The organism is Streptomyces sp. NPDC059743 (assembly GCF_042732975.1).
Lineage (GTDB): Bacteria > Actinomycetota > Actinomycetes > Streptomycetales > Streptomycetaceae > Streptomyces.
On the sequence record NZ_JBHWGS010000004.1, the window covers coordinates 106,066 to 163,442 of the forward strand.

At 70.0% G+C, this 57,377-nt stretch carries 51 protein-coding genes, 2 tRNA genes and 1 pseudogene (1 of these 54 running past the window's edge); 10 read left to right on the forward strand and 44 right to left on the reverse strand.

Going from position 1 to position 57,377, the window contains the following annotated elements; translation table 11 throughout:
* From ACFV6H_RS08670 to pyrR, 3 genes are all read right to left on the reverse strand, one after another.
* On the reverse strand, positions 1–30 hold the 5' end (the start) of the coding sequence (locus ACFV6H_RS08670) for a dihydroorotase (protein WP_385539933.1). Its footprint begins 1,257 nt before the window's first position; only the first 30 of its 1,287 coding nucleotides appear in the window; it begins with the start codon at positions 28–30; the stop codon falls past the left edge of the window.
* Between the two features lie 18 nt (positions 31–48).
* Entirely contained in the window at positions 49–1,047 is a 999-nt protein-coding gene (locus tag ACFV6H_RS08675) for an aspartate carbamoyltransferase catalytic subunit (RefSeq protein ID WP_384777122.1), read from the reverse strand.
* A gap of 86 nt (positions 1,048–1,133) precedes the next feature.
* On the reverse strand, positions 1,134–1,730 hold the full coding sequence (gene pyrR, locus ACFV6H_RS08680) for a bifunctional pyr operon transcriptional regulator/uracil phosphoribosyltransferase PyrR (protein ID WP_385540396.1): 597 nt from the start codon (positions 1,728–1,730) through the stop codon (positions 1,134–1,136).
* A gap of 241 nt (positions 1,731–1,971) precedes the next feature.
* Here pyrR and bldD point away from each other — a divergent pair, with 241 nt between their 5' ends.
* Positions 1,972–2,472: a transcriptional regulator BldD gene (gene bldD / locus ACFV6H_RS08685; RefSeq protein ID WP_030355502.1), complete on the forward strand. Its 501-nt coding sequence runs from the start codon at positions 1,972–1,974 to the stop codon at positions 2,470–2,472.
* Positions 2,473–2,693: 221 nt separating this feature from the next.
* On the opposite strand, the gene nusB is transcribed toward bldD, so the two are convergent.
* The 14 genes from nusB to ACFV6H_RS08755 all read right to left on the reverse strand — a co-directional run bounded on the left by nusB (position 2,694) and on the right by ACFV6H_RS08755 (position 16,542).
* Positions 2,694–3,122, reverse strand: a complete 429-nt coding sequence (nusB, locus tag ACFV6H_RS08690) for a transcription antitermination factor NusB (protein WP_385539936.1) — start codon at positions 3,120–3,122, stop codon at positions 2,694–2,696.
* Positions 3,123–3,124: 2 nt separating this feature from the next.
* On the reverse strand, positions 3,125–3,691 hold the full coding sequence (gene efp, locus ACFV6H_RS08695; protein WP_046501979.1) for an elongation factor P: 567 nt from the start codon (positions 3,689–3,691) through the stop codon (positions 3,125–3,127).
* 63 nt (positions 3,692–3,754) lie between these two features.
* The gene (locus ACFV6H_RS08700; protein ID WP_385539938.1) at positions 3,755–4,858 is read right to left on the reverse strand and encodes an aminopeptidase P family protein; all 1,104 of its coding nucleotides are present in this window, start codon (positions 4,856–4,858) and stop codon (positions 3,755–3,757) included.
* Between the two features lie 130 nt (positions 4,859–4,988).
* The gene (locus ACFV6H_RS08705; RefSeq protein ID WP_385539940.1) at positions 4,989–5,933 is read right to left on the reverse strand and encodes an AAA family ATPase; all 945 of its coding nucleotides are present in this window, start codon (positions 5,931–5,933) and stop codon (positions 4,989–4,991) included.
* A 232-nt stretch (positions 5,934–6,165) separates the two neighbouring features.
* Positions 6,166–6,606 carry a type II 3-dehydroquinate dehydratase gene (gene aroQ / locus ACFV6H_RS08710; protein ID WP_093600312.1) on the reverse strand — a complete coding sequence of 147 codons (441 nt, stop codon included), beginning with the start codon at positions 6,604–6,606 and terminating at the stop codon, positions 6,166–6,168.
* Positions 6,603–7,697: a 3-dehydroquinate synthase gene (gene aroB / locus ACFV6H_RS08715; protein ID WP_385539942.1), complete on the reverse strand. Its 1,095-nt coding sequence runs from the start codon at positions 7,695–7,697 to the stop codon at positions 6,603–6,605. Before aroB ends, aroQ begins: the two co-directional genes overlap by 4 nt.
* Positions 7,694–8,290: a shikimate kinase gene (locus ACFV6H_RS08720; protein WP_385539944.1), complete on the reverse strand. Its 597-nt coding sequence runs from the start codon at positions 8,288–8,290 to the stop codon at positions 7,694–7,696. The genes aroB and ACFV6H_RS08720 overlap by 4 nt, the downstream gene beginning before the upstream one ends.
* On the reverse strand, positions 8,287–9,471 hold the full coding sequence (gene aroC / locus ACFV6H_RS08725) for a chorismate synthase (RefSeq protein WP_384777141.1): 1,185 nt from the start codon (positions 9,469–9,471) through the stop codon (positions 8,287–8,289). Before aroC ends, ACFV6H_RS08720 begins: the two co-directional genes overlap by 4 nt.
* Before the next feature lie 172 nt (positions 9,472–9,643).
* Positions 9,644–10,477, reverse strand: coding sequence for a shikimate dehydrogenase (locus ACFV6H_RS08730; protein ID WP_385539947.1), 834 nt, complete (start codon positions 10,475–10,477; stop codon positions 9,644–9,646).
* Positions 10,474–12,420, reverse strand: a complete 1,947-nt coding sequence (gene mltG / locus ACFV6H_RS08735; RefSeq protein WP_385539949.1) for an endolytic transglycosylase MltG — start codon at positions 12,418–12,420, stop codon at positions 10,474–10,476. The genes ACFV6H_RS08730 and mltG overlap by 4 nt, the downstream gene beginning before the upstream one ends.
* Before the next feature lie 121 nt (positions 12,421–12,541).
* A complete protein-coding gene (ruvX, locus tag ACFV6H_RS08740; protein WP_093600294.1) occupies positions 12,542–13,006 on the reverse strand; it encodes a Holliday junction resolvase RuvX in 465 nt (154 codons plus the stop codon).
* Positions 13,007–13,050: 44 nt separating this feature from the next.
* Complete coding sequence (gene alaS, locus ACFV6H_RS08745; RefSeq protein ID WP_385539952.1) at positions 13,051–15,735, reverse strand: alanine--tRNA ligase; 2,685 nt, start codon at positions 15,733–15,735, stop codon at positions 13,051–13,053.
* Entirely contained in the window at positions 15,735–16,088 is a 354-nt protein-coding gene (locus tag ACFV6H_RS08750; protein ID WP_384976420.1) for a hypothetical protein, read from the reverse strand. The genes alaS and ACFV6H_RS08750 overlap by 1 nt, the downstream gene beginning before the upstream one ends.
* Before the next feature lie 7 nt (positions 16,089–16,095).
* A complete protein-coding gene (locus ACFV6H_RS08755; RefSeq protein WP_385539955.1) occupies positions 16,096–16,542 on the reverse strand; it encodes a DUF948 domain-containing protein in 447 nt (148 codons plus the stop codon).
* A gap of 169 nt (positions 16,543–16,711) precedes the next feature.
* On the opposite strand from ACFV6H_RS08755, the gene ACFV6H_RS08760 reads away from it, so the two are divergent.
* The gene (locus ACFV6H_RS08760; RefSeq protein WP_385539957.1) at positions 16,712–18,901 is read left to right on the forward strand and encodes an ATP-binding protein; all 2,190 of its coding nucleotides are present in this window, start codon (positions 16,712–16,714) and stop codon (positions 18,899–18,901) included.
* A 68-nt stretch (positions 18,902–18,969) separates the two neighbouring features.
* Here the strand turns inward: ACFV6H_RS08760 and rpsD are convergent, their stop codons facing one another.
* Positions 18,970–19,584: a 30S ribosomal protein S4 gene (rpsD, locus tag ACFV6H_RS08765; RefSeq protein ID WP_046499535.1), complete on the reverse strand. Its 615-nt coding sequence runs from the start codon at positions 19,582–19,584 to the stop codon at positions 18,970–18,972.
* 179 nt (positions 19,585–19,763) lie between these two features.
* Between rpsD and ACFV6H_RS08770 the strand changes: the two genes are divergently transcribed.
* A complete protein-coding gene (locus tag ACFV6H_RS08770; protein ID WP_385539959.1) occupies positions 19,764–20,456 on the forward strand; it encodes a DUF2470 domain-containing protein in 693 nt (230 codons plus the stop codon).
* A gap of 55 nt (positions 20,457–20,511) precedes the next feature.
* Here the strand turns inward: ACFV6H_RS08770 and ACFV6H_RS08775 are convergent, their stop codons facing one another.
* The 4 genes from ACFV6H_RS08775 to ACFV6H_RS08790 form a co-directional block, all read right to left on the reverse strand.
* Positions 20,512–21,867: a replication-associated recombination protein A gene (locus tag ACFV6H_RS08775; protein ID WP_385539961.1), complete on the reverse strand. Its 1,356-nt coding sequence runs from the start codon at positions 21,865–21,867 to the stop codon at positions 20,512–20,514.
* Between the two features lie 123 nt (positions 21,868–21,990).
* A complete protein-coding gene (locus ACFV6H_RS08780; RefSeq protein ID WP_385539963.1) occupies positions 21,991–22,626 on the reverse strand; it encodes a vitamin K epoxide reductase family protein in 636 nt (211 codons plus the stop codon).
* A gap of 120 nt (positions 22,627–22,746) precedes the next feature.
* On the reverse strand, positions 22,747–24,012 hold the full coding sequence (gene hisS / locus ACFV6H_RS08785) for a histidine--tRNA ligase (protein ID WP_385539965.1): 1,266 nt from the start codon (positions 24,010–24,012) through the stop codon (positions 22,747–22,749).
* Between the two features lie 14 nt (positions 24,013–24,026).
* Complete coding sequence (locus tag ACFV6H_RS08790; protein ID WP_385539967.1) at positions 24,027–24,749, reverse strand: MBL fold metallo-hydrolase; 723 nt, start codon at positions 24,747–24,749, stop codon at positions 24,027–24,029.
* 171 nt (positions 24,750–24,920) lie between these two features.
* On the opposite strand from ACFV6H_RS08790, the gene ACFV6H_RS08795 reads away from it, so the two are divergent.
* Both ACFV6H_RS08795 and ACFV6H_RS08800 read left to right on the forward strand, forming a co-directional pair.
* Positions 24,921–25,730 (forward strand): peptidylprolyl isomerase, encoded by an 810-nt coding sequence (locus tag ACFV6H_RS08795; protein ID WP_384976435.1) that lies wholly within the window; start codon positions 24,921–24,923, stop codon positions 25,728–25,730.
* Between the two features lie 147 nt (positions 25,731–25,877).
* Positions 25,878–27,107, forward strand: coding sequence for a DUF349 domain-containing protein (locus tag ACFV6H_RS08800; protein WP_385539970.1), 1,230 nt, complete (start codon positions 25,878–25,880; stop codon positions 27,105–27,107).
* 126 nt (positions 27,108–27,233) lie between these two features.
* Here the strand turns inward: ACFV6H_RS08800 and ACFV6H_RS08805 are convergent, their stop codons facing one another.
* The 15 genes and pseudogenes from ACFV6H_RS08805 to pgsA all read right to left on the reverse strand — a co-directional run bounded on the left by ACFV6H_RS08805 (position 27,234) and on the right by pgsA (position 42,951).
* Complete coding sequence (locus ACFV6H_RS08805; RefSeq protein WP_384976436.1) at positions 27,234–29,795, reverse strand: RelA/SpoT family protein; 2,562 nt, start codon at positions 29,793–29,795, stop codon at positions 27,234–27,236.
* 165 nt (positions 29,796–29,960) lie between these two features.
* Complete coding sequence (locus tag ACFV6H_RS08810) at positions 29,961–30,506, reverse strand: adenine phosphoribosyltransferase (protein ID WP_093604537.1); 546 nt, start codon at positions 30,504–30,506, stop codon at positions 29,961–29,963.
* On the reverse strand, positions 30,503–31,624 hold the full coding sequence (secF, locus tag ACFV6H_RS08815; protein WP_385539973.1) for a protein translocase subunit SecF: 1,122 nt from the start codon (positions 31,622–31,624) through the stop codon (positions 30,503–30,505). The genes ACFV6H_RS08810 and secF overlap by 4 nt, the downstream gene beginning before the upstream one ends.
* Position 31,625: 1 nt before the next feature.
* Entirely contained in the window at positions 31,626–33,413 is a 1,788-nt protein-coding gene (gene secD / locus ACFV6H_RS08820) for a protein translocase subunit SecD (protein ID WP_385539975.1), read from the reverse strand.
* A 143-nt stretch (positions 33,414–33,556) separates the two neighbouring features.
* Positions 33,557–34,072, reverse strand: coding sequence for a preprotein translocase subunit YajC (gene yajC, locus ACFV6H_RS08825; protein WP_385539977.1), 516 nt, complete (start codon positions 34,070–34,072; stop codon positions 33,557–33,559).
* Between the two features lie 187 nt (positions 34,073–34,259).
* Complete coding sequence (gene ruvB, locus ACFV6H_RS08830; protein ID WP_385539979.1) at positions 34,260–35,339, reverse strand: Holliday junction branch migration DNA helicase RuvB; 1,080 nt, start codon at positions 35,337–35,339, stop codon at positions 34,260–34,262.
* A 61-nt stretch (positions 35,340–35,400) separates the two neighbouring features.
* Entirely contained in the window at positions 35,401–36,024 is a 624-nt protein-coding gene (gene ruvA, locus ACFV6H_RS08835; RefSeq protein ID WP_384777194.1) for a Holliday junction branch migration protein RuvA, read from the reverse strand.
* On the reverse strand, positions 36,021–36,596 hold the full coding sequence (gene ruvC / locus ACFV6H_RS08840) for a crossover junction endodeoxyribonuclease RuvC (protein ID WP_385539981.1): 576 nt from the start codon (positions 36,594–36,596) through the stop codon (positions 36,021–36,023). The genes ruvA and ruvC overlap by 4 nt, the downstream gene beginning before the upstream one ends.
* A 115-nt stretch (positions 36,597–36,711) precedes the next feature.
* Entirely contained in the window at positions 36,712–37,464 is a 753-nt protein-coding gene (locus tag ACFV6H_RS08845; protein ID WP_385539983.1) for a YebC/PmpR family DNA-binding transcriptional regulator, read from the reverse strand.
* Between the two features lie 132 nt (positions 37,465–37,596).
* The gene (gene pdxT, locus ACFV6H_RS08850; RefSeq protein WP_385539985.1) at positions 37,597–38,208 is read right to left on the reverse strand and encodes a pyridoxal 5'-phosphate synthase glutaminase subunit PdxT; all 612 of its coding nucleotides are present in this window, start codon (positions 38,206–38,208) and stop codon (positions 37,597–37,599) included.
* A 7-nt stretch (positions 38,209–38,215) separates the two neighbouring features.
* Complete coding sequence (gene pdxS / locus ACFV6H_RS08855) at positions 38,216–39,130, reverse strand: pyridoxal 5'-phosphate synthase lyase subunit PdxS (protein WP_093598052.1); 915 nt, start codon at positions 39,128–39,130, stop codon at positions 38,216–38,218.
* Positions 39,131–39,326: 196 nt separating this feature from the next.
* Entirely contained in the window at positions 39,327–39,878 is a 552-nt protein-coding gene (locus ACFV6H_RS08860) for a hypothetical protein (protein WP_093598055.1), read from the reverse strand.
* A 225-nt stretch (positions 39,879–40,103) separates the two neighbouring features.
* A pseudogene (locus ACFV6H_RS08865) lies at positions 40,104–41,243 on the reverse strand (glycosyltransferase family 4 protein); the annotation flags it as partial.
* Positions 41,240–42,256 (reverse strand): phosphatidylinositol mannoside acyltransferase, encoded by a 1,017-nt coding sequence (locus ACFV6H_RS08870; protein ID WP_385539988.1) that lies wholly within the window; start codon positions 42,254–42,256, stop codon positions 41,240–41,242. The pseudogene ACFV6H_RS08865 and the gene ACFV6H_RS08870, both read right to left, overlap by 4 nt.
* Positions 42,253–42,951, reverse strand: a complete 699-nt coding sequence (gene pgsA, locus ACFV6H_RS08875) for a phosphatidylinositol phosphate synthase (protein WP_384976452.1) — start codon at positions 42,949–42,951, stop codon at positions 42,253–42,255. The genes ACFV6H_RS08870 and pgsA overlap by 4 nt, the downstream gene beginning before the upstream one ends.
* Positions 42,952–43,394: 443 nt before the next feature.
* On the opposite strand from pgsA, the gene ACFV6H_RS08880 reads away from it, so the two are divergent.
* Together ACFV6H_RS08880 and ACFV6H_RS08885 are read left to right on the forward strand one after the other, a co-directional pair.
* Positions 43,395–45,602: an elongation factor G-like protein EF-G2 gene (locus ACFV6H_RS08880; RefSeq protein WP_385540398.1), complete on the forward strand. Its 2,208-nt coding sequence runs from the start codon at positions 43,395–43,397 to the stop codon at positions 45,600–45,602.
* A 214-nt stretch (positions 45,603–45,816) separates the two neighbouring features.
* A complete protein-coding gene (locus ACFV6H_RS08885; RefSeq protein WP_384777209.1) occupies positions 45,817–47,472 on the forward strand; it encodes a hypothetical protein in 1,656 nt (551 codons plus the stop codon).
* 90 nt (positions 47,473–47,562) lie between these two features.
* On the opposite strand, the gene ACFV6H_RS08890 is transcribed toward ACFV6H_RS08885, so the two are convergent.
* Positions 47,563–48,141, reverse strand: a complete 579-nt coding sequence (locus ACFV6H_RS08890; protein ID WP_384976455.1) for an HIT family protein — start codon at positions 48,139–48,141, stop codon at positions 47,563–47,565.
* A gap of 66 nt (positions 48,142–48,207) precedes the next feature.
* Here ACFV6H_RS08890 and ACFV6H_RS08895 point away from each other — a divergent pair, with 66 nt between their 5' ends.
* Positions 48,208–48,918 carry a potassium channel family protein gene (locus ACFV6H_RS08895; protein WP_385539991.1) on the forward strand — a complete coding sequence of 237 codons (711 nt, stop codon included), beginning with the start codon at positions 48,208–48,210 and terminating at the stop codon, positions 48,916–48,918.
* Positions 48,919–48,954: 36 nt separating this feature from the next.
* Here ACFV6H_RS08895 and thrS read toward each other — a convergent pair whose 3' ends face one another.
* From thrS to ACFV6H_RS08910, 3 genes are all read right to left on the reverse strand, one after another.
* On the reverse strand, positions 48,955–50,931 hold the full coding sequence (thrS, locus tag ACFV6H_RS08900; protein ID WP_384976459.1) for a threonine--tRNA ligase: 1,977 nt from the start codon (positions 50,929–50,931) through the stop codon (positions 48,955–48,957).
* A gap of 167 nt (positions 50,932–51,098) precedes the next feature.
* Positions 51,099–52,355, reverse strand: a complete 1,257-nt coding sequence (locus ACFV6H_RS08905; RefSeq protein WP_385539993.1) for a hypothetical protein — start codon at positions 52,353–52,355, stop codon at positions 51,099–51,101.
* Entirely contained in the window at positions 52,355–52,921 is a 567-nt protein-coding gene (locus ACFV6H_RS08910; protein WP_385539995.1) for a DUF4365 domain-containing protein, read from the reverse strand. The genes ACFV6H_RS08905 and ACFV6H_RS08910 overlap by 1 nt, the downstream gene beginning before the upstream one ends.
* A 188-nt stretch (positions 52,922–53,109) precedes the next feature.
* Between ACFV6H_RS08910 and ACFV6H_RS08915 the strand changes: the two genes are divergently transcribed.
* Positions 53,110–53,835: a 3'-5' exonuclease gene (locus ACFV6H_RS08915; RefSeq protein WP_093598082.1), complete on the forward strand. Its 726-nt coding sequence runs from the start codon at positions 53,110–53,112 to the stop codon at positions 53,833–53,835.
* 117 nt (positions 53,836–53,952) lie between these two features.
* Here ACFV6H_RS08915 and ACFV6H_RS08920 read toward each other — a convergent pair.
* Positions 53,953–54,024 (reverse strand) — tRNA-Val (locus tag ACFV6H_RS08920).
* A gap of 123 nt (positions 54,025–54,147) precedes the next feature.
* Here ACFV6H_RS08920 and ACFV6H_RS08925 point away from each other — a divergent pair.
* Positions 54,148–56,616: an SCO7613 C-terminal domain-containing membrane protein gene (locus tag ACFV6H_RS08925; RefSeq protein WP_385539997.1), complete on the forward strand. Its 2,469-nt coding sequence runs from the start codon at positions 54,148–54,150 to the stop codon at positions 56,614–56,616.
* Between the two features lie 73 nt (positions 56,617–56,689).
* Here ACFV6H_RS08925 and ACFV6H_RS08930 read toward each other — a convergent pair.
* Both ACFV6H_RS08930 and ACFV6H_RS08935 read right to left on the reverse strand, forming a co-directional pair.
* Positions 56,690–56,761: transfer RNA gene (locus tag ACFV6H_RS08930), tRNA-Val, on the reverse strand.
* Positions 56,762–56,854: 93 nt separating this feature from the next.
* Entirely contained in the window at positions 56,855–57,328 is a 474-nt protein-coding gene (locus ACFV6H_RS08935) for a TIGR02611 family protein (RefSeq protein ID WP_385539999.1), read from the reverse strand.
* Between the last annotated feature and the right edge of the window lie 49 nt (positions 57,329–57,377).

A 57,377-nucleotide genomic window follows, 5' to 3' on the forward strand; every position in this document is an offset into this window, starting at 1 on the left:
CCGCGCGCCCCGGATAAGGATCTTGCTCATGGTTACTCGTTCTCCTCGTTACGGGCGGGAATGGGTGACGGCGGGCTCGTTGCCGCCGAGCAGCAGATAGAGCACGGCCATCCGGATCGAGACACCGTTGGCGACCTGCTCGACGGCCGTGCAGCGGCCGGAGTCGGCGACCTCCGCGGTGATCTCCATACCGCGGTTCATCGGGCCGGGATGCATCACGACGGAGTCCTCGGGCATCCGGCTCATCCGGTCGCCGTCCAGTCCGTAGCGGCGGGAGTACTCGCGCTCGGTCGGGAAGAACGCGGCGTTCATCCGCTCGCGCTGCACCCGCAGCATCATCACGGCGTCGGACGCGGGCAGCACCCGGTCCAGGTCGTACGACACCTCGCACGGCCAGTGCTCGACGCCGATCGGTACGAGCGTGGGCGGAGCGACCACCGTGACCTGGGCGCCGAGCGTGTGCAGCAGCAGAATGTTCGAGCGGGCGACACGGCTGTGCAGCACATCGCCGACGATGGTGACCCGCCGCCCGTCGAGGCCGCGCCCTATGCCCTGGTCGCCGCCGACCAGCCGGCGGCGCAGGGTGAAGGCGTCGAGCAGCGCCTGTGTGGGGTGCTCATGGGTGCCGTCGCCCGCGTTGACGACCGCGCCGTCGATCCAGCCGGAGGTGGCGAGCCGGTACGGAGCACCGGACGCGGGATGCCGGATGACGACGGCGTCGGCGCCCATCGCCTCCAGCGTCAGCGCGGTGTCCTTGAGCGACTCGCCCTTGGAGACGGACGAACCCTTGGCGGAGAAGTTGATGACGTCGGCCGACAGCCGCTTGGCGGCGGCCTCGAAGGAGATCCGGGTGCGGGTGGAGTCCTCGAAGAAGAGATTCACGACGGTACGGCCGCGCAGCGTCGGCAGTTTCTTGATGGGCCGGTCGGCGACCCGGGCCATCTCTTCCGCGGTGTCGAGGATCAGCACGGCGTCGTCACGGCTGAGATCGGCCGCAGAGATGAGATGGCCGGGTGTGCGGGGGCTTGCCCCTGGGAGGCGCAGCATCGGGAGAGTGCTCCGGTGTCTGGGTGTGCGGGCATGCGGGCGCCCGGAGGCGTCCGTACGGGGATCAGGACGTACGGAGGCAGGTGCTACTGCTCGCCGGACGTGACAGGCCGCTGGAGGCCGAGCAGCACGGTGTCCCGGCCGTCCTCCTCGGCGAGCTGGACCTTGACCGTCTCCCGCAGCGAGGTGGGGATGTTCTTGCCGACGTAGTCGGCGCGGATCGGCAGCTCGCGATGGCCGCGGTCGACCAGGACGGCGAGCTGGACGGCCCGGGGCCGGCCGATGTCGCCGAGGGCGTCGAGGGCGGCGCGGATGGTCCGGCCGGAGAAGAGCACATCGTCCACGAGGACCACGAGACGGCCGTCGACGCCGTCGACGGGAATGTCGGTGCGGGCCAGCGCGCGGGCGGGACGCAGCCGCAGATCGTCGCGGTACATGGTGATGTCGAGGGAGCCGACCGGGATCGAGCGTCCCGTGATCTCCGCGAGCTTGTCGGCCAGCCGGCGGGCCAGGAAGACACCGCGGGTCGGAATGCCGAGCAGCACCACGTCGTCGGCGCCCTTGGCGCGTTCGACAATCTCGTGGGCGATACGGGTCAGGGCCCGCGCGATGTCGGGAGCCTCCAGCACGGGGCGCGCGGCGCCGGAGCTGTCGGCCGAGGAATCTGTCGTGTCTGTGTCCATAGGAACCATGGCGGAACAGACCTCCTTCTCCGCCTCACGGGACGGACTTTAAAGGACGTCGGATTTACGCCACTCAGGCTAGCAGGGCGTCCGTCGAACACCTGGTGGCACCCCCTCGGAAGGCAGTCAGGAGGCGGCGGAAAGCCTTGCGGGAAGCCGGTCGGGGATCCCTCGGCTTGACGCATCCAAGTAACGCTGCGTAACCTCACAGTGAGTTACCAGACTTCGTCCGGGGAGCTATATGTCCAGCGAATACGCAAAGCAGCTCGGGGCCAAACTCCGCGCCATCCGCACCCAGCAGGGCCTCTCGCTCCATGGGGTGGAGGAGAAGTCCCAGGGCCGCTGGAAGGCAGTGGTGGTCGGTTCGTACGAGCGTGGCGACCGTGCCGTGACGGTGCAGCGCCTCGCCGAGCTGGCGGATTTCTACGGGGTCCCCGTGCAGGAACTGCTTCCTGGCACGACGCCCGGCGGAGCCGCCGAGCCGCCGCCGAAGCTCGTCCTCGACCTGGAGCGGCTGGCCCATGTGCCGCAGGAGAAGGCGGGCCCGCTCCAGCGGTATGCGGCGACGATCCAGAGCCAGCGCGGTGACTACAACGGCAAGGTGCTGTCGATCCGCCAGGACGATCTGCGCACGCTGGCCGTGATCTACGACCAGTCGCCGTCGGTCCTGACCGAGCAGCTCATCAGCTGGGGCGTTCTCGACGCGGACGCCCGCCGCGCGGTGGCCCACGAAGAGGGCTGACCGAATCCGGCATAACAGCCGATATAACAGCAGAAACGTCACCTCCGGGGGACGGTCCCGTACTGCCCGCGGGACCGTCCCCCGGCGCGTCCGGCACGCCCGGCGCAGCCATACCTTCAAGCGCCGGACGGGCCTGAGCCCGTCCGGCGCTTGAGGACACAGCACAGCGTCCGTCCGGCGCCCGTCCGGCGTTGAGGGCAGGTACCTGCCCGTCCGGTGCCTCAGGCGCGGCGCAGGCTCGGTTTGAGGTCCTTGAAGCGGCCGAGCAGCCCGTTCACGAAGGACGGGGAGTCGTCGGTGGAGAACTCCCTGGCGAGCTGGACCGCCTCGTCGATCACGACCGCGTCCGGGGTGCCGTCCACCCACACCAGCTCATAGGCGCCGAGCCGCACGATGTTCCGGTCCACGACCGGCATCCGGTCCAGCGTCCAGCCCACCGAGTAGGTGGAGATGAGGTCGTCGATACGGTCCGCGTGCTCCGCGTACCCCTCGACCAGCTCCATGGTGTACTCACCGACCGGCGGCTGACGGTCGTCGGTCCGGGCATGCCGTATCCAGTCGGTGAGAACCGTCTGCACGGACGCCCCGCGCTGGTCGGCCTCGAAAAGAATCTGGAAAGCGCGCTTACGGGCGTTGCTCCGGGCAGCCACGGTTAGCTGTTCACCCGGCCGAGGTACTCGCCGGAGCGGGTGTCGACCTTGATCTTCTCACCCGTGGTGATGAAGAGCGGAACGCCGATCTCATAACCGGTCTCCAGCGTGGCCGGCTTGGTGCCGCCGGTGGAGCGGTCGCCCTGGACGCCCGGGTCGGTGTGCTGGATGGTCAGCTCGACGGCGGCGGGCAGCTCGACATAGAGCACCTCGCCCTCGTGCGTGGCGACGCTGGCGGTGAAGCCCTCCAGCAGGAAGTTGGCGGCGTCACCGACGGCCTTGCGGTCGACCATGAGCTGGTCGTAGGTCTCCATGTCCATGAAGACGAAGTACTCGCCGTCCATGTACGAGAACTGCATGTCGCGGCGGTCAACGGTGGCCGTCTCGACCTTCACGCCGGCGTTGAAGGTCTTGTCGACGACCTTGCCGGAGAGCACGTTCTTCAGCTTGGTGCGCACGAAGGCCGGGCCCTTGCCGGGCTTGACGTGCTGGAACTCGACGACGGACCAGAGCTGGCCCCCGTCGAGCTTGAGCACCAGGCCGTTCTTGAGGTCGTTCGTGGAAGCCACGGTTGCGGAATCTCCTGGACTGAAAGCTGGTGGACGACCGAGGGTGTGCGCGGTGCCTGGGCACTAGAGCGCGAGCAGTTCCTTGGTCGTGATGGTGAGTAGCTCGGGTCCGCCGTCCGCCTCGGGGCGGACGACGAGCGTGTCATCGATCCGGACACCGCCCCGGCCCGGGAGGTGGACCCCCGGTCCGACGGTGACCGGCACACAAGCGTCCAGTTTACCCATGGCAGCGGGGGCGAGCTGCGGGTCCTCGTCGATTTCGAGTCCGACGCCATGTCCCGTACGGGGTGCGAGCCGCTCGCCGTGCCCTGCGGCCTCCAGCGGCTGCCGGGTCGCGCGGTCCACATCGCGGTAGCCGGCGCTCGGTACAAGAGCCTCCCGACCTGCCCGTTGTGCCGAGAAGACCAGCTCGTACAGCTCGATCTGCCAGTCGGCGGGAGAGGTTCCGATGACAAACGTACGGCCGATCAGACACCGGTATCCGCGGTAGTCGGCGCCGAGGCCGACGGAGAGGAAATCGCCCTCCTCGACCCGTCGGTCCGAGGGATGGTGGCCGCCGCGGCCGGAGTTGGGCCCGGTGGCCACGGTGGTCGGGAACGCCGGGCCGTCGGCGCCGTGGTCCACGAGCCGCCGCTCCAGCTCCAGCGCGAGATGCCGTTCGGTACGGCCGACCAGGATCGATTCCAGCAGTTCGCCCAGTGCCTGGTCGGCGATCTCGGCCGCGATCCGCAGACAGGCGATCTCGCCCTCGTCCTTGACGATCCGCAATTGCTCCACCGCGCAGCCCAGATCCGCGAGGCGCAGCCGTGGCGCGACGGAGCCGATGGCCCGGTGTGCGGCGACGGTCAGATGGTGTTCCTCGACGGCGAGCGAGGTGGCGGCGGACGGGATGAGCACGCCCGCGGCGGCGACCACGGGATCGCCGACGGTGGACAGGACGGTGAGCCCGAGCTGGTCGTCCAGCCGCGCTTCGACGTTCTCGCCGGCGTGGGTACGCGGGCAGAGCAGCGTGTCCTCGCCGGGACCGAGGAGCAGTACGGCACCGGGCGGCGCAGCGCCCGCGAGATAGCGGACGTTCGCGGGCCGCGAGATCAGCGCGGCGGCGTTGCCCGCCGCGGAGCACCGGTCACGCAACCGATCGCGGCGGACCGCGAACACGTCTGACATGACCTGAGCGTATGAGCGGGCGCGTGACCCGGCCGGTTCAGCGCGTCCGACCGGGGGGACCGGGGCCGTGGACGGGCATGTGAGGGCACGGCCGGGCATGAGCAGGACGCCCGTACGCGCGGAAGGGCGCTCACCAGCTCGGCGGGCTCGCCAGGGCTCGGGCCAGGACATCGTCGAGTATCCGGGCGGTGGTCTCCACGTCGTACTTGGAGTTGTCGATGATGGGCAGCCCCGAGCCGTACCAGCCGGCCATCCGGCCGTGGATGCCCGCCACCTCCTCGTCGGAGAGTCTGCGGTTGCCGGTGCGTTCGGCGTTGCGCTCCAGCACGATCTCCAGTCCCGGCAGCAGGACGACCGGCAGCAGACCGGGACCGACATGGCGCTTCCAGCCGCCGAGCCCGACGACCGGGCGGTCGGGGAAGACCGCGTCGTCAAGGATGCAGGAGATGCCGTTGGCCAGGAAGTTCCGCGCGGCGAAGCCGCAGGTGCGGCGGGCCAGCCGGTACTGCGCCTCGGAGTGGTCGTTCCAACCGCTCTGCGGATCGGCGAAGCCCGAGCAGACCCACTCGCGGACATCGTCAAGGCTGATGTGCGCGGTGGGCACACGGCGGTTCATCGCCCAGTGGCGCGCGACGGTCGTCTTGCCCGCGCCGGCCGGACCGATGAGCAGGACGGCGAGAGTCGCGGTGCCCGTGCCTCCGCCGGGAGCGGGCGGCGGCGCGGGGATCGGCACCAGGCCGCCGGGCGGCAGCTGGACATGCCCGGTGGAGTCCGGAGGCGGCGGCGGACCGGCGGGCGGTCCGGGCGGCGGCACGGGCGCCTGCGGAGGCGCAGCGGCGGGATACGGCGCGGGAGGGGGGCCGGGAGGAAGTCCGGGAGCCTGCCGCGGCCCTGGCGCCTGATGCTGTCCCGGGACCTGATGCGGCCCGGGAGGCTGCTGCCGGCCCGGCACCTGGTGCGGTCCCGTCCAGCCCGGAGCGGGCTGCTGTCCCTGTCGCGGCGGCTGCGGGGCCCCGGGCCCCGTCGGCGGGCCGGGAGGAGGAGCCTGGTGCGCCCATCCGCCTGCGTGCTGCATCCGGTGCCACTCCGTCTCGTACGACTGACGCTCTGGGCGGCCCCGCGGGCCAACGCGTTACCGAACGGTACCGCTCCCGGCCGCCGCACGGGCGACGGCCGGGGTCCGTATCCTGGCCCCGACTGCCGGAAGCCGCCGATCCGGACAGGGCCGAGGCGCTCGTCACACGTCTCGTCACCTGTCGACCTGTCGCGATGGCCCGTCAGCCGGTCGGCACCTCCGACTCAGCACCTCAGCTCGTCAGTTCCTCCGCGAGCGCCCGCAGCGCGAGACGGTACGAGCCGATCCCGAAGCCCGCGACCGTACCGCTCGCGACGGCCGCGACCACCGAGGTGTGCCGGAACTCCTCGCGGGCGTACGGATTCGAGATATGCACCTCGATCAGCGGCGCGGTGCGCTGCGCCGCCGCGTCCCGCATGCCGTACGAGTAGTGCGTGAAGGCGCCCGGGTTGAGAACGACCGGGATCGCACCGTCCGCGGCCTCGTGCAGCCATCGGATCAGCTCGCCCTCGTCGTTGGTCTCCCGTACGTCGACATCGAAGCCCAGCTCCTTGCCGAGCGTCCGGCAGACATCGACCAGTCCGGCGTACGACGTGGCCCCGTACACATCCGGCTCGCGCGAGCCGAGCCGGCCGAGGTTGGGGCCGTTGAGCACGAAGACCCGCCGGCTCACGCCGACACCTCCCCGTACGCGGCGAGCAGCACCGCCGGGTCGGGGCCCTCCAGCACGGTGGGCTTGGCGAGACCGTCCAGCACGATGAAGCGCAGCAGATCGCCGCGGGACTTCTTGTCGACCTTCATCGTCTCCAGCAGCCTGGGCCACTGGTCACCGCGGTAGGTCAGCGGCAGCCCGACGGACTCCAGTACGGAGCGGTGCCGGTCGGCGGTCGCGTCGTCCAGGCGCCCGGCCAGCCGGCCCAGTTCGGCCGCGAAGACCATGCCGACCGAGACGGCCGCGCCGTGCCGCCACTTGTAGCGCTCGTTCTTCTCGATGGCGTGCGCCAGGGTGTGGCCGTAGTTGAGGATCTCGCGCAGACCGGACTCCTTGAGGTCGTTGGAGACGACCTCGGCCTTGACCCGGATCGAGCGCTCGATCAGCTCGGCGGTGTGCGCGCCCGACGGTGTGCGGGCGCCCTCGGGATCGGCCTCGACCAGATCGAGGATGGCCGGGTCCGCGATGAAGCCCGCCTTGATGATCTCGGCCATCCCGCTGACGTAGTCGTTCACACCGAGCGAGTCCAGCGCGGCGAGATCGCAGAGGACACCGGCCGGCGGATGGAAGGCGCCGACGAGGTTCTTGCCCTCGGCGGTGTTGATCCCGGTCTTGCCGCCCACCGCCGCGTCGACCATGGCGAGCACGGTGGTCGGTACGGCGATCCAGCGCACACCACGCAGCCAGGACGCCGCCACGAACCCGGCCAGATCGGTGGTGGCTCCACCGCCGACACCGACGATCACATCGGTCCGGGTGAAACCGGTCTGCCCGAGCGCCTTCCAGCAGTACGCCGCGACCTCGACGGTCTTGGCCTCCTCCGCGTTGGGCACCTGGATGGCGACGGCCTCGTATCCCTGGTCGGCGAGATCCTGGCGCAGCGCCTCGCCCGTCCCGGCGAGCGCCTCGGGATGTACGACCGCGACCCGGCGGGCCTTCTGGCCGATGAGAGCGGGCAGCTCCCCCAGCAGCCGTCGGCCGACCAGCACCTCGTACGGGTCGTGCCCGGCGGTGCCGCCGACCTGGATACGGGTGACTGCCTGGTCCGTCATACCTGCTTCTCCTTGCCGGAAGTCCGGGACTCTTCCCCGGGGTGCCCGGGCTCTTCTCCGGGGTTCTGCTTCAGCCCGAGTGCGTCGAGGACCGCGTCGGCGACCTCCTCGGGTGTCCGGTCGTCGGTCGCGACCACCACGCGTGCCACATCCGTGTAGTGATGGCGGCGGGCGTCCATCAGCTCCTTCCACTGCTTGCGCGGATTGACCACCAGCAGCGGGCGCGCGGTGTTCAGCCCGACGCGCTTGACGGCCTCGCCGACCTCGACCGACAGATAGACGACGGGCAGTCCGGTGAGCAGTTCGCGGGTGGAGGCGTCGAGGACCGCGCCGCCGCCGAGCGCCAGCACGCCCGGGTGCTCGGCGACCGCCGTCCGTACCGCCACACGCTCCAGCTCGCGGAAGTACTCCTCACCGCTCTCGATGAAGATGTCCGAGACCGGCTTGGCCTGCGCGGCGACGATATCGGCGTCGCTGTCGCGGAAGCCCGTACCGAGCCGTTCCGCGAGCAGCTCGCCCACGGTGGTCTTGCCGACGCCCATCGGACCGACCAGGACGACGACCGGTCCGGCCGCCGGCTCCTGCGCGCTCATCGGATCTGGAGGTTGTCGAGGTACGCGCGGACATTGCGGCGCGTCTCCGGGACGCTGTCGCCGCCGAACTTCTCGGCGACCGCGTCCGCGAGAGTCAGCGCCACCATGGCCTCGGCGACGATGCCCGCGGCCGGCACGGCACATACGTCGGAGCGCTGGTGGTGGGCCTTCGTGGCCTCGCCCGTGACCACATCGACGGTGGCGAGCGCCCTCGGCACGGTCGCGATGGGCTTCATCGCGGCCCGTACGCGCAGCAGTTCACCGGTCGTCAGCCCGCCCTCGGTACCGCCGGAGCGGCCGGACGCGCGCCTGATGCCGTCCTCGGTCGCCACGATCTCGTCGTGCGCCCGCGATCCCGGCACCCGCGCCAGCCCGAAGCCGTCGCCGATCTCGACGCCCTTGATGGCCTGGATGCCCATCAGTGCGGCGGCGAGCCGCGAGTCCAGCCTGCGGTCCCAGTGGACGTGCGAGCCGAGACCGACCGGCACGCCGTACGCCAGGACCTCCACGACACCGCCGAGCGTGTCGCCGTCCTTGTGGGCCTGGTCGATCTCGGCGACCATCGCCTTGCTCGCGTCCGCGTCCAGACAGCGCACCGGATCGGCGTCCAGCCGCTCCACATCGGCGGGCGTCGGGTAGACACCGTACGGAGCCTTGGCCTCCGCCAGCTCCACCACATGGGACACGACCTCGATCCCGGCGGTCTCCTTGAGATACGAGCGGGCCACCGCGCCGAGCGCGACACGCGCCGCGGTCTCCCGGGCGCTGGCCCGCTCCAGGACCGGCCGTGCCTCGTCGAAGCCGTACTTCTGCATTCCGGCGAGATCGGCGTGACCGGGCCTGGGCCTGGTCAGCGGCTCATTGCGGGCGAGCCCGGCGAGCACGTCCGGATCGACCGGATCGGCCGCCATGACCTGCTCCCACTTGGGCCACTCGGTATTGCCGACCATGATCGCGACGGGCGATCCCATGGTCAGACCGTGGCGTACACCGCCGAGGAAGGTGACCTCGTCACGCTCGAACTTCATACGCGCGCCACGTCCGTAGCCGAGGCGCCGACGGGCGAGATGGTCCGCCACCATGTCCGTGGTGATCGGCACACCGGCGGGAAGCCCCTCCAGCGTCGCCACGAGTGCGGGTCCGTGCGACTCCCCTGCGGTCAGCCAGCGCAACCTGCTCAACGGTGCTCCTCATGCTCGCGCCCTCGACTGGTGGTGGCGCGACCGGTGCGCGGCCCTGGCCCGCCATCTCCGATCCTCCCACGGCCCAGGGGACGAACCGCCCTCACGTCCAGCGAACGGACACAACCGGAACGCACACCGCCGGACACGGTCCGCGCGGCCGGAGAAGGCCCTAACGGCTCTCCAGTGCCTGTTCGCCCGCCTTGCGCATCAGGGCGAGCGGCACGGGTGAGCGGCCCGTCATCTGCTCGACCTGGAGAACGGCCTGGTGTACGAGCAGGTCGAGGCCGGATACGACCGGGCCGCCGCGGGCCGACCAGGCGGCGGCGAGCGCGGTGGGCCAGGGCTCGTACAGCACGTCGAAGAGTGTGCCCGGCCGGTCGGGAACGAGAGGCGCCAGCGCGTCGGTGGTGCCCGCCGGCGTGGTCGCGATCACCAGAGGCGCCTCGAAGGCCTCGGCCGCGTCCGTCCAGGCCGCGGTACGGATCCCGACGCCGAGCCGCTCGCCCCAGCCGCGCATCTCGGCCGCGCGGGCCTCGCTGCGTACATACGCCGTGACCTGGCCCGTACAGATCCGGGAGAGAGCCGCGAGGGCGGACGAGGCGGTGGCGCCCGCGCCCAGGATCGCCGCGGAGCCGACCGTACGGACACCTCGCTCGTCCAGCGCGGCGATCATGCCGGGGATATCGGTGTTGTCTCCCGTGCGCCGGCCGTCCTCGCCGAGGACGACCGTGTTGACCGCCTCCACCGAGGCCGCCGTGGCGGTGATGTCGTCCAGCAGCGGGATGACGGCGCGTTTGAGCGGCATGGTCAGCGAGAGCCCGGCCCACGAGCCGTCGCCGCGCAGCCCTTCGAGAAAGCCGGGCAGCCCGGCCTCGGCCACCTCGAACCGGTCGTAGGACCAGTCCGTGAGGCCGAGGCCGGCGTAAGCCGCCCGGTGCAGCACCGGCGAGAGCGAGTGCGCGATGGGCGACCCGAGAACCGCCGCCCGCCTGCGTGGATTCACCGCTTCGGGGTCTCCTTCTGGCTTTCCTTCAGATACTCGGCGCGGTTGCGCTCGTGCTCCTCGTTGGTCTCGGCGAAGAGCGTCTTGTCCTCGGTGATCGAGACGAAGTAGTACCAAGGACCGGGCGCCGGGTCGAGCGCCGACTGAAGGGCTTCGGCTCCCGGGTTCCCGATGGGACCGGGCGGGAGGCCCTTGATGTCGTACGTGTTGTACGGATCCTTGAGCTTCCGCAGATTGTCGACCGCACCGATGTCCAGTGTGCTCTGGGCCTTGATGTAGTTGACCGTGGAGTCGAATTCCAGACGGCCGACCGTTTCGGTGTTGTCCGGTTCCAGACGGTTGTAGACGACGCGGGCGACCTTGTCGAAGTCGTGCTTGTACTTGCCCTCCGCCTGGACGAGGCTCGCGACGGTGATCACTTCGAGCGGCGACTTGAGACCCAGCTTGTCGGCCTCGGCCTCCAGATCCACCTTGCTGTACTCGGCGGCTGCGCGGGCGACCATCTTCTTCAGGATGGCCTCCGGCTTCATGCCCTTGGCGACCGGGTAGCTCGCCGGGAACAGGAAGCCCTCCAGCGGGTCCTTGATGTCCTTGGAGCCCTTCGCCCAGGACGGCAGCCCGAGGTTCTTGGCCTGCGCCTTGGCGACCGCCGCGGTCGAGCCCTTCTTGAGTTCGAGCCGCTTGTCCATCTGCTCGTAGACCCAGACATTGCGCTTGCCCTCGGGAATGATCAGCGCGTTGTGGCTGGCGGGGCTGAGCATCGTCTTCACGGCCTGGGCCGCGGACATGCCCTTGCTGAGCGTGTAGACGCCCGCCTGGATCGAGTTGCCCTTGGGGTTCTGCCGCTGAGCGGCGACGAACGCGCCCTGGCTCTTGACGACACCGCTCTTCACCAGGATCGAGGCGATCTCATAGCCGCCGGCGCCCTGCGGGATCTCCACCTGGACCGAGCCCGAGCCCTCGCCCACGAAGTCCGGCGGCGCGCCGAACTTGTCCTGGAGGAACTGGTAGCCGACATAGCCGACGCCGCCGACACCGCCGACCAGCACCACGCTCATGAACAGACAGGCGAAGCCGTTGTGGCTCTTCTTCTTGGTCCTGACACGGCGGTCCCGGCCGTTGCCGCGGCGGTCGGAGCCCGGTTCGTCCCGCTCACCGTCGGCGCCGTCGTTGTCGTCGTCGCCCGTGAAGAAGGGATGGCTCTCGTCCTCCTGGCCTTCCTCCCACTCGCTGCCGGGCTCGGGCTCGGCCTTGCGCTGCGCCGGAGGCTGTGGCGGCGGATATGCGTCGGGAGTGCCGTAGTAGTCCTGGTTGGAGCCGTAGCCGACGTCCTGCCCACCGTCGTAGGGCCCGGCGGGATTCCCGGCGTACGGCATGGTGGCCTGCTGGCCGGTGTCCCAGGCGCCGTTGTACTGCGGATCGTTGTACTGAGGCTGCTGGTGCTGTTGCTGGGGATGCTGGGGGTGCACCTGCTGCTGGGGGTGCTGAGGATGCGCCTGCTGCTGGGGATGGTGTGCCTGCTGCGGCTGCTGAGGGTGGTGCGCCTGTGGCTGCTGCGGGCCGCCGTACTGCTGCTGGGCGGCGTACTGCGGCTGCCCGGCCTGCTGCCCCAGATGCGGCTGCTGCTGCGGCTGCCCACTCTGCTGTTGGCCTCCATGTTGCTGGCCCACATGTGGCTGTCCGCCCTGTTGCTGCCCCATATGTGGCTGCCCGGCCTGCTGCTGGCCGTACTGCTGTGGGTGGTACTGCTGCTGGTACGGGTCCTGCCCTGGCCCGTACTGCGTCTGGGGCTGCGCGTGCTGCTGCGGGTACTGCTGCTGCGGCTGCCCGCCGTAAGGAGCCTGGCCGTCGCCGGCCTGCTGTGCTCCCCACCCCGGGTCCCCGTACAGGGGGTCCTCGGGGTGCCACGGTTCGGAGCCGGGGCCCCGGCCATAGTCAGTCATCGATCCCCTAGAGCCGCGAGGCGGCGGTGGCTGAGCGGTGGCACGGCATCCGGTTCGCCTCTTTGCTGTGCGGCGGCTGTTCGAACACCACCGCATCGCGCGGAACGTTACCGTATCGCGATCAGATGACCACTTCGACGCCCTCACCCGGTGGCTCACCAGAGACCCGTTCGGCCTCCAGCGCGCTCTGAAGGATGACAACCGCCGCCACTTGGTCGATAACGGACCGGCCTTTTCTGGACTTCACGCCCGAAGCGCGCAGTCCCTGACCGGCCGTCACTGTGCTCATCCGCTCGTCGACCAGTCGTACCGGCAGCGGCGCGACGCCTCTGGCCAGCTCCTGTGCGAACACACGTACCTTCGCCGCGGCCGGTCCCTCGCCTCCGCTGAGGGACCTGGGCAGCCCGATCACCACCTCGACCGGTTCGTACTCCTCGACAAGCTGGCGCAGCCGCCGGTGGGCGGCCGGGACATCGCGTCCCGGCACGGTCTCCACCGGCGTGGCGAGAATCCCGTCGGGATCGCACGAGGCGACTCCGATCCGGGCGTCCCCGACATCGATCGCGAGCCGGCGTCCCCGTCTCATCCGCGATCAGATCCCTTCCGGGCCGTACGCCGCGCCCGCGCCGCTCACGCGGTCTCGGCGACGAGGCGCTCGACCGCGGCCACGGCGTCCCCGATGGCGTCGGCGTTCTGGCCGCCGCCCTGGGCCACGTCCGGCTTGCCGCCACCGCCGCCGCCGAGCGTCTTGGCAGCGATACGGACCAGGTCACCGGCCTTGAGACCGCGCCGACGAGCGGCCTCGTTGGTGGCGATGACCGTCAGCGGACGCCCGTTGGCCGTGGTGAACAGGGCCACGACGGCCGGCCGGTCGGCGGCCCCGGACTGCTGGTCCAGCCGGCCGCGGACATCGAGGACCAGCTTGCGCAGATCGTCGGCCGAGGTGCCGTCCGGAACCTGTCCGGTGACCAGAGCCGTGCCGCGTACGTCGATGGCGCTCTGGGCCAGCCCGGCGGCGGCGGCGAGGACCTTCTCGGCGCGGAACTTCTCGATCTCCTTCTCGGCGTCCTTGAGCTTGGCGAGCATCCCGGAGATCTTCTCGGGCAGCTCCTCCGAGCGGCCCTTGACCAGCTCCTGGAGCTGGGCGACGACGGTGTGCTCCTTGGCCAGGAAGTTGTACGCGTCGACACCGACCAGGGCCTCGATACGCCGTACGCCCGAACCGATCGAGGACTCGCCGAGCAGCTTCACCAGACCGAGCTGGGCCGTGTTGCGGACATGCGTACCGCCGCAGAGCTCCTTGGAGAAGTCGCCGATGGTGACCACCCGGACCCGCTCGCCGTACTTCTCGCCGAACTCGGCGATGGCGCCCTGCTTCCTGGCCTCGTCGATGCCCATCACCTCGGCGTGGACATCCAGCTCCCGGGCGAGGACCTCATTGATCTTCTGCTCGACATCGAGCAGGACCGTGCCGGGTACGGCGGCGGGCGAACCGAAGTCGAAGCGGAAGCGGCCCGGCGAGTTCTCGGACCCGGCCTGGGCGGCCGTCGGACCGAGGGCGTCGCGCAGCGCCTGGTGCGTGAGGTGGGTGGCGCTGTGGGCACGGGCGATGGCGCGGCGGCGGTGCAGATCGATGGCGGCATAGGCGGAGGCGCCCACCGTCACCTCGCCGACCTGCACGGATCCCTTGTGCACGGAGACCCCGGGCACCGGCTGCTGGACATCGCGCACCTGCACGACCGCACCGGTGTCGAGCCTGATCCGGCCCTGGTCGGCGAGCTGGCCGCCGCCCTCGGCGTAGAAGGGCGTGCGGTCGAGCACGATCTCGACCTCGTCGCCCTCGGTGGCGGCGGGCGAGGGCACACCGTCGACCAGCAGTCCGACGATCGTGGACTCGCCCTCGGTGGCGGTGTAGCCGGTGAACTCGGTGGTGCCGCTGTCGTCGGCGACCGAGCGGTACGCGGAGAGATCGGCGTGGCCGGACTTCTTGGCCTTGGCGTCGGCCTTGGCCCGGTCGCGCTGCTCCTTCATCAGCCGGCGGAAGCCGTCCTCGTCCACGGACAGGCCCTGCTCGGCGGCCATCTCCAGGGTGAGGTCGATCGGGAAGCCCCAGGTGTCATGGAGCAGGAAGGCCTTGTCGCCGGAGAGGATCCGGCCGCCCGCGGCCTTGGTCTCGGTGACGGCCGTGTCGAGGATGTTCGTACCGCCCTTGAGGGCCTTGAGGAAGGCGGCCTCCTCGGCGACGGCCACCGTCTCGATACGCCGGCGGTCGGTCTCCAGCTCCGGGTACTGCTGTCCCATCGTCTTGATCACGACATCGGCGAGATCGGCGACGACCGGTTCCGTGGCACCGAGCAGACGCATATTGCGGATGGCACGGCGCATGATGCGGCGCAGCACATAGCCGCGTCCCTCGTTGCCCGGAGTGACTCCGTCACCGATGAGCATCACGGAGGTACGGATATGGTCGGCCACCACACGCAGCGCGACATCGGTGGTGTGGTCGGACCCGTACCGCACCCCGGTGAGCTCGGTGGCCTTGTCCATGACCACCCGCAGGGTGTCGGTCTCGTACATGTTCTGTACGTCCTGAAGGATCATGGCGAGACGTTCGAGGCCGAGACCGGTGTCGATGTTCTTGGACGGCAGGTCGCCGAGGATCTCGAAGTCCTCCTTCGAGGTGCCCTCACCGCGCTCGTACTGCATGAAGACCAGGTTCCAGATCTCCACGTACCGCTCGTCGTTGACGGCCGGGCCGCCCTCGATGCCGAACTCGGGACCGCGGTCGTAGTTGATCTCCGAGCAGGGACCGCAGGGCCCGGGGACGCCCATCGACCAGAAGTTGTCCTTCTTGCCCAGCCGCTGGATGCGCTCGGCCGGTACGCCGATCTTCTCCCGCCAGATCTGCTCGGCCTCGTCGTCGTCCAGATAGACGGTGATCCACAGCCGCTCGGGATCGAGCCCGTATCCACCGTCGGCCACGGGAGTGGTGAGCAGCTCCCAGGCGTAGGTGATCGCGCCTTCCTTGAAGTAGTCGCCGAAGGAGAAGTTGCCGCACATCTGGAAGAAGGTGCCGTGCCGGGTGGTCTTGCCGACCTCTTCGATGTCCGGCGTACGGACGCACTTCTGGACACTGGTGGCGCGCGGCGCGGGCGGCTTGACCTCGCCGAGGAAATACGGCTTGAAGGGCACCATGCCCGCCGGGACGAGCAGCAGAGTCGGGTCGTCCGCGATGAGCGACGCCGAAGGCACGACGGTGTGCCCGCGCTCCTCGAAGAAGCTCAGCCAGCGGCGGCGGATTTCAGCCGACTCCATCAGTGGTCCTCATTCCGGTTGTGCGGGTTGTAGGTGTGTGCGGTCCCGGTACGGTGCGTGGTCCCGGTGCGTTCGGTGTGTTCGATGGCGGCCAGCCGCCGGGGCGCGGGAAGCGCGCGGTCGACCGGCGCCTCCAGGCCCAGCGCCTCGCCCAGCTCGGCTTCGCGCCGCGCCATGCCCGCTCTTACGTCAACAGCGAATTCCCTCACCTTGTGCCCGGCGTCGATCGCCTTGTTCGCCGCCTGGGCGGCGAGGCTCTCCGGAGTGAGCTGCCTGAGCTTGCGGTGGACCTTGGTGGTGGCCCAGACGCCGGCTGCGGCGCCCGCGGTGAACCAGAACGTACGGCGGAGCATCGCTGCGTCAGCCCTTCTTGTTCCTGCGCCGGGCGGACGGGAGCGTACGGCCGACGACCACCCTGCGGCGGTCGGCCGGCTCCGTGGGCCCGTCCGGCGCGGCGGCCGTTCCTCTGCGTCCCATGGCCCGGCGTACGCCGTAGCCGAACGCCGCGACCTTGACGAGAGGTCCGCCGAAGGTCGAGGCGACCGTCGTGGAGAGCGCCGAGGCGTTGGAGGTGACTTCCTGGACGTCCGTCGCGATGGCGTCGACACGGTCGAGCTGGGTCTGCGCGGAGCGGACCGTCGCGGAGGCGTCGGCCAGCAGCGGCACTGCCTGCTCGGTCACCTCGGCCACGAGCCTGGTGGTCGCCCTGAGCGTCTGGGCCAGCCTCACCAGCACCACGGCCAGGAAGGAGACCAGGATGGCCCAGAACACGGCCACCAGGATCCCGGCAACCTCTCCACCGGTCACGCCGCACCGCTCCCTGATAGTCGACGGTCTTCTGGAAGGCGACTGGAAAGTCGTCCTCCGACCCTATCGCGCCGGAGGTCACGCCCCGTACCGCATTACGAGGTCACGGGACGGGAGTTGCCGCGCAGGATTGTACGGAGTGCTGCCGGGTGAGTACTCTGCGTGTCCCATGCGACGGTCCTTCCGCTCCGGTCCTTCCGCCGACGCGCCTGCCCCGGTTCCCGGCAATCTTCCCGCCGAGCTGAACCGCTTCGTCGGGCGCGACGAAGAGCTGTCCGGCCTGGCGCGGCGGCTCGGTGAGTCCCGGCTGGTCACGGTGGTGGGAGTCGGCGGTGTGGGCAAGACACGGCTGGCGCTGCGAGCCGCCGAGGCCCTGAAGAAACGCTACTGCGATGGTGTCTGGCTGGCCGAGACCGGTGCGCTCCGCGATCCCGAGCTGCTGGCGCACTCCCTGGTCGAGGCGCTCGGGCTGACGGACCAGAGCGGCAGGCCGCCGCGCCGGGTGCTGGCCGAGCATCTCGCCACGCGCCGGCTACTCCTGGTGCTCGACGGATTCGAGCAGCTCGTCGACGCGTGCGCCGAGCTGGTACGGGAACTGCTGCGCCGGGCACCGGAGTTGACTGTGCTCGCGGTGGGCAGGCGTCCGCTGCGGCTGGAAGGCGAGCTGGTCTTCGGGCTCGATCCGCTGCCGGAGCGCGACGCGGTCCTGCTCTTCGCCGACCGGGCCGCCGCCGGATCTCCCGACTTCCGGCTGACCGAGGCCCGGGAGAGCGCCGTACGGGAGCTGTGCCGGCGCCTCGACGGAATCCCGCTCGCGGTGGAGCTGGCGGCGGGACGGCTGCACGTGCTCTCGGTGGAGCAGATCCTCGCCCGGATCGACGACCGCTTCCGGGTGCTCACCGAGGGCAGCCGAGGCGCGCCGGTGCGCCATCGGACGCTCAGGACCGCGATCGGCTGGAGCCATGAGCTGTGCACCGCGCCGGAGCGGCTGCTGTGGGCGCGGCTGTCGGTCTTCGCGGGCCCTTTCGACCTGGAGGCGGCCGAATACATCTGCGGCGGGCCCGAGTTACCGGCCGAGAGCGTGCTCGACGCGCTCGCCGGGCTGATCGCCCAGTCGCTGGTCGTACGGGAGGAGACACCGGCCGGAGTGCGCTACCGGATGCTGGCGACGGTCGCCGCGTACGGCGCCGAGTGGCTGGCGGCCCTGGCGGACACCGTACGGATGCGCCGTCGGCACCGCGATTGGTACATGGGGCTCGCGACCTGGTACGAGCTGGACTGGTTCAGCCCGCGCCAGGCCGAGGTCGCGGCCGGAGCGGAGAGCGCGATGCCCAATCTGCGGGCCGCGCTGGAGCTCTGTCTGGAGACGCCCGACGAGGCGCATCTCGGCCAGCATCTCGCGGGCACGCTCTGGTTCTACTGGGTCGGCTGCGGACGGCTCTCCGAAGGGCGGCACTGGCTGGGCCGGGCGCTCGCCCTGGACTCCCCGTACGACGAGTCACGGCTCAAGGCGCTGTGGGTGCTGGGCTATGTGGCCGTCCTCCAGGGCGACAGCACGACGGCGACGGGTGCGCTGCACGAGTGCCGGGAGGAGGCGGTCCGTACGGACAACGCGCTGGCCGGTGCGTACGCCGTGCACCGGCTGGGCTGTCAGGCGCTGCTGTCGGACGACATGCCGCGGGCCGAGCGGCTGCTGCGCTCGGCGCTCACCGCCTACCGGGAGCTGGGCGAGCTGAACAGCAATGTGCTGATGGGCCAGACCGAGCTGGCCATGTCGCTGGTCTTCCAGGGAGATCTGGACGCGGCTGTCGCGCTGTGCACGGAGGTCCGCGAGATCTGCGAGGACAGCGGTGAGCGCTGGTCGCGGGCGTATGCGCTGTATGTGCTGGCCTACGCGCACTGGACCCGGGGCGAGCAGACCGAGGCACGCGCGCTGGTCATGGAGTCGATCAGCATCCACCATCTCTTCCACGATCTGGTGGGACTGGTGCTCTCGGTCGAACTGCTGGCTCTGGTGACGGCGAGCGAGGGCGATCCGGCGGAGGCGGCGGTGCTCCAGGGCGCCGCGTCCGGGCTGTGGGAGTCGATCGGCCCGCCGCTGTTCGGATCGGGATACTTCAGCGGGCCGCGGATGCTCTGCGAGCGGCAGGCGAGCGAGCTGCTGGGCGCGGCGGAGTACGCGGAGTACGAGAGCGAGGGACGCGGACTCCCGGTGGACGCGGCCGTGCGCAGGGCGCTCGCCGAACGGCCGGGCCCGGCGGCGGTGCCACGCCAGTCGTCCGGTACGCGCAGGCCGTCCCGTACCACGCGAAAGCCCGCCGGCTCTCCCACCGGCAAGGGCGGGGAGACGGCGGGCTGAGGCGCGGCACATGGAGTGCCTGCGCGAAGTGCCGCGGAATCAGGCGCTGTTGAGCTGCCGGATCCGGATCAGCGGGCGTAGTACTCGACGACGAGCTGCTCGTCGCAGATGACCGGGATTTCCTTGCGCTGCGGGTCACGGTCCAGGCGGAACGCCAGGGCCTTCAGATTGACCTGGAGGTAGCGCGGCGTCTCGCCGTCGGTGTCGTAGCCACCTTCGCGCGCGACCTGGAAGGGAACCTTGTCGCGGCTGCGCTCGCGGACCATCACCACGTCGTCGGGACGGACGCGGAAGGACGGCTTGTCAACCTTGCCGCCGTTGACCTCGATGTGGCCGTGGACGACCATCTGGCGGGCCTGGTAGATGGTGCGGGCGATGCCCGAACGCAGCACCAGCGCGTCGAGACGGCGCTCCAGCTCGACGACCAGGGCCTCGCCCGTCTTGCCCTCGGCCTTCTTGGCGCGGTCGTAGGCACGGGCCATCTGGCGCTCGCTGATGTCGTACTGGGCGCGCAGACGCTGCTTCTCCAGCAGACGGACCTTGTAGTCACTGTTCTGCTTGCGTCCACGACCGTGCTCACCCGGCGGGTAAGGACGGGCCTCGAAGTACTTGACGGCCTTCGGCGTCAGCGCGATACCGAGCGCACGGGACTTCTTGACCTTGGGACGCGACTGGTTAGGCACGTTCTCCAGACCTCCATTGTAGGTTAGGTTAGGCTCACCTTACTTAAGGAGATCGCATGTCTCGCTCCGGGAACACCACGCGCATCACAGACAGCAGCCTCGACGCGCAGGGCACCGATTCGACGGAGGTCCGATCAGCTCATGGTCAGCCGCGTCCCAGCGGGCTTGAAATCGATCGGATGCCGTCAGCAGCCGAACGCACACGAACTCTCGTACAGGGTACATGCTCGGCGGTGCTGCTCGTCCCGGGCCTGGACGGGACAGAGCCCTGCCAGATCGTGCCCGACACACGGACCGTCGGGCCCGACGGAGAGGTGCTGCTCGTCTTCCCGGCCGGCTCTCCCGCCGTACGGGCCGCCACGCGCGCGCCGGAGGGCGGGCTGAGCGCGGTGCTGGAGCTCACGGATGTCGCACCGGTCTCCGTGCCTCACCGTATCCGGGGCCGTGCCCGGCTCTCCGGACCGCTCACCGTGCAGGCAGGCCCGGCCGAGCCTGGGCGTACAGCTCTGCGGCTGACGGTGACCGAGGCGTCCGTGGACGATCTCTGGGGCGCGGCCGAGGTGGCGCCCGAGGACTTCGCGGCGGCCGTGCCGGATCCGCTGACAGAGCACGAGGCGGAGCTGCTCCAGCATCTCCACTCCGCGCACAGCGCCGAGGTACGGACGCTGCGCGGACTGCTCGGCGAGCGCTCCGGTGCCCTGTCGGCGGCCGGGACCGTGGCCGTACCGGTCGGGCTCGACCGCTTCGGGCTGCGGGTCCGCTTCACCGGCGTCCAGTGCTTCGACGCCCGCTTCGACTTTCCCGAGCCGGTACAGAGCATGAGCGAGCTGCGCCGGGCCATGCACGCGCTCTTCGACGCGGCCTCGCACTGAGACCATCGGATCCGGGACGGCCAGATCCGAGGCCGCCGGATTCGAGACCGTCCGATCAGCCGCCGTCGCCGCGCAGCCGCTCGCGGACCTTGTCCACCACGTCCGCGTACCGCGCCTCGGCTCCGTACCGCGTGGGCTCGTAGTAACGCCTGCCCTGCACGCCGTCCGGAGCGTACTGCTGGGCGGCGACACCACCGGGCACGTCATGCGGATAGACATAGCCCTGGGCATGGCCGAGCTTGGCCGCGCCCTTGTAGTGGCCGTCGCGTAGATGGGCCGGGACCGGTCCCGCCAGTCCCTTCCGTACATCCTCCAGCGCCGCCGAGATCGCGGTGGTGGCCGCGTTCGACTTCGGCGCGAGCGCCAGCGCGATGGTGGCGTGGCTCAGGGTGAGGGCGGCCTCCGGGAAGCCGATCATGGCCACGGCCTGGGCTGCGGCGACCGCTGTGGGCAGGGCGGTGGGATCGGCGAGACCGATGTCCTCGCTCGCCGAGATCATCAGCCGGCGAGCGATGAACCGTGGATCCTCTCCCGCGTCGATCATCCGGGCCAGATAGTGCAGCGCCGCGTCCACGTCGGAGCCTCTGATCGACTTGATGAGCGCGCTCGCCACGTCGTAATGCTGGTCGCCCTGGCGGTCGTAGTTCACCGCCGCGCGGTCGACGGTCTCCTCCACCGTCTTGAGGGCGACCTCGGCCTCGCCCTTGTCGAGCGCGGCGCCGGCCGCGGCCTCCAGGGCGGTCAGCGCACGGCGGGCGTCGCCGCCCGCGATCCGCAGCAGATGCGCCTCGGCGTCCTCGGGCAGAGTGAGGGCACCGCCGAGACCGCGCTCCTCGGTGAGCGCCCGCCGCAGCAGACCGCGCAGATCGTCGTCCGTCAGCGGCTCCAGCGTGAGCAGCAGGGAGCGCGAGAGCAGCGGGGAGATCACCGAGAAGTACGGATTCTCGGTGGTGGCGGCGATGAGCGTCACCCAGCGGTTCTCCACGGCGGGCAGCAGGGAGTCCTGCTGGGCCTTGCTGAAGCGGTGGATCTCGTCCAGGAAGAGGACGGTGTCCTTGCCGAAGCCGCCGGAGGCCCGGCGGGCTCCGTCGATGACGGCCCGTACCTCCTTGACGCCCGCGGTGATCGCGGACAGCTCCACGAAGCGCTTGTTGGTCGCCTTGGAGACCACATACGCGAGCGTCGTCTTACCGGTGCCCGGCGGGCCCCAGAGGATCACGGACGAAGGTCCGGCCGGACCGCCGCCGCCTTCGCCCACCAGCCGGCGCAGCGGTGATCCGGGCTTGAGCAGATGCGCCTGGCCGACGACTTCGTCAAGGACGCGCGGGCGCATCCGGACGGCCAGAGGGCTGCTGGACGGATCCTTCTCCTGGCGTTCTTCGGCCGCTGCGGTAAAGAGGTCGGGCTCCACGCGTTGAAGCCTATGCCAGACCACTGACAACGCAGGTCCGGGCGGTCCTGGCCGTGCGGTCGCCGGGCCGGCCCGGCCGCCGCCGACTCAGTTCGTGCCGCCGGCTCAGCTCGTGCCGCCCGCTCAGCTCGTCCAGAAGTCCCACCACCGGGTCAGGATGAGCATCCCGATGATCCCGATGTGCAGTGCGGGCAGTACCCAGGTGAACTCGCCGAGGAAGCCGCGCAGCGCACCGGGCGCGGGCAGCACTCCATGGCGGACGTTGTGGGACGTCACGTACCAGAACATGGTGATCGTGGCGACCCAGGCCAGACAGCACCACAGGCAGAGCGCGTTGATGTTGTACAGGGACTGGTACTGGAGCCAGGTGCAGAAGCCGACACCGAAGAGCGTGCCCGCGTTGAGCCCGAGCCAGAACCAGCGCCGGTAGCGTGCCCCGGCCAGCAGTCCCACACCAATGGCGATCACCACGGCGTAGGTCACCAGCCCGAGCATCGGATTCGGGAAACCGAAGACCGACGCCTGCTCGCTCTTCATGACATTGCCGCAGGAGACCACGGGATTGAGACTGCATCCCGGCGTGAAGTTCGGATCCTCAAGCAGCTTGAACTTGTCGAGCGTGATCACCCACGCCGCCAGCAGCCCGGCGGCGCCCGTGATCACCAGCAGCAGCGCGAACGCCCGGCCGCCGCCGACCGTACCGGCGGCGCTCCGTTCCTCCCGCTCGGAGGAGACTTCGTCCAGTGCCGCACTCTTCATATCCGCCGTTCCCTCACTCCGGTGCCGTGGGGCACGCCGTCGTCCGCAGGCGGCGCGGACTCATTGTGCCCCACGGGTCTGTGGGTCCGGGGAGGGACCGAACGGCCCTCCCCGGGGCACTCAGCCGCGCAGCCGCCGTGTCAGCTCCGTCACCAGGGCGTCGAGCGCGACCGGCGCCTGCTCGCCGCTCTCCATGTCCTTGAGCTGGGCCACGCCCTCGGCGAGATCGCGCTCGCCCGCGACGATCGTGTAGCGGGCACCGGACCTGTTGGCGTTCTTCATGGCGCCCTTGAGGCCCTTGCCTCCGTACGCGAAGTCGGCGGCGACCCCGGCCCTGCGCAGCTCGGTGACCACGGCGAAGAGCCGCCGTCTGGCCTCCTCGCCCAGCGGGACCGCGAAGACACTGGTGGCGCCCGGCAGATCGAGCCGGATGCCCTCGGCCTCCAGCGCCAGCACCGTACGGTCCACACCGAGTGCCCAGCCGACGGACGGCAGCGCGGGACCGCCGATCATCTCGGAGAGTCCGTCGTACCGGCCGCCGCCGCCCACCGCGGACTGCGCGCCGAGACCGTCGTGGACGAACTCGAACGTGGTGCGTGTGTAGTAGTCGAGACCGCGGACGAGCCTCTCGTCGTCCTCGTACGCCACTCCCGCCGCGGTCAGCAGCTCCCTGACCTCTTCGTGGTACGCCTTGCACGCGTCGCACAGATAGTCGCGGAACAGCGGCGCCCCGACGAGCTGCTTCTGTACATCGGCGCGCTTGTCGTCGAGGACGCGCAGCGGATTGATCTCGATACGGCGGCGGGTGTCCTCGTCCAGGTCGAGAGCGCGCAGAAAGGCCTGGAGCGCCTCGCGGTAGACGGGCCGGCACTCCTTGTCGCCAAGGGAGTTGAGCAGGATGCGGAAGTTCCGCAGACCGAGCGAGCGGTACGCCTGGTCGGCCAGAATGATCAACTCGGCGTCCAGCGCGGGATCCTCGGCGCCGATCGCCTCGGCGCCGACCTGCGAGAAGTGGCGGTAACGGCCCTTCTGCGGGCGCTCGTAGCGGTAGTACGAGCCGGAGTACCAGAGTTTGACCGGCAGATTCCCGGCCTTGTGCAGATTGGCCTCCAGCGCGGCGCGCAGGACGGAGGCGGTGCCTTCGGGACGCAGCGCCAGCTTGTCGCCGCCCTTGGTCTCGAAGGCGTACATCTCCTTGGAGACAATGTCGGTGGACTCGCCGACACCTCGGGCGAACAGCTCGACGTTCTCGAAGCCGGGCGTCTCGACATAGCCGTAGCCGGAGTTCTTCAGCGGCGCGGAGATCGCCTCGCGCACCGCGAGGAAGACCGCGGAGTCGGGCGGGATCAGATCGTAGGTGCCCTTGGGGGCCTGGAAAGTGCTCATGGTGATCCGGTGTGTCACATTCCTCGTCGCGGAGCGGCGTCGGGGCCGCTTCCGTGGCCGGCGGCCACTTCCCTGAGATAGGGATTGGTGGCGCGCTCGCGGCCGATGGTCGTCTGGGGGCCGTGGCCGGACAGCACCACGGTCGAGTCGTCGAGCGGCAGGCACACACGGCCCAGCGACTCGATCATCTCGGCGTGGTCGCCACCGGGCATGTCGGTGCGTCCGACGGAGCCGGCGAAGAGCAGATCGCCCGAGAAGAGGACCGGCGGAACATCCGCCCCGCCGAACGCCTCGGGCATTCCGAACGCCACCGACCCCTTGGTATGGCCGGGCGCGTGCGCGACGGTCAACTCCAGGCCCGCCAGCCTCAGTTGCGCGCCGTCGGCGAGCTCCTGGACATCGTCCGGCTCCCCCACGGTCAGCTCGCCCATCAACGGCATCCCGATCGAGCGGCCGAGTGCCTTCTCCGGGTCGCTCATCATGTACCGGTCCGCGGGATGGATCCACGCCGGTACGTCATGGGCTCCGCACACCGGGACGACCGAGGCGACATGGTCGATGTGCCCATGGGTGAGGATGACGGCAACGGGCTTGAGCCGATGCTTCCTCACCGCGTCCTCGACACCCTGGGCGGCCTGATGGCCCGGGTCGATGATCACGCACTCCTCACCCGCGGCGGGGGCGACCAGATAGCAGTTGGTCCCCCAGGCCCCGGCGGGGAACCCGGCAATGAGCACGATCGTCCTTATATGTCGTCCGTCGGAGGAATGCAGCAGATCAGAGCCTACCGGCGCTGCTCATTCCACAGCCAACCCAGATACCGTACGGGGCTAGGTCGGACAGGACCTGCTGGGCCCGTACGTACGGCCGGACCGGCAGGATCACTTACACAACGAGGAGTAGACCCGGTGGTCAACAACGATCAGCGGCGGCGGCAGCTCGCCCGGGAGAAGTTCGAGCGGCAGCAGCAGCGCCGGACGGAGGCCAGGAAGAAGGCGAAGCGCCGCAACACCGTCATCGCCGCCGTACTGGCCGTCGTGGTCGTCGGCGGCGCCGCCGCGTGGGCCTCCGGCGGGCTGACCGGCGGCGACAGCGAGAACAAGGCGTCCTCGCCGGACGCCTCCGCGTCCACGTCCGCGGAGCCGACTCCGTCGCCGTCGGAGGCGGAGAGCAGCGCGCCCGCGCCGAAGATGGCGATCGACAAGTCGGCGAAGTACACACTGTCGCTCAAGACGAACCAGGGCGACATCGCGATCACGATGGACGGCAAGAAGACACCGGAGACGGTGAACTCCTTCAAGGCCCTCGCGGACAAGGGTTACTTCGACAACACGAAGTGTCATCGGCTGACCACGCAGGGCATCTTCGTCCTCCAGTGCGGCGATCCGAAGGGCGACGGGACCGGCGGTCCCGGCTACACGATCGCCGACGAGAATCTGACCGCCCTCGGCAAGCCGGCCGCGGACGGCACCGTCACGTACCCGGCGGGAACCGTGGCAATGGCCAATACCGGCCAGCCGCACACCGGCGGAAGCCAGTTCTTCCTGGTCTACAAGGACACCAAACTCCCGCCCAGCTACACGCCGTTCGGGACCATGGACGAGACCGGGCTCAAGACCGTGAAAGCGGTGGCAGAGGCCGGTGTGGACGGCGGTACGGGCGACGGCGCGCCCAAGAAGGCCGTCACCGTGGAGAAGGGCACGGTCGACAAGGCGTGACCCTCTGAATTTCGGCCGTGCTGAGTGCGGACAGCCGGGCGGCCGGTCGCCTAGATTGGCGTTGTGCAGGGCGGGCGCAGCCCGTCCCAGGAAACTGTGGATGATGCCCGGGGCACTGCCCCGGTGGCATCAGGTGGAGGAGGCGCTGTGAGCAGCGACCCGTGGGGCCGCGTCGACGAGACGGGCACCGTGTACGTGCGGACGGCCGAGGGCGAGCAGGTCGTCGGATCGTGGCAGGCAGGCTCTCCCGAGGAGGCTCTGGCCTATTTCGAGCGCAAGTACGAGGGCTTGGTTGTCGAGATCGACCTCCTCGAACGGCGGGTGAAGACCACCGATCTGTCCGCGAAGGACGCGGCGACGGCCATCGACCATCTGCGCGGACAGATCGACGAACACCATGCCGTGGGTGATCTCGAAGCACTGCGCAAACGGCTCGACGGGCTGATCGCGACGGTCGACTCGCGCCGTGAGGAGCGCAAGGCGCAGCGGGCGAAGCAGACCGACGAGGCGCGCCACGCCAAGGAGGAGCTGGTCACCGAGGCGGAACAGCTCGCCCAGAGCGACCAGTGGCGCTCGGCCGGCGAGCGGCTGAGGGCGCTGGTGGACACCTGGAAGGGCCTGCCGAGGCTGGACCGGAAGTCCGACGACGAGCTGTGGCACCGTTTCTCGCACGCGCGCTCGGCGTTCTCCAAGCGTCGCAAGGCCCATTTCGCGGCGCTCGACGCGCAGCGCGAGGATGCCCGTAAGACCAAGGAGAAGCTGGTCGCGGAGGCCGAGTCGCTCTCCGGCTCCACGGACTGGGGCGCCACGGCGGCCCGTTACCGCGAGCTGATGACGGACTGGAAGGCGGCGGGCCGCGCCCAGCGCGAGGCCGAGGACGATCTGTGGAACCGCTTCCGCGGCGCCCAGGATGTCTTCTTCGCGGCGCGCGGCGAGGTCTTCGCCGAGCGCGACGCTGAGCAGACCGAGAATCTGAAGCTCAAGGAGGAGCTGGCGGTCGAGGCCGAGCGGCTGCTGCCGGTCACGGATCTCAAGGCGGCCAGGGCGGCTTTCCGGGCGCTCAATGAGCGCTGGGAGGCGATCGGGCATGTGCCGCGCGACGCCAGGCCCAAGGTCGAGGGCCGGATGCACACGGTGGAGCGGGCGCTTCAGGAGTCCGAGGAGAACGAGTGGCGCCGTACGAACCCGGAGGCACGCGCCCGTGCCGCGGGTCTGACGGGCCAGCTCCAGGCGGCCGTCGACAAGCTGCGTACGCAGATCGACGCGGCGCGCGCGGCGGGCAACAACGCCAGGGCGGACAAGCTCGCCAAGGAGCTGGAGGGCCGCCAGGCGCTGCTGGACCAGGCGCTGAAGGGCCTCCAGGAGTTCGGCGGCTGAGCAGGCTGAGAACCACCGCGGTATCCGTAACGCCGAAGGGCGCCCCGTACCTCCCGTACGAGGCGCCCTTCGGCGTTGCCCTGTTCCTGGTCCCACGGTGTGCCTGGTGCTACGGCGTGCCTGGTGCTACGACGGTCTGCGCGCCGAGGTGACCCGGTAGACGTCGTACACGCCCTCCACGCCCCGTACCGCCTTCAGCACATGCCCGAGATGCTTCGGATCGCCCATCTCGAAGGTGAACCGTGAGGTGGCGACCCGGTCGCGCGAGGTCTGCACCGCCGCCGACAGGATGTTCACATGCTGGTCGGACAGCACACGCGTAACGTCCGACAGCAGCCGGGAGCGGTCCAGTGCCTCGACCTGGATGGCGACCAGGAAGACCGAGGACTGGGTGGGCGCCCATTCGACGCCCTGGATCCGTTCGGGCTGCTGGGAGAGCGAGTCCACATTGACGCAGTCGGCGCGGTGCACCGAGACACCGCTGCCTCGGGTGACAAAGCCGATGATCGGGTCACCGGGAACCGGGGTACAGCAGCGGGCCAGCTTGACCCAGACATCCTCGACGCCCTTGACGACCACGCCCGGATCGGCGTTGGAGCGGCGCTTGGTGCGTCCGCGCGAGGGCGGTGCGCTCTCGGCGATGTCCTCGTTGGCCGCCTCCTCGCCGCCGAGGGCCTGCACCAGCTTCTGTACGACGCCCTGCGCGGCCACATGGCCCTCGCCGATCGCCGCGTACAGCGACGAGATATCGGGATAGCGCATCTCGTGCGCCAGCGTGACCAGCGAGTCTCCGGTGAGGATGCGCTGGATCGGCAGATTCTGCTTGCGCATCGCGCGTGCGATGGCGTCCTTGCCGTGTTCGATCGCCTCGTCGCGGCGCTCCTTGGAGAACCACGCGCGGATCTTGTTCCTGGCGCGCGGGGATTTGACGAAGCCCAGCCAGTCGCGCGAGGGACCGGCTCCGGAGGCCTTGGAGGTGAAGACCTCGACCAGATCGCCGTTGTCGAGAGTCGATTCGAGCGGTACGAGCCGCCCGTTGACCCGGGCTCCTATGGTGCGGTGGCCGACCTCCGTGTGCACGGCGTACGCGAAGTCGACCGGAGTGGCACCGGCCGGCAGCGCTATGACATCGCCCTTGGGCGTGAAGACGAAGACCTCGTTGCGCGAGAGGTCGAAGCGGAGCGACTCCAGGAACTCGCTCGGGTCCTCGGTCTCCTTCTGCCAGTCCAGCAGCTGGCGCAGCCACGCCATGTCATTGACGGTGTCCTGGCCCGCGCCCTTGCCCGCGTTCCTCGGTACGTCCGTACGGACCTTGGAGGCGCCGGCGACGGCCTCCTGCTTGTACTTCCAGTGCGCGGCGATGCCGTACTCGGCGCGGCGGTGCATGTCGAACGTACGGATCTGGAGCTCGACCGGCTTGCCGTTGGGCCCGATGACCGTCGTGTGCAGCGACTGGTACATGTTGAACTTGGGCATCGCGATGTAGTCCTTGAACCGTCCGGGCACCGGATTCCACCGGGCGTGGACGGTGCCGAGCGCCGCGTAGCAGTCACGGACGGTGTCGACGAGGACACGGATGCCCACCAGGTCGTAGATCTCCGCGAAGTCCCGGCCGCGGACGATCATCTTCTGGTAGACGCTGTAGTAGTGCTTCGGGCGGCCGGTGACGGTGGCCTTGATCCGGGCGGCGCGCAGATCGGACTGGACCTCGTCGGTCACTATGGCCAGATACTCGTCGCGCTTGGGCGCGCGCTCGGCGACCAGCCGGACGATCTCGTCGTACATCTTCGGGTAGAGGATCGCGAAGGCGAGGTCCTCCAGCTCCCACTTGATGGTGTTCATGCCCAGCCGATGGGCCAGTGGCGCGTAGATCTCCAGCGTCTCGCGGGCCTTCTTCTCCTGCTTCTCCCGCTTGAGATAGCGCATGGTGCGCATGTTGTGCAGCCGGTCGGCGAGCTTGATGACCAGGACACGCGGGTCCTTGGCCATGGCGACGACCATCTTGCGTACGGTCTCGGCCTGCGCGGCCTCGCCGAACTTGACCTTGTCCAGCTTGGTGACACCGTCGACGAGCAGCGCGACCTGGTCGCCGAAGTCACGGCGCAGCGTGTCCAGGCCGTACTCGGTGTCCTCCACGGTGTCATGCAGCAGACCGGCCATCAGAGTGGCCGGGTCCATGCCCAGCTCGGCGAGGATCGTCGTCACCGCGAGTGGATGGGTGATGTACGGATCGCCGCTCTTGCGCTTCTGGCCTCGGTGCCAGCGTTCGGCGACCTGGTAGGCGCTCTCGATCTGGCGCAGCGTCGCGGTCTCGATCTTGGGATCGTTGCCGCGCACGGTCCGCAGCAGCGGCTCCAGGACGGGGTTGTACGGCGAGGAGCGCTGCACGCCGAGCCGGGCGAGCCGGGCCCGTACGCGGTTGGAGGAGCCACCGGTGCGCGGCGCGGCCGTGGCGCCGGGCTTGGGCGCGCTGACGGGCATCGAGGGCCGCTCCGGGGCGGGCCTGGCGGCCGGCGAGGGCTCCACGGGCTCCGTGGGCCGGGCGTGCGAGATCTCCGCGGGATTGCGCGCGGCCTTCGCGTCGGCGGTCGCCGCGGCGTTGTCCCGTGGCACGGCTCGCGCCGCCGCGGTCTGCTCCGCGTGGTGATCGGGCGTCGCGGCGGCCAGTGGCTGGACCTCTTCTGGCAAGAGCGCTCCTCGTGGGATCCAGGTCCCCGGTCAGGCCCGGACCTCCATGGTATCGACCTCGGGCGTCCCTCTCGCCCCAGGATCTGGACTCCACCGAACGCAGGACGGGCACCCGGTTGTTCCCGGGTGCCCGTTCTGTCGGTCGGTAATCCGCCGCGCGCGTGGTCAGAGCGTGATCAGGGCGTCCAGCGGTGCTCCGCGCAGCTCCGGCTCCAGCCGGGTCCTGCCGCCCAGGAATCCCAGCTCCATCAGGACCGCGACGCCCACCACCTCGGCGCCGGCCCGTCGGACGAGCTGGACCGAGGCCTCGGCCGTACCTCCGGTGGCGAGCACATCGTCGATGACGATGACGCGGTCCGCCGCGTCCAGGTCCTCGGCGTGGACCTCCAGCTCGGCGGAGCCGTACTCCAGGTCGTACGCCTGGGAGAGCGTCGCGCCCGGGAGCTTGCCCGCCTTGCGTACGGGAATGAACCCGAGGCCCGCCCGGACCGCCACCGGAGCGGCCAGGATGAAGCCGCGTGCCTCCAGGCCGACGACCTTGGTCGCGCCGTGCCGTGTGCAGAGCTCGGCGAGGGTGTCGGTCAGCGCCGTGAAGGCCTTCGGATCGGCCAGCAGCGGAGTGATGTCCTTGAACACCACTCCCGGCTTGGGATGGTCGGCGACATCACGGATACGGCTGAGCAGCAGTTCCCGTGTGGTGTCGTCCGTCATCTGCGCCTCCCGGACGGGCGGCCTCGGCCACCGCGGCCACCACGCGGACCGGCAACGGCCGCGGCCGGTGCGGCCTCGCCGGGCTCGGCGTCCTCCGGATCGTCCTCGGCGCCCGCGTCGGCCGCTCCCTCGGCCGTCTCGCCCTTGGCCAGGGCCGCCGCCCGCTTGTTGAGCACCCGCTTCTTCAGCGCCTTGATCTGCGGGTCGCGTTCCTTCAGGTCGGCGACGAGCGGTGTGGCGATGAAGATCGAGGAGTACGCACCGGCGGCGAGGCCGACGAAGAGCGAGAGCGAGATGTCGTTCAGCATGCCGGCGCCCAGGAAGCCGCCGCCGATGAAGAGCAGACCGGCCACCGGCAGCAGCGCGACCACGGTGGTGTTGATCGAACGCACCAGAGTGCCGTTGATCGACCGGTTGGCGACCTCGCTGTAGGTCCAGCGGGTCTGTTTGGTGATGTCCTTCGATCCCTCCTTGAGGCTGTCGAAGACGACCACCGTGTCGTAGAGGGAGTAACCGAGAATGGTCAGCAGACCGATCACCGTGCCCGGTGTGACCTCGAAGCCCACCAGCGCGTACACACCGACGGTGATGGTGAGGTCATGGATCAGGGCGATCAGCGCAGCGACCGCCATGCGCCATTCGAAGGCGATCGCGAGATAGATCACCACCAGGATCATAAAGATCCCGAGACCTGTCCACGCCTTGTTGGCGATCGTCTGGCCCCAGCTCGGTCCGACCAGATCGGCGTTGATCTTCGCCTCGTCGACGTTCAGATCCTTGGCGAGCTGGGTCTTCACCGCGTCGGCCTGCTTGGTGTCCAGTTCGGTGACCTGGATCCGCAGTCCGCCGTTGCCGAGCTTCTGGACGATCGCGTCGTGGCCGGAGGCCTCTTCGGTGTCCGTCTGGGCCCGGGACACCGAGACACTGGTGCTCGGGACGGTGAAGACCGCGCCGCCCTTGAACTCGATGCCCATGTTGAGGCCGCGTACGGCCAGGCCGACGATGGCCGTGATGGTGATCAGGATCGAGATCCCGTACCAGATCTTCCGCTTGCCGACGAAGTCGTAGCCGACCTCGCCGCGGTAGAGCCGGGCGCCGAGTGCGCCGAGTCGCGACATCTCACGCCTCCTTCGGTTCGGTGGGGGCGTTCGCACGGCGGGAGCGGCGCAGCGGCGGCTTGGCGCCGAGCCGCTTCGGGTCCAGTCCGGACCAGGGATGTCCACTGGCGAAGAACTTCTTGCGGGCGAGGAGCGTCATCACCGGCTTGGTGAAGAAGAACACCACGACCACATCGAGGACGGTGGTCAGGCCGAGGGTGAACGCGAAGCCCTGGACCTTGCCGACGGTGACGAGGAAGAGCACCGCGGCGGCGAGGAACGACACGAAGTCGGAGACCAGGATCGTGCGCCGGGCGCGCGGCCAGGCACGCTCGACGGCCGGCCGGAGCGTACGGCCCTCGCGGATCTCGTCCCGGATCCGTTCGAAGTAGACGATGAACGAGTCCGCGGTGATACCGATGGCGACGATGGCGCCGCAGACCGCGGGCAGGTTCAGCGCGAAGCCGATGCCCGGGCCGAGCAGGGCCATGATCGTGTACGTCATGATCGCCGAGGCCGCGAGGCTGAGGATGGCGATCAGCGACAGTCCGCGGTAGTAGGTCACCAGATAGATGATCACCAGGGCGAGACCGATCGCACCGGCGATCAGACCGGCGTGCAGCTGCTCACCGCCGAGCGCGGCGGTGACCGTGGTGACGCTCTGCTCCTCGAAGGTCAGAGGCAGCGCGCCGTACGACAGGATGTTGGCCAGGTCCTGGGCGGACTGCTGGGTGAAGCTGCCGGAGATCTCGGCGCTGCCGCCGAGCGTCTGGCTCACCGAGGGCGCCGAGACGACATTGCCGTCGAGGACGATGGCGAACTGGTTCATCGGCGCCTGCTGCTGGGACAGCTTGCCGGTGATGGACTGGAACTTCTTGGTGCCGCCACCGGTGAAGTCCATCGTGACGATCCACATGCCGCGCTGCGGGTCGAGCACGCCCTTGGCGTCGTCGACGTCCGTGCCCTCCAGCTCGGCGGGGCCGAGGATGTACTTCTCCCAGGCGTCCGCGGAGTTCTGGCCGCAGGCGACGATCGTGTCCTTGGGAGCCGCGCCCTGGTTGGCCTTGGTGCGCTGGGCCTCCTTGGTGCAGTCCAGGTCCGTGAACTTCTTCTCCAGCGCGGCGGTGGCCGGGTCCGCGGACGGTGTGGCCGCGGGATCCGGAGTGGCCGGGGCGCTGGGCTCGCCCGAGGTGGAGCCGCTCGCCGAGCTGCCCGGGGAGGGCGTCGCGTCCTTCGTCAGGGCGCCCGTGACGGCCCGGCCCTGGGTGGTGGCGCTCGCCGAGGGACTTGACGAGGAGGAGGGCTCACCGGCCGTCGCCTCGTCGGGCGAAGCGCTCGACGAAGGGCTGGGAGAGCCGCTCGGGGAGCCGCTGGCCGCGGGCGGCGGAGCGGTCTGCCCGCCGTCCGCGACGGTCAGCACCGGCCGGAAGTAGAGCTGGGCGGTCGTGCCGACCTGCTCCCTGGCCTGCTTCTCGTTCGTCCCCTTGGGGATATTGACGATGATGTTCTCGTTGCCCTGGGTCTGGACCTCGGCCTCGGAGACACCAAGACCGTTGACACGCCGCTCGATGATGCCGACGGCGGTGTCCATGTTGGTCTTGTTGATCGCGTTCGGCTTGCCCGGCGTGTTCTTCGCCTGGAGCGTGATGCTCGTGCCGCCCGCGAGGTCGATCCCCAGACGTGGCGTGACATGACCGGACCAGAACATCCCGCCCGTGAGGGCGACCATGGCAATCAGGAACAGTGCCAGGGTGCGGCCCGGCCTGCCTGGGGACCCCGCTTGCCTTCGGCCCTTATTAGGTGCTGCCACCTTCTCGATTCTCCCTGTCCAACCGCCCCACGCCGGGTGTGCGCCGGAGCGGCCACGAAGTGTAGTGGGGACCTGCCCCCGCAGATTTCAGCACGGACCGTGAGCCACGACGGACCGCGGTACGGCCCGCCGTGACGGCGTGACTACTTCGCGCCGGTCTCGCCGTCGGCCTTGCCGTCCTTGGCGCCGTCCTTGGCCTCGGCTCCGTCCTTGGACTGGGCGTCCTTCGGCTCGGCTCCGTCCTCGGCATCGGCTCCGGCGGCCTCGGTCTCCTTGACCAGGTCGACCTTGGAGTCGTCCGTGGTGGCGGTGGCGTCGGCCTCGATCAGCGAGGAGGCGTCGTCCGGCACGACCGTACCGTCGGCCGTGAGGGCGTCGTCGCCGTGCACGATGCGGTTGTACTCGTCGTCGTCCAGGACGGCGCCGATGGCGTTCTTGGCGTATACGGCGTGGACGCCGGGAGCGACCTCCAGGAGGACCGTGTCGTCGTGCACCTCCTTGACGGTGGCGTACATGCCCCCGATGGTGCGGACGCCGGTGCCGGGCTGCATGTCGTTGCGCATCTGCGCAGCGGCCTGCTGCTTCTTCTTGGCCGACCGGGTCATCAGGAACATGGCCCCGATGAGCACGATGAAGGGGAGGAGGGTCACGAGACTCACGGGAGGGAACTTCCTTCGCACGACCGCGCTGTCGAGCGGCCTGGTATACGGGGGTGGGCACGCCGACCTGTAGGGGCGGCATCGGCGGAGTCTAAGCGAGTCCACGTCGTTGGAACAACGCCCGGCGTCGCACGCGGGTTCCTGACCGGACGCGTGTCTTCACCGTTACATCGCCGTCGTGTCACCGTCACGTCCCGAACAGACCCTGTTGTCCACCCGCGCCGGGCGCCTGCGCCGGTGGCACGAGTCCGAGGTGGGCCCAGGCGGCGGGAGTGGCGACCCGGCCGCGCGGAGTGCGCGCGAGCAGTCCCTCCCGTACGAGAAAGGGCTCCGCGACCTCCTCGACCGTCTCCCGCTCCTCCCCCACGGCGACCGCCAGCGTCGACAGGCCCACGGGCCCGCCGCCGAAGAGCTTGAGCAGGGCCTGGAGCACGGCCCGGTCGAGCCGGTCGAGACCGCGCGCGTCGACCTCGTACACCGCGAGGGCCACGGCGGCGACCTCGCGGTTGATATATCCATCGGCCTTGACCTGGGCGTAGTCCCGTACGCGCCGCAGCAGCCGGTTGGCGATCCTGGGCGTGCCACGGGAGCGGCCCGCGATCTCCGCGGCGCCCTCGGTGTCGATCTCCAGATCGAGAAGCTGGGCCGAGCGGTGGATGACACGCTCCAGCTCGGCGCTCTCGTAGAACTCCATATGGCCGGTGAAACCGAACCGGTCGCGCAGCGGAGGCGGCAGCAGTCCGGCCCTGGTGGTGGCGCCGACCAGGGTGAAGGGCGGGAGCTCCAGCGGGATGGCGGTGGCGCCGGGGCCCTTGCCGACGATCACATCGACCCGGAAGTCCTCCATCGCCATGTAGAGCATCTCCTCGGCGGGCCTGGACATCCGGTGGATCTCGTCCAGGAAGAGGACCTCGCCCTCCTGGAGGGACGAGAGGATCGCGGCGAGATCGCCCGCGTGCTGGATGGCCGGGCCCGAGGTGATACGGATCGGAGCGTTCATCTCCGCCGCGATGATCATGGACAGTGTGGTCTTGCCCAGTCCCGGCGCTCCGGAGAGCAGCACATGGTCGGCGGTGGCGCCGCGCGCGAGGGCCGCCTTCAGCACCAGGTCGAGCTGCTCACGGACACGCTCCTGGCCCACGAACTCGTCCAGCGACTTGGGGCGCAGCGCCGCCTCGACGGCTTGGTCCTCGCCGTCCGCGGACGCGCCGACGAGCCGCTCCGGCGCGTCGACGGGCGTCTCACCGCTGGTGTCGTCCCAGTTCACTCTGTGTCTCACCTCGGGGATAGGGCCTCGGGCGGGCCTCGGTGGTGCCGTGCGGCAGGGCTCAGCGCGTTCTGTTCAGGCTCTGGAGCGCGGCGCGCAGGAGCTGCGGTACGGGTGGCTGGGCTCCCGCGGCCACGGCGGCCTCGGCCTGCGGTGTCACCAGAGCCACCGCCTCGTCGGCCTCGCGCGGTGCATAGCCGAGGCCGATCAGCGCGGCGTGGAGCTGATCGCTCCAGGAGGCGGGAGCGGCGGCGACGCCCTGGCGGCCGATGACCGCGCCGACCGGCTCGCCGAGCCGGTCCTTCAGCTCCAGCAGCAGCTTCTGGGCGCCCTTCTTGCCGATCCCGGGAACGGCGGTCAGCGCCTTCTCGTCCCCGGTGGAGACGGCGACGCGCAGCGCGTCGGGGCTGTGTACGGCGAGCATCGCCTGTGCGAGCCGAGGTCCGACTCCGCTGGCGGTCTGCAGCAGTTCGAACACCTGGCGCTCGTCGTCGTCCGCGAAGCCGTAGAGCGTCAGCGAGTCCTCCCGTACGACCAGGGAGGTGGCGAGCTTCGCCTGCTGGCCGATACGGAGAGCGGCGAGTGTGCCCGGTGTGCACTGGACGGCCATCCCGACACCGCCGACCTCGATCACGGCCGTGGTCGGGGCGAGGGCGGCGACCGGGCCGCTGACGAAGGCGATCATCGCGTGACCTTCCGTACGGATGCGGTGGTGGGAACACGGGAGGCGCGCGCCGCCGTCCGGGCCTGCTGGGCCGCCTGTGCCTGCTGAAGACGGTTCATCGCGGGCGCACGCCAGATATGGCAGATGGCGAGGGCGAGGGCGTCCGCGGCGTCGGCGGGCTTCGGCGGTGCGTCGAGCCGCAGCAGCCGGGTCACCATCGCGCCGACCTGTGCCTTGTCCGCCCGGCCGCTGCCGGTGACGGCGGCCTTGACCTCGCTGGGCGTGTGCAGTGCGACGGGAAGGCCGCGGCGCGAGGCACAGAGCATGGCGACCGCGCTGGCCTGGGCCGTGCCCATGACCGTCCGCACATTGTGCTGGGCGAACACCCGCTCCACCGCGACGAGTTCGGGCCGGTGTTCGTCGAGCCAGGACTCTATGCCCTGCTCGATGGCGACCAGACGCTCACCGGTCTCCGCGTCGGTGGGCGTACGGACCACGCCCACGCCGAGCATCGTCAACGGTCGGCCCGCGGTGCCCTCGACCACTCCGACACCGCACCGGGTCAGTCCGGGGTCAATGCCCAGCACCCGCATCGCACCCTCCCCCTCGCTCAGTTGTTCGCGCTGATCAGCACAGTATCGGTCGGCACGGACAACGCGACGGGCCGACGGAGGTGTGTCCCCCGTCGGCCCGTCGGCTGAAGCCCTGTCAGGCGTCGACCTTCTCCATGACCTCGTCGGAGACATCGAAGTTGGCGAAGACGTTCTGCACGTCGTCGCTGTCCTCCAGCGCGTCGATCAGCTTGAAGATCTTCCGCGCGCCCTCCTCGTCCAGCTCGACCTGCATGGTCGGCACGAAGTTGGCCTCGGCGGAGTCGTAGTCGATCCCGGCCTCCTGGAGCGAGGTGCGGACCGCGACCAGGTCGGTGGCCTCACTGAGCACCTCGTAGGACTCACCGAGGTCGTTGACCTCCTCGGCGCCCGCTTCCAGCACGGCGCCCAGCACATCGTCCTCGCCGAGCTCGCCCTTGGGCACGATCACAACGCCCTTGCGGTTGAACAGGTACGAGACGGAGCCCGGGTCGGCCATCGAGCCGCCGTTGCGGGTCATGGCGACGCGTACGTCGGAGGCCGCGCGGTTGCGGTTGTCGGTGAGGCACTCGATCAGTACGGCGACACCGTTGGGACCGTAGCCCTCGTACATGATCGTCTCGTAGTCGGCGCCACCGGCCTCCAGACCGGCGCCGCGCTTGACGGCCGAGTCGATGTTCTTGTTCGGCACCGAGCTCTTCTTGGCCTTCTGGATGGCGTCGAAGAGCGTCGGGTTGCCGTCGATGTCGGCGCCACCGGTACGGGCCGCCACCTCGATGTTCTTGATCAGCTTCGCGAAGAGCTTGCCGCGCTTGGCGTCGATCACGGCCTTCTTGTGCTTCGTCGTAGCCCATTTAGAGTGGCCGGACATCTGCCTGTCTCCTTCGCGTAACCGGTTCTGCCTCTGCTCGGCAGAGATCCTACCGGGACGAGCACACGCGTCGTCCCGGCCACCGTCCCCGGAGCGCGGCCCGCGCGCCCTGGGAACGGTCACGTACCGGCGTCAGGTACCGGCGTCGCGCACCACGTCACGCACCAGCTCCGTGAAGAAGCGGTGGAGCCGGTGGTCACCCGTGAGTTCCGGGTGGAACGACGTCGCGAGCGCGTTGCCCTGCCGCACGGCGACGACATGGCCGCCGTACTCGGCGAGCACCTGGACCTCGGCGCCCACCGACTCGACCCAGGGCGCGCGGATGAAGACGCCCTCGACGGGACCGCCCTCGACTCCGGCGACCTCGACGGCCGCCTCGAAGGACTCGTTCTGGCGGCCGAAGGCGTTGCGGCGGACGATCATGTCGATACCGCCGACGGTCTCCTGGCCGGAGCGTGGATCGAGGATCTTCTCGGCGAGCATGATCATTCCGGCGCAGGTGCCGTACACCGGCATTCCGGCCCGTACGCGGGCCCGCAGCGGCTCCAGCATCCCGAAGAGCGCGGCCAGCTTCGACATCGTGGTGGACTCGCCGCCCGGGATCACCAGGCCGTCGACCTGGGCGAGCTCCTCCGGGCGCCGGACGGTCCCGGCCTCGGCGTCCGCCGCGGCCAGGGCGGCGAGATGCTCCCGGACATCGCCCTGGAGTGCCAGAACGCCGATCACAGGGGTGCGCGTGCTCATGGGGGCGTTACCAGCCGCGCTTCGCGTAGTGCTCGGACTCCGGCAGGGTGTCGATATTGATACCGACCATGGCCTCGCCCAGGTTCCGGGACGCGTCCGCGATGATCTTCGGGTCGTCGTAGAAGGTGGTGGCCTTCACGATGGCGGCGGCGCGCTTGGCCGGGTCGCCGGACTTGAAGATGCCGGATCCCACGAAGACGCCCTCGGCGCCGAGCTGGCGCATCAGCGCGGCGTCGGCGGGAGTGGCGACTCCGCCGGCGGAGAAGAGCACCACGGGCAGCTTACCGAGCGCGGCGACCTCCTTGACGATCTCGTACGGCGCGCGCAGCTCCTTGGCGGCGGCGTACAGCTCGTTGTTGTCGAAGCCGCGGAGCCTCGCGATCTCGTTCTTGATCTGACGGAGATGACGCACCGCCTCGACGACATTGCCGGTGCCGGCCTCGCCCTTGGAGCGGATCATGGCCGCGCCCTCGGCGATGCGGCGCAGGGCCTCGCCCAGATTGGTGGCGCCGCAGACGAAGGGCGTGGTGAAGGCCCACTTGTCGGAGTGGTTGACCTCGTCGGCGGGCGTCAGCACCTCGGACTCGTCGATGTAGTCCACACCGAGGGACTGGAGGACCTGCGCCTCCACGAAGTGGCCGATCCGCGACTTGGCCATGACCGGGATCGAGACGGCCTCGATGATGCCTTCGATCATGTCCGGGTCGGACATCCGGGCCACACCGCCGTCCTTACGGATGTCGGCGGGAACGCGCTCCAGCGCCATCACGGCGACCGCGCCGGCGTCCTCGGCGATCTTCGCCTGGTCCGGTGTGACGACGTCCATGATCACGCCGCCCTTGAGCTGCTCGGCCATACCGCGCTTGACGCGCGCGGTGCCGGTCTCGGCGGACTGAGTGGTGGTGGGGAGCGTGGTGGACACGAATTCGACCTCACTGGCTGACGGGCCGGCCCGCTGTGTGGCCGCCTGGCTGAAAAGGGTGGAGAAACCGCACGCACAGGTAACGCCTCGGGAGCAGTCCACAGCAAGGGCCAATGAACAGGCGGTGGATCGTTCTCGCCATGGATTCGTCCAGGCCTCAGGTCGTTTCGGGTTGCTTCAGGTCGCGTCAAACGTTTCAGGTCGAGGAGCCGGGCCGGTCCGCCAGCGCGACGGGCGGCTCGTCGTCCATCTCGAAGGCGAGCGGGAACGGAGCGTGTCCGGCGAGCCTGAACCAGCGGACCTTACGGTGGCGGCGCAGGGCGCGGGCGGCGCGTACGGCGTCGTTGTGGAAGCGCCGGGCCATGGGTACGCGCCGTACCGACGCGGCGAGTTCACCGGCGGCCTCCTCGCCGCCGGGAGCCGCCCGTACGGCCTCGACCTGCGCGGCCTCGCCGAACACGGCCCGCAGCGCCTGGCTCAGCTCGCTCTCCGCGACCTCCCGCTGCTCCTCCTCGGCCTGCCGGGCCGCGTGCGCGGCCTCGTACAGCACGATGGACGCGGCGGGATCGAGCACACCGGAGGTCGCCAGCTCCTGGGTGACCGAGGCACGCCGCAGCAATTGCGCGTCGAGGGCGGCGCGGGCGGCGTCGATACGGGTGTGCAGCCGGTCGAGCCGGCCGGCGGTCCAGCTCAGATAGAGCGCGCAGGCGACGACGGCGACAACGATCCAGATGAGAGTTTCGGTCACGCGAGGCAGGCTATCGGGGCGCGCCGCGCGACCCTCCTACGGAGGACAGCCTCCGGGCGCAGGCGCGCCCGAACCGGCGCGTGGACACGCGACCGACGCCCGGCGGCCGGGACGTCAGTCCGTTACCGGCTCGGGACGGATGTCGCGTGGTGTGCGGGATCGGAAGTAGGCCTCGCCTGCGCCACCCGCGCCGCCCTGGGCGTCGCCGTCCATGCGGCGGCGCAGTCGGGCGCGCAGGCCTGTGCGTTCGTCCGCCGCCACCGACGCCGCGCCGTCCGTCACCGTCTCGTACACCGCCAGGATGTCCGCGCCCACCGTCGTCCAGTCGAACCGCCGCACATGCGCGCTCCCCCGCTCACGCAGCGCCTCGCGCCGTTCCGCGTCGCCGAGCAGCCGTACCGCCGCGCCCGCCAGCGCGTCCGCGTCCTCGTTGGTGAACAGCTCGCCCGCCGCTCCCTGGTCCAGCACCTGCGCGAACGCGTCCAGATCGCTCGCCAGCACCGCGGCGCCCGCCGACAGCGCCTCGACAAGGATGATGCCGAAGCTCTCGCCGCCCGTGTTGGGCGCGACGTACAGATCGATGCTGCGCAGCAGCCGCGCCTTGTCCTCGTCGCTCACCATCCCGAGGAACTCGACCCGTGACCGCATCTCCTTGGGAAGCGACTCCACCGCTTCCTTCTCGTCACCGCGCCCGGCCACCAGCAGCCGGGTCTCCGGATAGACGGCGAGGATCTTGGGCAGGGCATTCATCAGCACGGGCAGTCCCTTGCGCGGCTCGTCGATCCGCCCGATGAAGCCGATCGTGCGGCCCTGCCACGCCGGATTGATCTCGGCCTTGGCGAAGAAGTCGACATCGACACCGTTCGGAATCACCACCGCGTCACCGCCGAGATGCTCCACCAGCGTCCGCCGCGCGTACTCGCTCACCGCGATCCGCGCGCTGATCTTCTCCAGCGCGGGCTGGAGGATCGGATACGCGGCGATCATCGCCCGTGACCGCGGATTCGACGTGTGGAACGTCGCGACGATCGGTCCCTGCGCCGCCCAGCAGGTCAGCAGCCCGAGCGACGGCGCGGTCGGCTCATGGATATGGATCACGTCGAACGTGCCGTCGTGCAGCCACCGCCGTACCCGCGCCGCCGACAGGAAGCCGAAGTTCAGCCGGGCGACCGAGCCGTTGTACGGCACGGGCACGGCCCGTCCGGCCGAGACGACATAGGGCGGCAGCGGAGTCTCGTCGTCCGCGGGCGCCAGTACGGACACCTCGTGACCGAGCCTGATCAGATGCTCGGCCAGGTCCCTGATGTGGAACTGGACGCCGCCGGGCACGTCCCACGAGTACGGACAGACGATGCCGATCCTCACCGGGGACTCCCTCCGGAACCGGTATGCCCGGAACTGGCCTGCCCGGAACTGGCCTGCCCGGAACTGGCCTGCCCGGAGCCGGTCTGCCCGGAGTCAGCCTCCTCGGCGCCGCTCCGCCCGGGTTCGAGATCCGTGAGCCACAGCCGTTGCAGCATGTGCCAGTCCTCCGGGTGCTCGGCGATTCCGGTGGCGAAGACATCGGCCACCGCCTGTGTCATCACAGACGTCTTCTCGGCGCGCGTACCTGTCTCCGGAACCTCGATCGCGGGATGCACCTGGCCCCGCATCACCGGTGAATCGTCGTACCAGAGAGTCGCCGGCAGCAGCAGCGCCCCGGTCTGCTGCGCCAGCAGCGCCGGGCCCGCCGGCATCCGGGCCTTCTCCCCGAAGAAGTCGACCTCGACACCGGTGGACGACAGATCGCGGTCGGCGACCAGACAGACCAGACCGCCGTTCCGCAGCCGCCGCGCGAGCGCGCCGAACGCGGAACCGCCGGTGTGCGGCAGCACCTCCATGCCCAGGCTCTCGCGGTAGGCGACGAACCGGTCGTAGAGCGACTCCGGCCTGAGCCGCTCGGCGACCGTCGTGAACGGCACTCCCTGTCCTCGGGTGAGCCAGGCTCCCGCCAGGTCCCAGTTGGCGAGGTGCGGCAGCGCGAGCACCACACCGCGCCCGGCCGCGAGGCCTTCGGTCAGACAGTGGATGTCCTTGATCTCGACGCCGCCGCTCACCCGCTCCTTGCTCCAGGCGGGCAGTCGGAAGGACTCCATCCAGTACCGCATGTACGAGCGCATCCCGGCCCGGGACAGCTCCGCGAGCCGCTCGGGACCGGCGTCCGGCACCACGCGCGCCAGATTGGACTCCAGCCGCAGCACACTCGCGCCGCGCCGCTTCCACACGGTGTCCGCGATGGTCCGGCCGAGCGCCTTGGCCATGGGCTCGGGCAGCTTCTTGACGGTGCTCCAGCCGAGTCCGTACAGAGAGCCGGTCAGCCGCTCGCTCGCGCCGCTCATGACGCGCTCCCGCTCCCTCGTGGAGTGCTCCCGGTGTTCCCGGGCCCGGCGCCGGCAGCAGCGGCGGCGTCGGCCTCGGCGGATTCCCGCCGTACGGTGACGACGCGCTGGCCGAGCGTCACCACGCTGCCCGCGGCCACGATCCACAGCGCGATGGGCAGCAGGATGTCGATGCCCGGCACACCGAAGGCATGCAGTCCCGCCAGACCGGCCGCGACCAGCGAGATGACCAGCCGCTCCGCCCGCTCGACCAGCCCGTTGACGGCGACGGGCAGCCCGATGGACTCGCCTCGGGCCTTGGTGTACGAGACGACCTGGCCGCTCGCCAGACAGAAGATCGCGACGGCGCACAGCGCGTTGTTGTCGCCGTTGCCCGCGTACCAGAGCGCGAACCCGGCGAAGATCGCGCCGTCGGCGACGCGGTCGAGCGTCGAGTCGAGGAAGGCGCCCCAGCGGCTGGAGATCCCCGCCTGCCTGGCCATGTTTCCGTCGACCAGGTCGGAGAAGACGAAGACGGTGATCACGATCGTGCCCCAGAAGAACTCCCCGCGAGGGAAGAAGACCAGCGCGCCCGCCATCACTCCGGCCGTACCGATGAGCGTGACGGCGTCCGGACTCACTCCGCGCCGGAGCAGAAACGCGGCGAACGGTGTGAGGACACGCGTGAAGAATGCACGCGCGTACTTGTTCAGCATGGCCTTCCCGAGGTTCGGTGGGCCGAGCGGCCCCGACGGCCACCGGCTAGGCGGCCCTGCCCGGCCACTCTTCGCGGGCCGGTGACTCCTGACACGGCACCTCGCCGCTTTGCCGGAGTCGTCCAGTACCTTCCAGTACGTGCACGATCCTCCGCCTCGCGATGCCTCCGTAGCCTTGCGGGCAACGGGAGGCACCCCCTCCACCAGGCGCCACGGCAGACCACGAGGACCGGCCGGACAGGACCGGGCCCATCGTAGCCACGACCCCCACACCGTACCGCCGGGCACCCGGGCCATGCCTCCGCGTACGACGTATGGACGCACCATGGCCGGAGTGCGAAGCTCGAAGGACCACCGCGGGCATCGCCGGAGCTGCCACGGCGGCTCCCACGGCCCGCGCCTCTCTCCATCTCCTCACCGCGATCGACCGGGAGGCAGGAATCATGGGCGACAAGGCGCATACACACCCCGGGGCCGCCGGCAGGGCAATGGCGGCCGACCGGCCCGCGTCCGTACGGAACGTGGTGCTGGTCGGCCACAGCGGGTCGGGCAAGACCACACTCGTCGAGGCTCTCGCGCTCACCGCCGGAGCAGTGAACCGGGCGGGCCGGGTCGAGGACGGCGGCACGGTCTCCGACTACGACGAGATCGAGCACCGCCAGCAGCGTTCCGTACAGCTCTCACTCGTCCCGCTGGAATGGGGCGGCTACAAGATCAATCTGCTGGACACCCCCGGCTATGCCGATTTCGTCGGGGAACTCAGGGCCGGTCTGCGGGCGGCGGACGCGGCCCTTTTCGTTGTGTCGGCCGCCCAGGAGGCGGAGGCCGTGGCCGGTGCCACCCGTACCGTCTGGGAGGAGTGCGCGGCCGTCGGCATGCCGCGCGCGATCGTCGTCACGCATCTCGACACGGCCCGCACCGGCTTCGACGAGATGACCCGGCTCTGCGCCCGGATCTTCGGCGGTGACGATCCCGACGCCGTACTGCCGCTGTATCTGCCGGTGCACGGCCCGGAGGGCCCGGACGGACACGCCCCGGCCACCGGACTCGTCGGGCTGCTCTCGCGGCGGATCTTCGACTACGCCTCCGGGGAGCGCCGGGAGAATCCGCCCGGTCCCGGTGAGCTGCTGCTGATCGAGGAGGCACGCGACCGGCTGATCGAAGGGATCATCGCCGAGAGCGAGGACGAGACGCTCATGGACCGCTATCTCAGCGGCGGCGAGATCGACCTCAAGACGCTGATCGGCGATCTGGAGAAGGCGGTGGCGCGCGGGATCTTCCATCCGGTGCTCGCGGCGGCCCCGGCACCGCCCGGCGGCCGGCAGGGACTGGGCACGGTCGAGCTGCTCGATCTGATCGCCGGCGGCTTCCCGAGCCCTCTGGAGCGCCCGGCTCCGGAGATCACCACTCCGCAGGGCACTCCGCGTCCCGGTATCGGCTGCGATCCTCAGGGCCCGCTCGTCGCCGAAGTGGTCAAGACCGCCTCCGATCCGTATGTCGGCAGGATCGCGCTCGTACGCGTCTTCTCGGGCACGCTGCGGCCGGACGAGCTGGTGCATGTGTCGGGCCACGGTCTCACCGACCGCGGCCACGAGGACCACGATGTCGAGGAGCGGACCGGCGCGCTCTCCTCGCCGTTCGGCAAACAGCAGCGCGTGATGGGCCACTGCATCGCCGGAGATCTGGCCTGCGTCGGGAAACTCTCCGGCGCCGAGACCGGCGACACCCTCTCCGCCCAGGACGATCCGCTGCTGATGGAGCCCTGGACCATGCCCGATCCGCTGCTGCCGCTGGCCGTCCAGGCCCACAGCAAGGCGGACGAGGACAGGCTGTCCCAAGGGCTCGCCCGGCTGGTGGCGGAGGACCCGACGATGCGGCTGGAACAGAATCCGGAGACCCGTCAGGTGGTGCTCTGGTGTCTGGGCGAGGCGCATATGGATGTCGCGCTGGAGCGGCTGCGCACGCGCTACGGCGTACAGGTCGACGCCGTGCCGTTCAAGGTCGCGCTCCGGGAGACCTTCGGCGAGAGTTCGGCGGGACGCGGCCGGCATGTGAAACAGTCCGGCGGCCACGGCCAGTTCGCGATCTGCGAGATCGAGGTGGATCCGCTGCCGCCCGGCTCCGGTGTCGAGTTCGTCGACAAGGTGGTGGGCGGCGCGGTGCCACGGCAGTTCATCCCGTCCGTGGAGAAGGGCATACGGGCCCAGGCCGCGCGCGGAGTCGCGGCGGGCCATCCGCTGGTCGACATCCGGGTCACTCTGCTCGACGGAAAGGCCCACTCGGTGGACTCCTCGGACGCCGCGTTCCAGACGGCGGGCGCGCTGGCGCTGCGCGAGGCGGCCGTCGAGGCGTCGATCCATCTGCTGGAACCGGTCGCCGAGGTACGGGTCCTCATCCCCGACGAGTATGTGGGACCGGTGATGAGCGATCTGTCGGGACGGCGCGGCCGGGTCGTCGGCACCGAACAGGCCGGTCCGGGAAGGACCTTGGTGCTGGCCGAGGTGCCGGAGCTGGAGATCGGACGGTACGCGGTGGACCTGCGGTCGGTCACCCACGGCACCGGCCGCTTCAGCCGCTCGTACGCCCGCCACGAGCCGATGCCGCCGACCGTCGCGGACCGGCTCCGTGAACAGGAGGGCAGCCTCGTCTAGTTGACACCTCGTCCGGTTCACACGTCGTCACATGTGGTCAAGTCGATGCGTGGTCAGGTCAATACGTAGTTGATACGCCGGTGGCTGAAGAGAGCCACTCCCCTGACGCGGACGCCTTCGCCCGGTTACGCTGTGGTGCCCAGCTCAGCACGTGTGCGGGGCGCGCGGGCCGGGTACAGGTCGCGGCAGCGGATCTTGCGGCGAGGGGGCGGCAGTGGCGGACAACGGATTCGACTTCAGCCCGGGGGCACAGATCCCGCTCCAGGGAGGGACGGGACAGGACCCGGCGACGAACGCCCTCGCCTCGGCGTCCTATCGGGACACCCCGATGGAGGAGATCCTCAAGGCCGACAACGACGTGCACAAGTCCAAGGTGACCAAGGGCAGGTTCTCGCTCTTCGAGCCCAATCTGGGCGAGGCGTTCGCGCGGGCCCTCCAGCTCCGTACGCTCGGCGGCGGCCGGAAGGCGCTCATCCAGTCCTTCGGCATGGAGCCGCAGACGGTGGTGCTGCACGCCCTCGCCGCGACACGCATCCGCAAGGACCGCGACATCAAACTCACCGCCGTGACCGCGGTGTTCGGGCTGCTCTTCCTGCCCGGACTGCTGGTCTGGCTGGGTGTCTTCCAGCTCCGTCGTACGATCGCGGGCTCGAAGGACCGGCGCGCGGGACTGATGGGGACAGCGCTGCTGGCGGGCGTGGCGCTGCTGGCCGTGATCCTGCTGCTGCGGCTGCCGTTCGACGGTGTCCTCGGCTGGTATGTGCGCGGCGCGATCGTCGCTCCTGTCATCGGCTGGCTGCTGGCCAGGCGGATCTGCGAGTCCACCGCCAAGGATCTGCGCGCCCGTTGGTCCGATCTCCTCGCCGGCGGCGGCCTCGGCGCCAAGGTCCCCGAGGCGGTCCCCGGAAATCCCGGCGACGCGACACGGGAGGCGGTGCGCCAGGGCATCGAGAACCTCACGGCCGAGCAGAACTCCAACGTCGTCTTCTATGCCGGCCCCAAGGGCATACTCGGCATGGGCACCCGCTGGGGAAGCTGGCAGCTCGCCGAGGCTCTGGTGCCCAAGGATCCGGCCAAGGAGATCCACCAGTTCCGCAGTTACGACGTGATACGGGCGATCCACGACCAGCTCAAGCTGCTGGAGCGCGGGCCGCTCAACTCCGGTGGATTCCCGCCTCCTTCGGTCAAGCACTGGATCGTCTCGCCCGTCGGTGAGGGCGCCGACTCGGTGTCCAGGCCCGACGGCCAGGATGTGGAGGCGTATCAGGTCAAGCCGCACGAGATACAGCGGATCTGCAACCACCAGCAGTTCGGCGCAGGCAACCGCCACTATCTCGGCGTGCAGTTCGTCCTCTGGGACGGCCAGCTCGTGATCACCATGATGATCACGGTCACCGTGCTGCACGAGACGCTGCGGATCGAGGTCTCCGGCCATGCCCTGGGACCGATCCACGGGCTCTTCTCCGGGGGACCGTCCGCCAAGACCGTGAGCCGGCCCAAGACCGTCCGGTTCTGGGAGACCACCTCGCGGACGCTGCCTCTGGTCGAGCCGAAGGAGGCGGTCCGGCTCGCGGTGCGCGCGCCCTTCACCTGGTATCCGCCGATCCTCGACTTCCTCGGCGGCAAGCTCTCCCTGCCCGAGCCGTTCGGTCTGCGGCACGCCTGGGCCGATCAGCCGTGGAAGCACCGCTTCATGGCCGACGACGCGATGCGCGCCGCCACGCCCGTCCTGCGGGTGGCGCACAAGGCGGCGCTGCGTGTGCTGGACGAGCACGGCGTGGACACCTCGGGCTTCAGCAGCCGGGCGGCCTCGCTCTTCGGCGCGGTGCAGGACCCGTCGCCGAAGCGGGTCGACGCGTACGACGCGTAGGCAGCGCAGGAAGAAGCCGCGCGGCGGGTTACGGACCGCCGCCGCGCGGGCTGCGGCTCCTGGCGCGCGGCGGCTACGGCTCTGCGGTGGCTACGGTGCTATGGACGTCGGCGGTACGGGCCAGGCGTTGGCCAGCATCGTGCGCGTTTCGGCGAGCAGCTGCGGAAGCACCCTCGTATGCCCGACGACCGGCATGAAGTTGGTGTCGCCGCCCCAGCGCGGCACCACATGCTGATGGAGATGCGCCGCGATCCCGGCTCCCGCCGCGACGCCCTGGTTCATCCCGATGTTGAAACCGTGCGCGCCCGAGGCGGTACGGAGCGCGGTCATCGCGTGCTTGGTGAAGAGAGCGAGCTCGGCGGTCTCCGCCTCGTCCAGATCGGTGTAGTCGGCCACATGACGGTAGGGAACGATCATGGAGTGGCCGCCGTTGTACGGATAGAGGTTGAGCACCGCGTACACCCGCTCGCCACGCGCCACGATCAGCCCGTCCTCGTCGGACTTGGCCGGGATGGAGCAGAAGGGACAGCCGTCCTCGGCGCCCGGCCCGGTGGGCTTGTTCTCACCCTGGATATAGGCCATCCGATGGGGCGTCCACAGGCGCTGGAACGCGTCCTGGGTCCCCACTCCGATCTGCTGCTCCGGCTCACTCGTCATGCTGTGCAGCATATGACTTCGGCCCTGTGAAGCGTGTCGCCGGGCCCTGACCCGACGGGCCCCGGCGATGCTGGGGCGATGCATGTCCGGAACGCATCCGACCGGCTGCTCCGCTGGGAGCGCCGCATGGATCTGCCGCTGTTCGTGGGCTCGCTGCTCTTTCTCGCCTGTTACGCGGTGCACGTTCTGCTCCGTGACATCGCTCCGCTCTGGCACGATCTCGCACTCGGACTGGCCCTGTTGATCTGGGTGGTCTTCCTGCTGGACTACGCGGTACGGATACTGCTCAGCGGCGAAGGCGCCCGTTTCGTACGGACGCACTGGCTGGACACCGTCGTCCTCGTCCTGCCTCTGCTGCGTCCGGTGCGGATCGTGAACACGTATCTGGCGGTGCGGCGGCGCCGGGACCGTCCTCGGCTCAGCCTGTACGGACGGGTGATCACCTATGCCGCGATGACCGCCGTCCTGCTCAGCTTCGTCGCCGCGCTCGCCGTCTACGAGCAGGAGCGCGGAGCGCCCGGCGCCACCATCCATACCTTCGGCGACGCCGTGTGGTGGGCCTGCGCGGCGATCACCACGGTCGGCTACGGCGACGCGACGCCCGTGACTCCGCTCGGCCGGGTGTACGCGGTGTTCCTGATGGCGTGCGGTGTGGCCCTGCTGGGTGCGGTGACGGGCGCGTTCTCGTCATGGCTGATCCAGGTCTTCGCACGGGAGGACAAGGAAGACAGGGAAGAGGGGGTTGGCGAGGGAGACAGGGAGCGCAAGGAGAAGCCCCCGGGAGACTGATGCCGCCTCCCGAGGGCTTCGCCGTACACGCGCGCATCACACCTGTACGCGGCGCTCCACCACATCGACCAGCTTCGCCAGCGCCTGGTCGCGCGGGATGCCGTTCTCCTGCGATCCGTCGCGGTAGCGGAAGGACACCGTGCCCGCGTGCATGTCCTCGTCACCGACGATGATCATGAAGGGCACCTTCTGCCGCTGCTGGTTCCTGATCTTCTTCTGCATACGGTCCGAGGACGCGTCCACCTCGACGCGCAGGCCCTTGCGCTTCGCCTCCGCCGCGAACTCCTGGAGATACGGCACATGCGCGTCGCCGACCGGGATGCCCACCGCCTGCACCGGCGCCAGCCAGGCCGGGAACGCGCCCGCGTAGTGCTCAAGCAGCACCGCGAAGAACCGCTCGATCGAGCCGAACAGCGCACGGTGGATCATCACCGGACGCTGCTTGGAGCCGTCCGGCGCGGTGTATTCGAGATCGAAGCGGTCCGGCAGATTGAAGTCGAGCTGGATGGTCGACATCTGCCAGGTGCGGCCGATGGCGTCCTGCGCCTGCACCGAGATCTTGGGGCCGTAGAACGCGGCACCGCCCGGGTCGGGAGTCAGCGGCAGGCCCTGCTTCTCGGCCACCTTGCGCAGTACCTCGGTGGCCTCTTCCCACGCGTCGTCCGAGCCGACGAACTTGGTCTCGTCCTTGGTCGACAGCTCCAGATAGAAGTCGGTCAGACCGTAGTCACGGAGCAGGTTCAGCACGAACGTCAGCGTCGAGTCCAGCTCGTCCGCCATCTGTTCACGGGTGCAGTAGATATGCGCGTCGTCCTGGGTGAAACCGCGCGCCCGGGTCAGACCGTGCACCACGCCCGACTTCTCGTACCGGTAGACCGTCCCGAACTCGAAGAGGCGCAGAGGCAGTTCACGGTAGGACCGGCCACGGGCGTCGAAGATCAGGTTGTGCATCGGGCAGTTCATGGGCTTGAGGTAGTAGTCCACGCCCTCGTCGAGCTGCATGGGCGGGTACATACCGTCGGCGTACCAGTCGAGATGCCCGGACTTCTCGAACAGGGCGCCCTTGGTGGCATGAGGGGTATAGACGAACTCGTACCCCTCCTCCTCGTGCCGCCGCCGCGAGTAGTCCTCCATGGCCCGGCGGACGACACCGCCCTTGGGATGGAAGACCGCGAGACCGGAGCCGATCTCCTCCGGGATGGAGAAAAGATCCAGTTCGCTGCCGAGCTTGCGGTGGTCGCGCTTCTCGGCCTCGGCGAGGAATTCCAGGTGCGCCTTCAGCTCTTCCTTCGACGGCCACGCGGTGCCGTAGATGCGCTGGAGCTGCTTGTTCTTCTCGCTGCCCCGCCAGTACGCCGACGCGTTCCGCATGAGCTTGAACGCCGGGATGTTGCGGGTGGTGGGCAGATGCGGGCCGCGGCACAGATCGCGCCAGCACAGCTCGCCCGTCTTGGCGTCCAGGTTGTCGTAGATGGTCAGCTCGCCGCCGCCCACCTCGACATCCGCGCCGTCCTCGTTCGAGGCGGAGCCCTTGAGGCCGATCAGTTCCAGCTTGTACGGCTCGTCGGCCAGCTCCTCGCGGGCCGCCTCGTCGGTGACGACGCGCCGCGAGAACCGCTGGCCGCGCTTCTGGATCTCCTGCATCTTCTTCTCGATGGCCTTGAGGTCATCGGGATGGAAGGGAGCCGCCACATCGAAGTCGTAGTAGAAGCCGTCCCTGACCGGAGGGCCGATACCCAGCTTGGCCTCGGGAAAGAGCTCCTGCACGGCTTGCGCCATGACATGCGCGGTGGAGTGGCGCAGGATGTTGAGGCCGTCCTCGGAGGAGATCTCGACGGGCTCGACGATCTCGCCCTCGCCCGGTTCGTACGCGAGGTCCTTCAGCTCGCCGCCGACGCGCGCGGCGATCACGGTGCGCTCTCCGGCGAACAGCTCGGCCGCCGTAGTGCCCGTCGTCACCACGCGCTCTTCCCGCTCGGAATCGCGTTGGATGATCACACGGACGTCTGACACCGGTCTCTCCTGACTCTGGGGCGCGACAGCGGACACTGCGCGTCTGAATCGTACCGAGCCCGGGGGCCCGGTCGCGAAACAGTTGCCGAGCGGTGACCGCCGCCCTCTCTGTCCATGTCGGCCACCGCCTCTGCCCGCGGCGGCCACCGCCGCCGCCCTTGCCCGCGTCAGTCGCCGCCGCCGCACGCCTCCTCGAAGTAGTCCAGGTTCTCCTGGAGCGACTTCATCAGCCGGTCGCGCTCCGCGTCGTCCACCTGTACGGGCACCACATCACTGGCGTCGGTGAGCCTGCGGAATCCGCCACGGCTCTCCAGCCTGCCCACCACCCGGATCGGCAGACCGACGAGATGCGCGTGTCCGGCGACGCGGTACGACTCCTCGTCCAGCGCCACCCGTACATGCGGGATCTCCGCGCCGGCGAGGACACGCAGCCGTACGGATCCCTCGCCGCCGGTACCGGCCCGGCGCATCCGGATCACCGCACCGGTGATCCGTACCGGTACGGACGGCTCGTCGCGCAGATAACGCTTGCCCGCCTCGCGCAGCGCGGGCAGATCGCCGGGCGAGAACTCCACCGGCTCGGGACGGGCGGCGCAGCCTTCGGGCACACCCGCGCCCGGCGCCCAGGCCAGGCCGACCCGGGCGCCTTCCGTACCTCTCACCAGCGCCACCAGCGCCTCGGTCAGCTCCCGGCTCACTCCGGCCTCCACCGCGGAGTCGAACGCCTCCATGCCTCCGGTGGCCCGCTGGTAGTCGGTCGCCTCCCGGGCCGCGGAGAGCGCGTGATGGAGCTGTACGGCGACGGACCGGCCGCTTGTCACCGGCAGGAAGGCGGTCAGCTCACGTCCGCCCGGCGCCGGTCCGACCAGCACTCCGCCCAGCGAGTCCTGGGCCTGCCGGCGATGACGCGCTCCGTAGTACCCGGCCCTGCCCCGTACGGCGAGGGCCCCGGCGAGCAGAAGCTGCCTCGCCGCCGTACGGAGCTGTTCCTGTACGGTCCACTCCGCGGCGCCGGAGGGTCCTGGTGGCACATCGCGCCACCAGCGGATCTCGTCGCTGGGCACGGCGAGCCCGACGAGCACCTCGCGCGCCGAGGGAGCCGCGCTGCGGGCGAGCGCCGTGAGGGCCTCGGCGAGCAGGTCCTCGCAGTCGGGAAAAGCACGGCTCTCGGGGACGAGCAGACTCGTACCGCGCCCGCTCGGTCCCGGTGGTGTCCAGCGGGCATAGCGCCCGGGCGCACCACCGCGCCGCCGCCAGCCGTGCCGGGCGAGCAGCGCGCCGAGGACGGCGGGATCGGTCCTGGTGGGATCCGGTTCCGAAGCCGCTCCGCCGTTCCAGGAGTGGCCGTCGGCCAAGGGCTCCGGCTCCGGCGTCTCGGTCGGCGACGAGTGGGAACGTACTGGCTCGTCGGACGGCCAACGCATCACGGTCTCCCTCCCGACCCGACTCGGGTCATGATCTCGCAGAGCGCCCGGTCGTCGAAGATCCGCGCGGTGGGCACACGCACCGTGGTGCGGTACCGGCCGGTCACCGAGTGGCCGGCCAGATTGATCCAGTAGCAGCAGTGTCTGAGGTCGAGCCGGTCATGGCTGGCGCGCAGCCATTCGTCCTGGGTCCTGGGCACGAGCATCACGACCAGGATCTTGTGTACGGAGACCGGAGTGCGGGCGAGTTTGACGAGATGGGCGTTGTCGAGGGTGAAGGAGAAGGCGGGCCCCGCCGGATGCGGGGGTATCTGGTAGGTGCATTTGAGCTGGACTTTTATGGTGACCTCGTCGTCGACGAGATGTCCTGGCGCGCTGTGGCTCACGTGCCAGTCGATGCCGTTGTCGGGAAAGGGCTGGCTGAGTGAGCAGCCCGCGGCGGCGGCGACCGCGTGGAGGTAGCCCACCTGGAGTGTCTCCATGCAGGCGGTGGTGGCGAGCGCTCCGCGCAGCGGTGCCATCCGCTCGGGCAGCAGCCCACCCGGTTCGGGCTTGGCGAGCGCCATGGCTCTGGGTGCCTTCCGGGCCGTACCGGTCAGTTGGAGCGACGGGACGTCAACTCACGTGCCCGACACCTGTGTTGTGACCGTACGGAGCACCGCGTAAACGGCGCGTACCGAACGACCTGTCCGGGTATCACCGATTCGGGCAGTGGCTGGACGCCATCTGCCGCTCAGGCGCGAGGAGTTCGGGGATGACGCGTTGGTATGAGGGACCGTTGGCAGCGTTCGACACCGAGACGACCGGAGTCGATGTCGAGGAGGACCGGATCGTCTCGGCCGCTCTCGTCGTCCAGGACATGGCGGGCGCCAGGCCGCGGGTGACCCGCTGGCTGATAGATCCGGGTGTGCCCGTGCCGCCGGGCGCCACCGAGGTGCACGGTCTGACGGACGACTTTCTGCACCGGAACGGCCGCTGGCCGGCGCCCGCGATCGAGGAGATGGCCAGGGCGCTGGCCGAGCAGTGCGCGGCGGGCCGTCCGCTGGTGGTGATGAACGCGCCGTTCGATCTGACGTTGCTGGACCGTGAGTTACGGCGTCACCGGGCCTCGTCCCTGGCGCGCTGTCTGGAGAACGTCCCGCTCTGTGTGCTGGATCCACGCGTCCTGGACAAGCATCTGGACCGTTACCGCAAGGGCCGGCGCACACTGACCGATCTCTGTGCCCACTACGAGGTGGAGCTGGACGGAGCGCATGACGCGGCCGTCGACGCGGTGGCGGCGCTGGAGGTGGTACGGGCGGTCGGCCGCCGGTTCGCGGCGCGGCTGGAGCGGCTCAGCGCGGCGGAGCTGCATACGCTCCAGGCGGTCTGGCACGCGGCACAGGCGCGCGGCCTCCAGGCGTGGTTCTCCCGCAACGGTACGGAGGAGTCGGTGGACCCGGCCTGGCCGCTACGTCCCGAACTGCCCGCCGCCGCTTGATCACCGCTGCGGTCCGTTTACGAGCGTTTACGGGCGTAGACGGGCGTTCACGGCGCGCGCCCATCCGTCCGGAACGCGCGAAGGCCGGTCCGTCGCTGACGGACCGGCCTCTCCCGGTGGGCGATACTGGGTTCGAACCAGTGACCTCTTCGGTGTGAACGAAGCGCTCTCCCACTGAGCTAATCGCCCGGGAACGCACTGAACCATACAGGTCCTCGCGGGTGTCCTTCAAACCGAATGCCCGGTACTCACCTCCGTATCTGAGTACGGGAGCCCATGGCACGGCGTGTGGCGCGTACCACACTCGCTCATATGAAGAATGTGCCGCCGCCCGCCCAGGAGCTGGCGATCATCGACCAGGAGCTGGTCCGACTCGACGCACGCAGAGGCCAGTTGCTGGCGCGCCGGGCGTATCTGCTGAGTCCACCGGCGCAGCCCGTACGTCCCTCGGCACCTCAGGCCTCGCCACCGGCGTCCACGTCGGCCTCGCTACCGGCCTCTCCGCCGCCGAGTGCGCAGAATGTGCTGTTCATGCTCGGCGGAGTGCTGCTGGCGATCGCCGCGATCGCTTTCACTCTGGTGAGCTGGGGCCATCTGGGCATCGGCGGCCGAGCGGCGGTACTGACCGGAGTGACCGTCCTGACGCTCGCGGTGCCCGTGCCGCTGCTGCGCCGGGGCCTGCGCTCGACCGCGGAGGCGGTGGCCGCGCTGGGGCTGGTGCTGACGGTCCTCGACGCGTACGCGCTGTACCGCGTGGCGCTGCCGGGCACGGACGGTCTCGGTTACACGGCCGCCGCCACCGCCGTGCTCGCCGCGCTCTGGGCCGGATACGGGACGGCTCTCGGCGCCCTGCGCGGTCCGCTGCCCGCGGCCGTACTGACGGCCCAACTCCCGCTGACGCTCTGGGCGCTGGCCACCGGCTCCACTCCGCTGACGGTCGCCTGGGCCCTGCTGGTGACAGCGGCGCTGGACACCGCGCTCGCGCTGCGTACGGGATCCCGTACGGTACAGGGCTTCGCGGGCGTCGCCGCCGGGACGACCGCGAGCGGAGCGCTGCTGGTGGCCGGGGAACTGTCCGTATCGGCGTGGACACCTCTGACGGCGCTGCGGCCGGGCGCGCTGCTGCTCGCGGCGGCGGCCCTGGGGCTCTTCGTGGCCCGGCGTCGCCAGGCCGAGTGGCGCGCGGTCGCTCTCGCGTGCGCGGCGGTGGCGGGCCTGGCGGGAATCGCGGCGGTCGGTGGAGTGGTGCGTACGGCCGTACCGGACGGCTGGACCGCTCCGGGATATCTGCTGTGCGCCGTAGCGCTGTCGACGGTCGTACGGACGCGGCTGCCACGGCCGCTCGTCCAAGGGCTGGCGGGCGCGGCAGGCGTGGTGGCTGCTCTGTCGGTGCTGTGGGCGCTGCCGTCGGTCGCCGTCGCGCTGCTGGGCGGCGTGGCCGCGATCCCGGAGATCTGGACGGGCCTGCCCGCCGTGCCCTGGCCAGGTCAGCCGACGGCGCCGGTGGTCCTGCTGACGGCGGCCGGCGCGCTCGCCGCGGTGGCCTACGGCCCACGCCGGGACGCACGGGACACCGGAGCCGGAGCCGGAGACGGAGTCGGAGTCGCCACGGTCACGCGCGCGCTCGCGCTCTGCGGCTCCCTGGCGCTCGGCTGGGCGGGTGTGCTGGTGCTGCCGCTCGCCCTGGACGCGGTCTATCCGGTCGTGGTGGCGATGCCACTGGCCCTGACAGCGGCATCGCTCGCGGTGGTCGTGGTCTCGCGCGTCCCCGGAGGCTCGCCGGTGCGGATCACCGCGCTGGTCTGCGCCCTGGCCGGCTCCATCGGCGGCTCACTGGTGTCGCTCGGCAGCCGGTCCGCGACGGTGACCGCGCTCGCCGTGCTGTCGGCCCTGTTCGCCGGAGCCACCGTGGCGGCCGTGGCCGCCACTACCGCCACGCGGGCCACGGAGGCCGTCCGTACCCGCAGTACCCGCGCGGTCCTGGCCTGTACGGCCGTCGCGTACACGACCGCGCTGGTGACAGCCGCGTGCGCGGTGGCCGGGCTGTCCACCGGGACCACCGCCGTGGCCGTTCTCGCGGTGCCCGCGACGGTGGCGCTGCTGGCCGCCAGGCCGTCCACGCGCCCGGTGGCGGTCCCGATCGAGATCACCGCGGCCGGCGCCGCTCTCCTCGCGGTGATCCTGGCCTCGGGCCGGGCGCCCGTACTGGCGCTGGTGCTCGCGCTGTGCGGAGTGATCGCGGCGGGCACGGCGGTACGCGCCGAGCGCCGGACGGTCGCCGGATACACCGCCACGGCGCTGTTCGTCCTGGCCACCTGGGTCCGGCTGGCCGCCTCCGAGGTGTCGGTGCCCGAGGCGTACACACTGCCCGTGACGCTCCCCGCGCTCGCCGTGGGGCTGTTGCGGCGCCGCCGCGATCCGGCGGCCTCGTCATGGACGGCGTACGGCCCGGGCCTCGCGGCGACACTGCTACCGAGCCTGCTCGCGGCCTGGGGCGACACCCACTGGTCCCGGCCGCTGCTGCTGGGAATCGCGGCCCTGGCCATCACTCTCGCGGGCGCCCGGCTGGGCCTCCAGGCGCCGCTGATCCTCGGCGGTACGGTCCTCGCCCTGGTCGCGCTGCACGAGCTGGCACCGTATGTCGTGCAGGTCGTGGGCGCGCTGCCGCGCTGGCTGCCGCCGGCCCTCGCGGGACTGCTGCTGCTCGCGGTGGGTGCCACGTACGAACAGCGCCTCAAGGACGCCCACAAGGTGCGCCGCAGCCTGGGCCGAATGCGCTGACCGGTGGCCGGTGACCGCCGGCGGAACGACGATGTCCCGGAGACCTGTCGGTCTCCGGGACATCGATTCCGGGTGGGCGATACTGGGTTCGAACCAGTGACCTCTTCGGTGTGAACGAAGCGCTCTCCCACTGAGCTAATCGCCCGGGCGCACCACACACATTACCCCATGTCAGCGGTGCTCCACGACGCGTACCGGAGCACCCGGACCAGGGCATCCGGACCAGTCGTCGCCCGGATCAGTCGTCGATCTTCCAGGGCATGACGATCCCGAATTTCCAGACGTAGACCGCGAGCAGCGCGACGACGATCACCAGACCGACGGTGGTGAGGATCACGTTCCGCCGCCGGACCTTGGGATCGAGCGCCTTCTGGGCCGCCTCCGTCACCTTGCGCCGGGTCCAGCGCAGCACCAGCTGGGCCCAGACGAACTCGGTCGCCCAGATCGCCATCCCGCCGAAGATCACCAGCCAGCCGGGGCCGGGCAGCACCAGCATGGCGGCGCCCGCGCCGACCACCGCGAGACCGACCAGGAAGACACCGACCTGCCAGCTCAGATGGAGCGCCCGCGACGCCCGGATGAACCCCGGCGCGCGCGAGCCCAGCTCACGCTCCGGCGCGGCTTTCGGATCTTCCGTCGTCACATCCCCGGCGGCGGCCTCCGGCGTCGTCGGAACGACGACCTGCCCCCGCTCGTCACTCTCCGCATGCATAAGGCCCAACCTACCCGAACCGCTCACATCACCGGAATGGCCGTATGAC

Bases quoted from the DNA above. Each gene is read 5' to 3' on its own strand.
- ACFV6H_RS08700 (WP_385539938.1), bottom strand. From the start codon at position 4,858: ATGTCAGACGTGTTCGCGGTCCGCCGCGATCGGTTGCGTGACCGGTGC.
- alaS (WP_385539952.1), bottom strand. From the start codon at position 15,735: ATGGAGTCGGCTGAAATCCGCCGCCGCTGGCTGAGCTTCTTCGAGGAG.
- ruvX (WP_093600294.1), bottom strand. From the start codon at position 13,006: ATGAGACGGGGACGCCGGCTCGCGATCGATGTCGGGGACGCCCGGATC.
- ACFV6H_RS08845 (WP_385539983.1), bottom strand. From the start codon at position 37,464: ATGTCCGGCCACTCTAAATGGGCTACGACGAAGCACAAGAAGGCCGTG.
- secF (WP_385539973.1), bottom strand. From the start codon at position 31,624: ATGTCGCGACTCGGCGCACTCGGCGCCCGGCTCTACCGCGGCGAGGTC.
- ACFV6H_RS08760 (WP_385539957.1), top strand. From the start codon at position 16,712: ATGCGACGGTCCTTCCGCTCCGGTCCTTCCGCCGACGCGCCTGCCCCG.
- ruvC (WP_385539981.1), bottom strand. From the start codon at position 36,596: ATGCGGGTGCTGGGCATTGACCCCGGACTGACCCGGTGCGGTGTCGGA.
- ACFV6H_RS08675 (WP_384777122.1), bottom strand. From the start codon at position 1,047: ATGCTGCGCCTCCCAGGGGCAAGCCCCCGCACACCCGGCCATCTCATC.
- ACFV6H_RS08890 (WP_384976455.1), bottom strand. From the start codon at position 48,141: ATGCTGCACAGCATGACGAGTGAGCCGGAGCAGCAGATCGGAGTGGGG.
- ACFV6H_RS08720 (WP_385539944.1), bottom strand. From the start codon at position 8,290: ATGAGCGCGCAGGAGCCGGCGGCCGGACCGGTCGTCGTCCTGGTCGGT.
- ACFV6H_RS08880 (WP_385540398.1), top strand. From the start codon at position 43,395: ATGGGCGACAAGGCGCATACACACCCCGGGGCCGCCGGCAGGGCAATG.
- ACFV6H_RS08750 (WP_384976420.1), bottom strand. From the start codon at position 16,088: ATGCTCCGCCGTACGTTCTGGTTCACCGCGGGCGCCGCAGCCGGCGTC.
- ACFV6H_RS08770 (WP_385539959.1), top strand. From the start codon at position 19,764: ATGCCGTCAGCAGCCGAACGCACACGAACTCTCGTACAGGGTACATGC.
- ACFV6H_RS08895 (WP_385539991.1), top strand. From the start codon at position 48,208: ATGCATGTCCGGAACGCATCCGACCGGCTGCTCCGCTGGGAGCGCCGC.
- ACFV6H_RS08910 (WP_385539995.1), bottom strand. From the start codon at position 52,921: ATGGCGCTCGCCAAGCCCGAACCGGGTGGGCTGCTGCCCGAGCGGATG.
- aroB (WP_385539942.1), bottom strand. From the start codon at position 7,697: ATGACGGACCAGGCAGTCACCCGTATCCAGGTCGGCGGCACCGCCGGG.
- ACFV6H_RS08915 (WP_093598082.1), top strand. From the start codon at position 53,110: ATGACGCGTTGGTATGAGGGACCGTTGGCAGCGTTCGACACCGAGACG.
- pyrR (WP_385540396.1), bottom strand. From the start codon at position 1,730: ATGGACACAGACACGACAGATTCCTCGGCCGACAGCTCCGGCGCCGCG.
- ACFV6H_RS08705 (WP_385539940.1), bottom strand. From the start codon at position 5,933: ATGCAGCACGCAGGCGGATGGGCGCACCAGGCTCCTCCTCCCGGCCCG.
- ACFV6H_RS08925 (WP_385539997.1), top strand. From the start codon at position 54,148: ATGAAGAATGTGCCGCCGCCCGCCCAGGAGCTGGCGATCATCGACCAG.
- ACFV6H_RS08870 (WP_385539988.1), bottom strand. From the start codon at position 42,256: ATGAGCGGCGCGAGCGAGCGGCTGACCGGCTCTCTGTACGGACTCGGC.
- pgsA (WP_384976452.1), bottom strand. From the start codon at position 42,951: ATGCTGAACAAGTACGCGCGTGCATTCTTCACGCGTGTCCTCACACCG.
- ACFV6H_RS08935 (WP_385539999.1), bottom strand. From the start codon at position 57,328: ATGCATGCGGAGAGTGACGAGCGGGGGCAGGTCGTCGTTCCGACGACG.
- ACFV6H_RS08780 (WP_385539963.1), bottom strand. From the start codon at position 22,626: ATGAAGAGTGCGGCACTGGACGAAGTCTCCTCCGAGCGGGAGGAACGG.
- bldD (WP_030355502.1), top strand. From the start codon at position 1,972: ATGTCCAGCGAATACGCAAAGCAGCTCGGGGCCAAACTCCGCGCCATC.
- ACFV6H_RS08905 (WP_385539993.1), bottom strand. From the start codon at position 52,355: ATGCGTTGGCCGTCCGACGAGCCAGTACGTTCCCACTCGTCGCCGACC.
- ACFV6H_RS08810 (WP_093604537.1), bottom strand. From the start codon at position 30,506: ATGACGGACGACACCACACGGGAACTGCTGCTCAGCCGTATCCGTGAT.
- mltG (WP_385539949.1), bottom strand. From the start codon at position 12,420: ATGACTGACTATGGCCGGGGCCCCGGCTCCGAACCGTGGCACCCCGAG.
- hisS (WP_385539965.1), bottom strand. From the start codon at position 24,012: ATGAGCACTTTCCAGGCCCCCAAGGGCACCTACGATCTGATCCCGCCC.
- ruvA (WP_384777194.1), bottom strand. From the start codon at position 36,024: ATGATCGCCTTCGTCAGCGGCCCGGTCGCCGCCCTCGCCCCGACCACG.
- pdxT (WP_385539985.1), bottom strand. From the start codon at position 38,208: ATGAGCACGCGCACCCCTGTGATCGGCGTTCTGGCACTCCAGGGCGAT.